The 50,542-nt window shown below is 57.3% G+C and carries 44 protein-coding genes and 1 tRNA gene (1 of these 45 running past the window's edge); 19 read left to right on the top strand and 26 right to left on the bottom strand.

The window, feature by feature from the left end; all coding sequences use genetic code 11:
* Nucleotides 1-307: 307 nt before the first annotated feature.
* The 3 genes from rlmB to ACN082_RS08530 all read right to left on the bottom strand — a co-directional run bounded on the left by rlmB (nt 308) and on the right by ACN082_RS08530 (nt 3,786).
* Nucleotides 308-1,288: a 23S rRNA (guanosine(2251)-2'-O)-methyltransferase RlmB gene (gene rlmB / locus ACN082_RS08540; RefSeq protein ID WP_419100438.1), complete on the bottom strand. Its 981-nt coding sequence runs from the start codon at nt 1,286-1,288 to the stop codon at nt 308-310.
* Between the two features lie 141 nt (nt 1,289-1,429).
* Nucleotides 1,430-2,857, bottom strand: a complete 1,428-nt coding sequence (gene cysS, locus ACN082_RS08535) for a cysteine--tRNA ligase (RefSeq protein WP_419100437.1) — start codon at nt 2,855-2,857, stop codon at nt 1,430-1,432.
* Between the two features lie 44 nt (nt 2,858-2,901).
* On the bottom strand, nt 2,902-3,786 hold the full coding sequence (locus tag ACN082_RS08530) for an alpha/beta hydrolase (RefSeq protein WP_419100436.1): 885 nt from the start codon (nt 3,784-3,786) through the stop codon (nt 2,902-2,904).
* 408 nt (nt 3,787-4,194) lie between these two features.
* On the opposite strand from ACN082_RS08530, the gene ACN082_RS08525 reads away from it, so the two are divergent.
* Both ACN082_RS08525 and ACN082_RS08520 read left to right on the top strand, forming a co-directional pair.
* Nucleotides 4,195-6,492, top strand: coding sequence for a bifunctional lysylphosphatidylglycerol flippase/synthetase MprF (locus ACN082_RS08525; RefSeq protein ID WP_419100435.1), 2,298 nt, complete (start codon nt 4,195-4,197; stop codon nt 6,490-6,492).
* Nucleotides 6,493-7,839 (top strand): alpha/beta hydrolase, encoded by a 1,347-nt coding sequence (locus tag ACN082_RS08520; RefSeq protein WP_419100434.1) that lies wholly within the window; start codon nt 6,493-6,495, stop codon nt 7,837-7,839.
* A gap of 49 nt (nt 7,840-7,888) precedes the next feature.
* Here the strand turns inward: ACN082_RS08520 and ispF are convergent, their stop codons facing one another.
* The 3 genes from ispF to ACN082_RS08505 are packed head-to-tail and all read right to left on the bottom strand — an operon-like array spanning nt 7,889 to nt 9,683.
* Nucleotides 7,889-8,371, bottom strand: a complete 483-nt coding sequence (ispF, locus tag ACN082_RS08515) for a 2-C-methyl-D-erythritol 2,4-cyclodiphosphate synthase (RefSeq protein WP_419100433.1) — start codon at nt 8,369-8,371, stop codon at nt 7,889-7,891.
* 5 nt (nt 8,372-8,376) lie between these two features.
* Complete coding sequence (ispD, locus tag ACN082_RS08510) at nt 8,377-9,174, bottom strand: 2-C-methyl-D-erythritol 4-phosphate cytidylyltransferase (protein WP_419100432.1); 798 nt, start codon at nt 9,172-9,174, stop codon at nt 8,377-8,379.
* Between the two features lie 23 nt (nt 9,175-9,197).
* Entirely contained in the window at nt 9,198-9,683 is a 486-nt protein-coding gene (locus ACN082_RS08505; protein WP_419100431.1) for a CarD family transcriptional regulator, read from the bottom strand.
* Nucleotides 9,684-9,961: 278 nt separating this feature from the next.
* Here ACN082_RS08505 and ACN082_RS08500 point away from each other — a divergent pair, with 278 nt between their 5' ends.
* Complete coding sequence (locus tag ACN082_RS08500; protein WP_419100430.1) at nt 9,962-10,492, top strand: hypothetical protein; 531 nt, start codon at nt 9,962-9,964, stop codon at nt 10,490-10,492.
* Between the two features lie 86 nt (nt 10,493-10,578).
* Here the strand turns inward: ACN082_RS08500 and ACN082_RS08495 are convergent, their stop codons facing one another.
* Both ACN082_RS08495 and ACN082_RS08490 read right to left on the bottom strand, forming a co-directional pair.
* Nucleotides 10,579-11,259, bottom strand: coding sequence for a winged helix-turn-helix domain-containing protein (locus tag ACN082_RS08495; protein ID WP_419100429.1), 681 nt, complete (start codon nt 11,257-11,259; stop codon nt 10,579-10,581).
* A gap of 54 nt (nt 11,260-11,313) precedes the next feature.
* Nucleotides 11,314-12,501 (bottom strand): sensor histidine kinase, encoded by a 1,188-nt coding sequence (locus ACN082_RS08490; RefSeq protein WP_419100428.1) that lies wholly within the window; start codon nt 12,499-12,501, stop codon nt 11,314-11,316.
* Nucleotides 12,502-12,688: 187 nt separating this feature from the next.
* Between ACN082_RS08490 and phoU the strand changes: the two genes are divergently transcribed.
* Nucleotides 12,689-13,345: a phosphate signaling complex protein PhoU gene (gene phoU / locus ACN082_RS08485; protein ID WP_419100427.1), complete on the top strand. Its 657-nt coding sequence runs from the start codon at nt 12,689-12,691 to the stop codon at nt 13,343-13,345.
* A 183-nt stretch (nt 13,346-13,528) separates the two neighbouring features.
* Here phoU and ACN082_RS08480 read toward each other — a convergent pair whose 3' ends face one another.
* The 3 genes from ACN082_RS08480 to ACN082_RS08470 form a co-directional block, all read right to left on the bottom strand.
* The gene (locus ACN082_RS08480; RefSeq protein ID WP_419100426.1) at nt 13,529-14,269 is read right to left on the bottom strand and encodes a phosphoglyceromutase; all 741 of its coding nucleotides are present in this window, start codon (nt 14,267-14,269) and stop codon (nt 13,529-13,531) included.
* Between the two features lie 125 nt (nt 14,270-14,394).
* Nucleotides 14,395-14,712: a DUF2516 family protein gene (locus ACN082_RS08475; protein ID WP_419100425.1), complete on the bottom strand. Its 318-nt coding sequence runs from the start codon at nt 14,710-14,712 to the stop codon at nt 14,395-14,397.
* 15 nt (nt 14,713-14,727) lie between these two features.
* The gene (locus ACN082_RS08470; RefSeq protein ID WP_419100424.1) at nt 14,728-15,909 is read right to left on the bottom strand and encodes a trans-sulfuration enzyme family protein; all 1,182 of its coding nucleotides are present in this window, start codon (nt 15,907-15,909) and stop codon (nt 14,728-14,730) included.
* Between the two features lie 126 nt (nt 15,910-16,035).
* Here ACN082_RS08470 and tmk point away from each other — a divergent pair, with 126 nt between their 5' ends.
* Entirely contained in the window at nt 16,036-16,713 is a 678-nt protein-coding gene (tmk, locus tag ACN082_RS08465) for a dTMP kinase (RefSeq protein WP_419100423.1), read from the top strand.
* Nucleotides 16,710-17,867: a DNA polymerase III subunit delta' gene (locus ACN082_RS08460; protein ID WP_419100422.1), complete on the top strand. Its 1,158-nt coding sequence runs from the start codon at nt 16,710-16,712 to the stop codon at nt 17,865-17,867. Before tmk ends, ACN082_RS08460 begins: the two co-directional genes overlap by 4 nt.
* 90 nt (nt 17,868-17,957) lie before the next feature.
* Here ACN082_RS08460 and nagA read toward each other — a convergent pair whose 3' ends face one another.
* The 5 genes from nagA to ACN082_RS08435 form a co-directional block, all read right to left on the bottom strand.
* Complete coding sequence (nagA, locus tag ACN082_RS08455) at nt 17,958-19,118, bottom strand: N-acetylglucosamine-6-phosphate deacetylase (protein WP_419100421.1); 1,161 nt, start codon at nt 19,116-19,118, stop codon at nt 17,958-17,960.
* A 28-nt stretch (nt 19,119-19,146) separates the two neighbouring features.
* Nucleotides 19,147-19,941: a DeoR/GlpR family DNA-binding transcription regulator gene (locus tag ACN082_RS08450; protein WP_419100420.1), complete on the bottom strand. Its 795-nt coding sequence runs from the start codon at nt 19,939-19,941 to the stop codon at nt 19,147-19,149.
* 204 nt (nt 19,942-20,145) lie between these two features.
* Complete coding sequence (locus ACN082_RS08445; protein ID WP_419100419.1) at nt 20,146-20,991, bottom strand: class II fructose-bisphosphate aldolase; 846 nt, start codon at nt 20,989-20,991, stop codon at nt 20,146-20,148.
* A 24-nt stretch (nt 20,992-21,015) separates the two neighbouring features.
* Nucleotides 21,016-21,990 carry a 1-phosphofructokinase family hexose kinase gene (locus tag ACN082_RS08440; RefSeq protein ID WP_419100418.1) on the bottom strand — a complete coding sequence of 325 codons (975 nt, stop codon included), beginning with the start codon at nt 21,988-21,990 and terminating at the stop codon, nt 21,016-21,018.
* 28 nt (nt 21,991-22,018) lie between these two features.
* Nucleotides 22,019-22,906 carry an SIS domain-containing protein gene (locus ACN082_RS08435; RefSeq protein WP_419100417.1) on the bottom strand — a complete coding sequence of 296 codons (888 nt, stop codon included), beginning with the start codon at nt 22,904-22,906 and terminating at the stop codon, nt 22,019-22,021.
* A gap of 387 nt (nt 22,907-23,293) precedes the next feature.
* On the opposite strand from ACN082_RS08435, the gene ACN082_RS08430 reads away from it, so the two are divergent.
* From ACN082_RS08430 to ACN082_RS08405, 6 genes are all read left to right on the top strand, one after another.
* Entirely contained in the window at nt 23,294-23,728 is a 435-nt protein-coding gene (locus ACN082_RS08430) for a PTS sugar transporter subunit IIA (RefSeq protein WP_419100416.1), read from the top strand.
* 14 nt (nt 23,729-23,742) lie between these two features.
* Entirely contained in the window at nt 23,743-24,030 is a 288-nt protein-coding gene (locus ACN082_RS08425) for a PTS sugar transporter subunit IIB (RefSeq protein WP_419100415.1), read from the top strand.
* 32 nt (nt 24,031-24,062) lie between these two features.
* Nucleotides 24,063-25,403 (top strand): PTS ascorbate transporter subunit IIC, encoded by a 1,341-nt coding sequence (locus tag ACN082_RS08420; RefSeq protein ID WP_419100414.1) that lies wholly within the window; start codon nt 24,063-24,065, stop codon nt 25,401-25,403.
* A 96-nt stretch (nt 25,404-25,499) separates the two neighbouring features.
* On the top strand, nt 25,500-26,249 hold the full coding sequence (locus tag ACN082_RS08415) for a sugar isomerase domain-containing protein (protein ID WP_419100413.1): 750 nt from the start codon (nt 25,500-25,502) through the stop codon (nt 26,247-26,249).
* Between the two features lie 65 nt (nt 26,250-26,314).
* Nucleotides 26,315-27,889, top strand: a complete 1,575-nt coding sequence (locus ACN082_RS08410) for a hypothetical protein (protein WP_419100412.1) — start codon at nt 26,315-26,317, stop codon at nt 27,887-27,889.
* Nucleotides 27,890-27,951: 62 nt separating this feature from the next.
* Nucleotides 27,952-29,064, top strand: a complete 1,113-nt coding sequence (locus ACN082_RS08405; RefSeq protein WP_419100411.1) for an alginate lyase family protein — start codon at nt 27,952-27,954, stop codon at nt 29,062-29,064.
* A 114-nt stretch (nt 29,065-29,178) separates the two neighbouring features.
* Here the strand turns inward: ACN082_RS08405 and ACN082_RS08400 are convergent, their stop codons facing one another.
* The 3 genes from ACN082_RS08400 to manA form a co-directional block, all read right to left on the bottom strand.
* Nucleotides 29,179-30,537, bottom strand: coding sequence for a PFL family protein (locus tag ACN082_RS08400; protein WP_419100410.1), 1,359 nt, complete (start codon nt 30,535-30,537; stop codon nt 29,179-29,181).
* Nucleotides 30,538-30,550: 13 nt separating this feature from the next.
* Nucleotides 30,551-30,820 carry an ACT domain-containing protein gene (locus tag ACN082_RS08395; RefSeq protein WP_419100409.1) on the bottom strand — a complete coding sequence of 90 codons (270 nt, stop codon included), beginning with the start codon at nt 30,818-30,820 and terminating at the stop codon, nt 30,551-30,553.
* Nucleotides 30,821-30,920: 100 nt separating this feature from the next.
* Entirely contained in the window at nt 30,921-32,126 is a 1,206-nt protein-coding gene (gene manA, locus ACN082_RS08390) for a mannose-6-phosphate isomerase, class I (protein ID WP_419100408.1), read from the bottom strand.
* 137 nt (nt 32,127-32,263) lie between these two features.
* Here manA and ACN082_RS08385 point away from each other — a divergent pair, with 137 nt between their 5' ends.
* Nucleotides 32,264-33,667 carry a phosphomannomutase/phosphoglucomutase gene (locus ACN082_RS08385; RefSeq protein ID WP_419100407.1) on the top strand — a complete coding sequence of 468 codons (1,404 nt, stop codon included), beginning with the start codon at nt 32,264-32,266 and terminating at the stop codon, nt 33,665-33,667.
* 146 nt (nt 33,668-33,813) lie between these two features.
* Here the strand turns inward: ACN082_RS08385 and ACN082_RS08380 are convergent, their stop codons facing one another.
* The 4 genes from ACN082_RS08380 to ACN082_RS08365 form a co-directional block, all read right to left on the bottom strand.
* A complete protein-coding gene (locus ACN082_RS08380; RefSeq protein WP_419100406.1) occupies nt 33,814-34,551 on the bottom strand; it encodes an Abi family protein in 738 nt (245 codons plus the stop codon).
* 97 nt (nt 34,552-34,648) lie between these two features.
* Nucleotides 34,649-35,140 (bottom strand): hypothetical protein, encoded by a 492-nt coding sequence (locus tag ACN082_RS08375; RefSeq protein WP_419100405.1) that lies wholly within the window; start codon nt 35,138-35,140, stop codon nt 34,649-34,651.
* 454 nt (nt 35,141-35,594) lie between these two features.
* Nucleotides 35,595-36,779 carry an FAD-binding oxidoreductase gene (locus tag ACN082_RS08370; protein WP_419100404.1) on the bottom strand — a complete coding sequence of 395 codons (1,185 nt, stop codon included), beginning with the start codon at nt 36,777-36,779 and terminating at the stop codon, nt 35,595-35,597.
* 138 nt (nt 36,780-36,917) lie between these two features.
* Entirely contained in the window at nt 36,918-37,397 is a 480-nt protein-coding gene (locus tag ACN082_RS08365) for an RrF2 family transcriptional regulator (RefSeq protein WP_419100403.1), read from the bottom strand.
* Between the two features lie 326 nt (nt 37,398-37,723).
* Between ACN082_RS08365 and ACN082_RS08360 the strand changes: the two genes are divergently transcribed.
* On the top strand, nt 37,724-38,092 hold the full coding sequence (locus ACN082_RS08360) for a hypothetical protein (protein ID WP_419100402.1): 369 nt from the start codon (nt 37,724-37,726) through the stop codon (nt 38,090-38,092).
* 98 nt (nt 38,093-38,190) lie between these two features.
* Here the strand turns inward: ACN082_RS08360 and ACN082_RS08355 are convergent, their stop codons facing one another.
* Both ACN082_RS08355 and ACN082_RS08350 read right to left on the bottom strand, forming a co-directional pair.
* Nucleotides 38,191-39,678 (bottom strand): sugar ABC transporter ATP-binding protein, encoded by a 1,488-nt coding sequence (locus ACN082_RS08355; protein WP_419100401.1) that lies wholly within the window; start codon nt 39,676-39,678, stop codon nt 38,191-38,193.
* A gap of 299 nt (nt 39,679-39,977) precedes the next feature.
* Entirely contained in the window at nt 39,978-41,804 is a 1,827-nt protein-coding gene (locus ACN082_RS08350) for a phosphoenolpyruvate carboxykinase (GTP) (RefSeq protein ID WP_419100400.1), read from the bottom strand.
* A gap of 456 nt (nt 41,805-42,260) precedes the next feature.
* Here ACN082_RS08350 and ACN082_RS08345 point away from each other — a divergent pair.
* The 4 genes from ACN082_RS08345 to ACN082_RS08330 all read left to right on the top strand — a co-directional run bounded on the left by ACN082_RS08345 (nt 42,261) and on the right by ACN082_RS08330 (nt 49,254).
* Nucleotides 42,261-42,333, top strand: a tRNA-Arg gene (locus tag ACN082_RS08345).
* Between the two features lie 183 nt (nt 42,334-42,516).
* Nucleotides 42,517-42,837 carry a 2Fe-2S iron-sulfur cluster-binding protein gene (locus ACN082_RS08340; protein ID WP_419100399.1) on the top strand — a complete coding sequence of 107 codons (321 nt, stop codon included), beginning with the start codon at nt 42,517-42,519 and terminating at the stop codon, nt 42,835-42,837.
* 5 nt (nt 42,838-42,842) lie between these two features.
* Complete coding sequence (locus ACN082_RS08335; protein ID WP_419100398.1) at nt 42,843-43,604, top strand: DUF4232 domain-containing protein; 762 nt, start codon at nt 42,843-42,845, stop codon at nt 43,602-43,604.
* Between the two features lie 25 nt (nt 43,605-43,629).
* Entirely contained in the window at nt 43,630-49,254 is a 5,625-nt protein-coding gene (locus tag ACN082_RS08330) for a DEAD/DEAH box helicase (RefSeq protein WP_419100397.1), read from the top strand.
* Between the two features lie 91 nt (nt 49,255-49,345).
* Here the strand turns inward: ACN082_RS08330 and ACN082_RS08325 are convergent, their stop codons facing one another.
* Entirely contained in the window at nt 49,346-49,480 is a 135-nt protein-coding gene (locus tag ACN082_RS08325) for a hypothetical protein (RefSeq protein ID WP_419100396.1), read from the bottom strand.
* A gap of 277 nt (nt 49,481-49,757) precedes the next feature.
* On the opposite strand from ACN082_RS08325, the gene ACN082_RS08320 reads away from it, so the two are divergent.
* On the top strand, nt 49,758-50,542 hold the 5' portion of the coding sequence (locus tag ACN082_RS08320; protein ID WP_419100395.1) for a DNA-formamidopyrimidine glycosylase family protein. 100 nt of this gene lie beyond the right edge of the window; only the first 785 of its 885 coding nucleotides appear in the window; it begins with the start codon at nt 49,758-49,760; the stop codon falls past the right edge of the window.

Raw genomic sequence — 50,542 nt, 5'->3', positions numbered from 1 at the left:
GTCCTTAGGGAGCATTTTTGCCCTTAAAAGCGCTCACGGCCCGCAAGCTGTCCGACAAATTCCCTGGTAAACCGCGGATTTCGGAACTTCAAAAAAGTTCTAAACTTTTTTTAAACGCATTTGCCAAGACATATACGCAGCATTCTTTGTGAGCTGGCACCTAAACTTACATCACATTATTGAGCTTCTGGTGAGCTCATTCAGCAATAGATGCAAACACCGGCACCTCACACTTTAGCCAAGGACTTTAAAGAAAAGCTCCCCCTCCGCAGGTTGCGGAGGAAGAGCTTGCCTTTAGAAATAACCACTAGCTAGAACGGCGGCGGGATACCTCATACAGGGCAATACCCACTGCCATTGAAGCATTCAAAGATTCCATAGCCGAACTAATCGGGATAGAAACAATCTGATCGCAGTTCTCGGTCACCAGACGGGACAGGCCCTTACCCTCAGAGCCCACAACAATCATGAGCGGTTCAGAGGCCAGCTCAAGGTCCGGCAGATCAATATCTCCCCCACCGTCCAGACCAACAACAAACATGCCAGCCTCCTTCGCCTGCTGAATTACCCGAGTCAGGTTGGTTGCCTTAGCAACGGGGATACGAGCTGCGGCGCCAGAAGAGGTCTTCCAGGCAGAAGCGGTCATAGCAGCAGATCGACGCTCCGGAATGATTACACCGTTACCCGAGAAAGCAGAGACCGAACGGATAATAGCGCCCAGGTTACGGGGGTCGGTAATGCCATCAAGCGCAACAAAGAGTGGCGGGACCTCCAGCTGCTGATCATGCCAGCGCTCCATAGTATCCAGAACCAGGTTCCCCGCGTCAGGGTACTTGTAGGGCGGAATCTGAAGCGCAACACCCTGGTGAACCGCGTGGTCCGTCAGACGGTCCAGTTCAAGACGGCCAATTTCAAGAATCGGCAGGTTCTGTTTATTAGCCTCAGTCAAAATCTCGCGGACACGGTCATCGACCTCGATACGAGACATCACAAAGAGAGTCTTAGAAGGGATCTTGGTCTGCAATGATTCCAAGACCGAGTTACGACCGGTCACCAGTTCGTCTGAAGCGCGCTTCCCGCCCAGACGGGGTGCGCGTGAGCGAAGAGTGTTAGTCGCCTTGCGGTTTTCAGCGGCCCGCTTCATCTTGTGGGCCTTGTGGTAGACGCGGTCCTCAGCCTTGGGAGTGTTGCCGCGGCCTTCAAGTGCCTTGCGCCCGTGACCGCCGGTGCCCTTGGTGGGGCCTTTCTTTTTAGCTGTTGCGCCGGGGCGTGAGCCTGCCTTCGCCATATAGGTTTCCTTTGATAGGTATCTTGCCGTTGTTCTCTAGCTTACCGACCCACCCAGCTTTTTGGTGCGAGAGCTAGCGCACGCGCCCCACCAGAAACCGGCAGGGCGCCTGCTAACAGCTACATCTGTGGACGATCCGCTCTAGCTCAGGGACCAGGTAGAGCCAGATAGGCCGTCCTTGACAGTAACCCCGGCCGCTGCCAGGGCATCGCGAATCTGATCAGCACGTGCCCAGTCTTTAGCCTCACGGGCCTCAGCACGCTGGGTCAGCATGGTCTGAATCAGAGAATCAAGAGCCGCATGTTCAGCAGCACCGCCATCCGAAGCCGGTGTACCAGCAAATGACATCAGCTCCACCAAGCCCAGTACTCGGGCCATGGCATAAACTTGCTCTGCTTCTTGCTGAGCTGACTCCCCTGCTGCCAAAGCCGCGTTCCCCGCTCGAGTCAGCTCATGGAGCACAGCAAGAGCGCGAGGAATATTGAGGTCATCGTCCATAGCCTCAGCAAAGGCCTGAGGAACCCGAGCATCGGCCCGGTGGAAAGCAAGGGTCTGAGCAAGGAAGGCTTCAAGACGCTCAACAGCAACCCGTGCCTCCTCCAAGGAGGTAGGGCGGTAGTCCAGCACCGAACGGTAGTGTGCTTGGCCCAGGTAGTAGCGGACCACCAGGGGGCGAGCCATCTCCAGCATCTGCTCGGGGGTGATGATGTTACCAATAGACTTGGACATCTTCTCGCCCTCGTAGTTCACCAGGCCGTTGTGCATCCAGAAATTGGCGAACCCAAATCCGGCGGCCTGCGACTGAGCCATCTCGTTCTCGTGGTGGGGGAAGCGCAGGTCAAGCCCGCCCCCATGAATGTCGAAGGTCTCACCCAGGTACTTACCCGCCATAGCCGAGCACTCCAAGTGCCAACCCGGGCGGCCTGCACCCCAGGCAGACTCCCAGCGGGCAGTCTCGGGGTCGCCCTCCTTATGCCCCTTCCAGAGGGCGAAGTCACGGGGGTCCCGCTTACCGCGCGGGTCTGCATCGGGGGCATCTTGCATGTCCTCCACACGCTGACGGGTCAAAGAACCGTACTGCTCCCAGGAGCGCACATCAAAGTAGACATCACCCGAACCGTCCAAAGCCGGGTAGGCATGTCCCCGGTCAATCAGCCTCTGAATCAGAGCGAACATCTCGGGAATATGTCCGGTTGCTCGCGGCTCATAGGTGGGCCGAGCAATATTCAGGGCCTCATAAGCCACCCCAAAAATGCCCTCAAACCGGTAGGCCAGGGCCCACCACTGCTCACGCGGATAGTCCCCAGAATAATCAGAGTCAAAGGAAGCCGCTGAATTGACCAGAATCTTATCGTCAATGTCGGTGACATTACGGACCGTCGTGACTTTAAAACCACGGTAGGTCAGCCAGCGCGCAAGCTGGTCAAAGACCAGCCCCGAGCGCACATGCCCAATATGCGGTGCCCCCTGCACGGTAGCACCGCAGTAATAGATACGGGCCTCACCGGGGTAAACCGGGACAAAGTCACGAACACTTGCAGTTGCTGAATCATAAAAACGTAAAGTCACAGCTACAAGTTTACCGCCTGCACAAGCGCCGGTTCTGAACAGCTCTAGCCATCCTTAACCAAGCTGCCTAAAATCTCCCAACCATGGTTTATCAGCAAGGAAAAATGCCCATCCTGGGGTAACTCATGCAAGGTGGCGCCCATTCGCAGACCCAAGTTCCGGACGCGGGCAGGCTTGACCGCCTTATCCCTTCCCGCTACCCAAATATCAGTCCTTACCCTCACCGAAGCCTCCGAAAAACCCCAGTCCCCCTGGATAGCGTACTCATCTTGTACACCACCCCGAATAGCAAACTGGAGAGCATAATCATGAGCAACCGCCATGCGGTAGGCACCGCTACGCCCCTGCACTGAGCGCACGAAAGCCTCAAGAGATGCTGACCTACCAGCTAGGAGAAGGCCAGCTCCGCGAGCTAAAGAATCAATCAAAACCTTAGGAAACCAGCTCATGGTCAGGTGAGACAGATGCACCCGCAAAGGTGTAAAAGCCAAACCAAGCCGAGTTGACCATGCGGCATGATGAGTAAAAGGGGCAAGCAGAACCAGCCGGTCCACTAACTCCGGTAACCGGGCAGCTATACCCATTGCATGAGGACCCCCACCTGAGAAACCAATCACGCTCAGCCTCTCCAAGCCCAGGTGCTCGACTACAGCAAGGAGATCATCCTCTACCCAACCGCGCACCGTCCGGTAGTCAACGGGATCTGAGGCACCCAGTCCGGGTCGATCAAGAGCAATAATCCTGATGCCCAGCTGGCGGGCAGCCTCATCCAAAAAAAGAGCCTCGTAGCCAGATCCAGGAGTGCCGTGGCAGTAAAGCACAGTCTGCTGTGGGTTCTCTAAAACCCCATACTCATGCCAGGCAATCACTCTCCCGCCCCGCCGGCTCAGAACATGCGGGTAGGGTGCAAGGGGGTCAGCAGCTGTCACAAAAGTTCTCCTCAAAGCGCTATGGCAACAGCCAACTATTCTAGCCCTCTCAAGAGGATTCAGGCTAAATTCCGCCCGCAAGAGGTGGCCTCTCTCAGCAGAATCCCACAATAATCTGCCTATACTCTAATGCCAGATACTCAAAAAGTTTAAAGGTTGCTGTTAGTGAATAGAACTACCCCCTACAGTCCCAAAAATCCTCCCCTACAAGCCACCAGGAGACGGTTACGCTGGGCCAAAGAATACCTAGCAGACTACACGCATATCGCGCCACTCAGCACCGTCTTATTGGGCCTCACCCTCATTTCACTTATCATCCAGATAGTCTTTGGGGCCGCTAAAACCTTACCGCTAACCCTTCAACCGGGTAACTTAGAGAACCTTTGGGGGGTCCTCACCGGTACCTTTGTGAGCCCTAGACCCGGCTCAACTGTGCTTTCCTTATTCTTATTGGCCAGCATCGGTCCCCTAGCTGAACGCAAATTAGGTACCTGGCCTTTCGCCCTAGCAGCAGCCGCTAGCTATCTGCTACCGGTAGCATCCCTGGCCATCATTTTCTCAGCAGCTAGCTACCTCATTCCCGGCTGGGCCCAAGCCCTAACCGATCACGCTGTTTATGGCATCCCGCTCATGATGACCGGCACGCTCCTAGCATCATCACGTTCCCTCTCTACAATATGGAGGCGCAGAATCCGCCTCTCAGCATGCCTGACCACCTTGGTTCTCCTGGGGTTCGGAGGTTCCCTTCAAGATATTGGCCTCTTCCTGGCCGCTATCACAGGCTGGGCCAGCGGATCACTACTGAGCACATCTCCCAAGGGCCAAGATTCAATCGTAGGTAGCCGTCACGAAAAGCGAACACTAGTTGCCCTGGCAATTACCGCAATATCCCTGGGTATTTTCTTTGCCGCCCATGCCCCTAACCCTGTTGGCCCTCTCGCATCGGCCAAATTCGATATTGCAAGCAGTGTGCTCACTAACGAAACCCTCGATGCCCTCTGCTCCCAAAAAACCGCTAGCCAGCTCTGTAGCCACGAAGTTTACCTAGCTCAAACACGGGGTTTCCTCCCCAGCCTGCTCTCAACGCTACCCATCATCCTGCAACTAGTCCTGGCCATGGGGCTAGCACGCGGGCGTCGAATAGCTGCCTACGCGACCCTGCTCCTTCAAGGAACAATCTTCCTCTTCACAGCGCTACGGCTAATCATATTTTCAGGCATCCTAGGCCAGCATCGCTCAGCTTACGGTTCTTTGGCAGAACTAGAAGAAGCAGGGGGCCGGTTAATCATCCCCGTCCTTATCCCCCTGCTGATCATGTGCCTGATCGCTGTAACCTGGCGGTACTTTCCACTACCCTCGAACACAAGAGCCGCCCTCAGCGCTGCAAAAACCATAGGATTGGTCGGCCTCACTGGGGCAACAATCATGGTTCTCCTCGCCTGGATAATGCCGCAGGCCTTTGCCCCTCACCCACAGCTACTCCCTTTCGCCCTGGACTACCTAGTCAAACTTTTGCCCTCTGCGGCCTGGTATGTCTTCCCCCCGACCTACACCGGCACCTTCTGGCTGACAACCGCCTTGCACTGGATCCTCCCAGCCCTCTTTTGGGGCGCTGCGATTATCTACACCTACCGCATTCTCTCCCTTCCCTTTGGCAAGGTAGGCAAGAATCGCGAGCACTTTATTGAGCTAGTCAAAGAACATGGTGCTGGGACATTGGGGTGGATTAGTACCTGGGATAACCGGCACTACTGGATCTCCGAATCGGGAAAAGAGGGCTTTGCCTACCTGGCCCATAACGGTGTTGCCTTGACCGTTGGGGACCCTGCGGCCGCCCCTGAGCGTGTGGAAGCTGCTGTCAAAGAATTTGCAGTCTTCTGCACCCGTTCCGGGCTAACTCCCGCACTCTATTCTGTGCACTCACCAACCCAGCAGGCTGCGCAGAAGCTCGGGTGGAGCTCCTGGCAGGTTGCTGAAGAAGCAGTGATTGATCTTTCATGCCTAACCTTCTCAGGTAAAAAATTTCAGTCCATTCGGACGGCCCTCAACCAGGCGGGCAAGCAGGGCATTACCGCACGTTGGACGAGCATAGATGACCTGCTTCTGGCGGAATGGGCCCAGATTGTTGAGATCTCTGAAGGGTGGGTGTCTGATAAGAGTTTGCCTGAGATGGGCTTTACCCTCGGTGGACTGGAGGAACTCAAAGACCCAGAAACAAGAATTCTGATAGCCACTGATCAAACTGGTTTTATACACGGAGTGACCTCCTGGATGCCAGTTCATAGAGAGGGCAGGGTGATTGGGCTGACCCTGGACTTTATGCGCCGCCGCAACGGTGAGGGAGTATTCCCCGCGTCCATGGAGTTCCTCATCGCTTCGGCGGCCCAGGACGCAAAAGCTGAAGGGCTTGAGCTCCTTTCTCTTTCAGGAGCGCCCTTAGCGCATTCAGACTCCACAGTGGAAAGGACTGGGCTAGATCGACTCTTAGATTACTTAGGTAACCGTATGGAACCTCTCTACGGCTTCCGCTCGCTGCTGACTTTTAAGGCAAAATTCCAGCCTGACTTTGAGGCCATGTACCTGGTCACCCCTGATTCTGGGCAGCTAGCCTCAATCGGTGTGGCAGTCACTCACGCCTATCTACCCGAGATGAAGGCAAAAGACATCGTGGGAATTATTCAAGCTATAGGTTCTAAGGAAAAATAAATGCTGGGTGATTTTGCGAGGTCAGTGGATTTACGAGCTGACTATTGGGGCCCGGTCTCACTAGCTCTTGCGGCAGTAGTTGCCCTGATTCTGCTCTGGAAAGTAGGCAGAAACATAACCCTTCGTAGCCATGCTCTGCTGGTAGTCTCAGCGGTAGCCATCACTGGGCTTTCAGCCTTCATCGGTAACAATGTAGTGCACTTAGTGGCTGAGGGAATTACCCTGCCTACCTGGTTATGGGTTGGATATGTATCACTGATCCTGCTCTATGTGATAGTCCTAGTAGGCACCAACTGGAGCAGTCGTAGTGTGCCTGCCAGAGGGGTCCGGCTCCTTGCTGGCCTGGTGGCTCTCGGGTTCGCTCTTACCGCAACAGGGCTGGGCCTCAACGCCTACTATAGAGGCTACCCTAGCCTTGCCGCAGCTTTAGGTGTTACAGTACCCACCAGCTCTCTCGATGAGGCTCAGGCCGGAGCGCAGAGCCATCCTTTTGACGCAGGGAACCAGTCGCTTGCAGTGGCCTGGAAAGCACCGTCCGATATGCCGACCGAAGGGGCCCTTGTCAAAACCAGTATCCCCTCTCAAGATTCGACCTTTACTCCCCGTGATGCCTATATCTATCTGCCCCCTGCCTACATGACAAGCCAGAGACCTCTACTCCCGGTCTTAGTTCTCATGGCTGGGCAACCTGGTTCACCGGGTGACTGGTTCAATATGGGTGGGGTTCACGATATCCTCAACACCTTTGCATCCGAGCATCAGGGGCTCGCCCCGGTGGTAGTGGTGGTAGACCAAAATGGTGGAGACTGGTCTAACCCCTTATGTAGCGATACCAGCCACGGCAAGGTAGCAAGCTACCTTCAGCAAACTGTTCCCACCTGGCTTAAAAATAATCTTCAGGTCGATACCAATCATGCTCACTGGTCTATCGGGGGACTTTCCAACGGCGGCACCTGTGCCTTACAGACAGCGCTGAGGGCACCCCAGATCTATTCGGCCTTCATCGATATGTCCGGGGAAGGTCACCCATCCATCGGCAGCCTTGAGAGAACTATAGCGCAGGGCTTTGATGGCAACCAGGCCGCTTTTGATGCCAACGACCCGCTGACCATGCTACAGAAGGGTAGGTTCACCCAGCCCGGGCCAGCCGGAATCTTCTCTATAGGCACCAAGGATAATGCCAACTACCGTAAGGACCTACACACGGTCTACGATGCCGCAAAAGCCGCAGGCCTAGATGTGCAGTGGAATACCTATGAGGGAAAACATGAGTGGAAGGTCTGGGAGGCTACACTTGCCGACTCCCTGCCCTGGCTGGGTAAAAGAGCTGGCATATCCAGCTCATAGCTCGGTGCCCCGTCCCGGCTTCTGCCGGGGGCGGGGGACGCTTCTAGCTCTACGGGTTCTCTACGGGATAGACCAGGGCAACAGCTGTAGCTGCTACACCCTCACCGCGCCCAGTTAGGCCCAGGCCATCGGTGGTGGTCGCGGTGACGGTAACAGGAGCACCAGCAGCCTGACTCAGCACCCGGTTAGCTTCATCCCTACGGGGGGCAAACTTGGGCTTGTTGCCAATCAGCTGGACAGCTATATTGCTGATTTCGAAGCCCGCGGCACGGACAATAGCGGCGGCTTCCGATAGAATTCTCACCCCTGAAGCACCTGCCATATCGGGCCGGTCTACCCCAAAATTGGAGCCTAAATCACCGGTCCCGCTGGCAGAAAACAGAGCATCAGCCGCTGCATGGGCCACCACATCACCGTCAGAGTGACCTGAAAGGCCGCGTTGCCCTGGCCAGTGCAACCCTGCTACCCACAGCTCTGTGCCTTCATCACCAAAAGCGTGTACATCAGTTCCGGTGCCAATACGGGGAATCATAGCCTCTATCTCTTCTCTAGCTCTTCAACAAGTTCAAGTGCGCCCTGGGTGTGCAAAGCCCCGGCCAAGGTGTAATCCAGAGGGGTCGTAATTTTAAGAGCCTGCGGGTCACCGTCAACTGTAGCCACAGGCAGGCCCAGGGTTTCCGCAAGCATGGCATCATCGGTAATGGTCTCGGCAACCCCCGCTGGTAGGCCGGCAACGTCGCGGTGAGCCTGCACCAAGGTTGGGAGGTCAAAGCCCTGGGGGGTCTGGACTGCTCTGAGCTCCGCCCGTGCGGGGGTACCTGTGACATAGCCCCGGGCATCCACCGTCTTGACAGTATCAACCACCGGCAGCACAGGGATAACTGCTCTTTCCCCCGCGACCAGGGACTGAGCAATCCGCCGGTAAACAGAGGCAGGTGTAAAGCAACGGGCAGCATCATGCACCAGAACCCCGGTAGGCTGAGAGCTCGAAGCACCGGGTAGCGGCTTGGCAGCGTCAAGGGCCGTAAGAGCCGCTGTTACAGACTCAGCCCGGCTAGCTCCACCGGGTACCGCCAAGGCACCGTAGCGAGCGCAAATAGCCGTCAGCAAGGTATCCCCGGGAGGCACCGTCACCACAAGCCGCGCCGTTACACCCGACGCTAGCGCACCGAGAATAGCCCATTCCAGAAGAGTTTTACCCGCAATTTCTACAGCGGCCTTGGGTATGCCAGCACCCAAACGGGAACCTGAACCTGCCGCCACAATAAGAACAGCGAGCACCGTCTCCTGTTCTGGAACGGTACCCGCTGCATTTTTTTGGTCTATAGTGCTCACAGCTAGTGAGCATACCCGAAAGTTTAGACGCCTTCGAGAATCTTATCGAGCTCGCCTTCGGCGGTTTCCTCGTTAATGTCCTTGGCCAGTGCGACCTCGGATGAGAGAATCTGGCGGGCCTTAGCCAGCATGCGCTTCTCACCAGCGGAAAGGCCACGGTCATTTTCGCGGCGCCACAGATCACGGACGACTTCGGCGACCTTAAGGACATCGCCAGATGCCAGCTTCTCAACGTTCGCCTTGTAGCGGCGGGACCAGTTGGACGCTTCTTCGGTGTCAGTTGCTTGCAGAACATCAATGACTTCCTGGAGGCCACGTTCGTCAACGACGTCGCGTACACCTACCATGTCAACGTTCTCAGCGGGCACCTCAATAACAAGGTCGCCATTAGCGACCTTGAGTTTTAGGTACATCTTCTCTTCGCCACGGACAGTGCGCATTTTGATTTCTTCAATCGTTGCTGCACCGTGGTGAGGGTAAACGACGGTCTCGCCAACCTCAAAAACCATATGGATAAACCCCTTTCAGCCTACCCATTCTAGCACGCCTATTTAGACAGCGACCCTAAGGTTACAGATATGGAGCGAGGCTCTCCCCGCACAGCGTAATGCCCCGCTAGGCGGTCAGCGCTTCATTTACCGGCTTTTGCCCGTTGATACAGACGTATCGTCTATAAACCAGCTAGAATGTGACCTGAAGAGAGAACACACCCCTACTTTGCGCGGAGCACACACATTTTTTCCTGCATAAATCCGGGGCCCATACATCTAAACAAGGAGCAAGAGCTGTGAAGAACACCGCTTCTCTGAGCATCAAGCGCGCTGGCGTAACAATCGCCCTCGCTGGTGCCCTTTTGGCTACCACTGGCTGTGGCTACATCTACAAGCAGCCCACCACCATCGTCTACTCAGCATCAGACGGTCAGATGACTAACCTCACCGAGGCGAACAAGGAGATCATCCAGTTCCGCAACATCATGGTGATTTCATCGGCTGAAGGCGCTCCCGGTCGTGTTCTGGGTACCATCCTCAACCAGTCCGAAAAAGATGCTACCGTTACCCTGGCTTTCCCCGGTGAGACGCTGACCATTGAGGTTCCCGCTGGCAAGGAAGTTCGCCTGGAGGATAAAGCCAACGAGATTGTGCTTAAGTCAACCGAGGCTGCCCCCGGTCTAAGCCTCAAAACCACCGTTTCTTCGGATGTCACATCCGAACCGTCTGAGTTCGTGGTTCCCGTCCTTGACGGAACGCTTGAGGAATACGCCTCCTACCTACCCAACGCGGCAAGCGCTAGCGCGACCGAAACCTCCCAGCACTAAACGGTAGGTCACCCTACACCAAAAGCTGGGGCCCAGAACCTTGAAGGTTCTGGGCCCCAGCTTTTACTTACCGCTCACACCTTGGCCTAGGGCTCAAACTTATAGCCCAGACCGCGAACCGTAACCACATACCGCGGCGATGAGGGATCCGGCTCAATCTTTGACCGCAACCGTTTAACGTGAACATCCAAGGTCTTGGTATCACCCACATAGTCTGCACCCCACACACGGTCAATGAGCTGGGAGCGGGTCATCACGCGACCAGCATTCCGCAGGAGCATTTCGAGAAGTTCAAATTCCTTGAGGGGCATAGCGACGCTTTCCCCGTTCACCGTCACAACGTGGCGCTCAACGTCCATACGGACCGGCCCGCCCTGGATAGCACCAGAGTCAGGCTCGTCAGCTTCACCCCGGCGGCGCAAGACGGCCCTCACCCGAGCAATCAGCTCCCGCGATGAGTAAGGCTTGGTGACATAGTCGTCAGCGCCCAGCTCAAGCCCCAAGACCTTATCAATCTCAGAGTCCTTGGCCGTTAGCATGATAATGGGTACAGTGCTGCTAGCCCGGATCTGTTTGCATACCTCGTTGCCGGACTGACCGGGCAACATAATATCCAGGAGCACCAGGTCAGCGCCTGCACGCTCAAACTCAACCACGGCGTCCAGGCCATTATCAACAACCTGAACTTCAAACCCTTCACGCCCCAGCAAGAAGGCTAAGGGCTCGCTGAGTGACTCTTCATCCTCAACCACTAAAATACGGGTCACCTGTGTGTCCTTTTCGGGAATCGGGCTGAACCGTGTGGCCCAGCGGGGAAAGGGTTAGTTCTCTGCACGAGAGGCCGGACGGGTGCCCGCATTCTCGCCCAGTAAGTCATTTTCGGTTTCTTCATCCAAGATAGGCAGAGCAATAGTGAATGTTGAGCCGGACCCCGGATGGGACCACAGCGTCACCTCACCACCGTGCAAGCCTACGATATGCTTGACGATGCTCAAACCTAACCCGGTACCGCCAGTCTGACGGGAACGCGCCGGATCCACACGGTAAAACCGCTCAAAGATACGGTCCTGTTCATCCTCGGGGATACCCGGGCCCTGGTCTTTCACAGAAATTCTAACAGTGTCCTCCTTCACAGAAACCCCAATGCCCACCTTGGTGCTATCTGGCGAGTAGCGGATTGCGTTCTCGATCAAATTATGCACGGCCGTCGAGAGAAGCTCCGGGTCACCATGAACAGGACGCGAGGCGGTACCACCCACCAGCAGTTCAATATTTTTGTCCTCAGCAGTAAGCCTGTTGCGGTCAAAGGCTTCAGCCACAACCTGCCCCACATCAACCAGGGTAGAACTGACCACCAGGTCAGCAGACTGCAAACGGGAGAGCTCGATAACGTCCTGCACCAGAGCACCCAGCCGCTGCGACTCCTTCTTGAGTTTACCCGAGAAATAGCGCACAGATTCGGGATCATCGGCAGAGCTCTCAATAGCCTCTGCCATGAGCCCTACCGCACCCACCGGGGTTTTAAGTTCGTGAGACACATTAGCCACAAAGTCCGTCCGGATCGTCTGAGCCCTAGCGATCTCAGTCCGGTCATCAGCCAGAACCAGAATGTACTCATCACCTACCGGAGCTACGCGCAGGTCAATCACAAGCCTGCTCTGGTCGTAGAAACCACGGGCCAGCACAATTTCCTTTTCAACAATGATGCCCTTGCTGCGAACTGCATCAATCATAGCCAGCAGCTCATCGGACTCCACCGTGTGCCCGCGTACCAGCCCCAGAGCATAGGCCCCAGGAGAGGCCTGAACAACGCCATCGACAGCATCGACCACCATATAGGCACGACCAATCACCGCCAAAACCTCTGCCGCGCCGTCACTGATGGTGGGCTCTTCAACATCGGCCCAGCGAGCGCGCTGGCGCTCACTTCGTTGAAGAGCAAACATGCTGACAACGCCAATGATGAGCCCCAAAAGAGCCGCCATCAAAGCAATCATTGTAGAGTTCACGTCTACCAGCTTAGGCCGTAGACCCCCACCTTTTCACCCCGCACGCTACCTGTTGGCAGGGGTTCAACTAACGTTTACCCAAGCATGTGCTGGTGTTCATGTGGCCTTGGCACTCTAGATAGGTAGCGAAAGAGCGCTCTCTGCCCTCTCACGCCCTCACATATCTCCACATGGAAAGGACGCGCACGTGCGCAAAGTCTTCCAAGCCGAACTTCAACATGTCGGTGAAGAGCTCATCCACATCGCCAACCTGGTCCAAGAAGCCCTTAGCAGGGCCTCCGATGCCTTCCTCAAGGCCGGGATCCAGGAAGCCGAGGAGGTCATCACTAACGATGCCCGCATCGACTTTATGCAAAATGAGCTGGATGAACGAGCCATCGACTTACTGGCCCTGCAAAGCCCGGTCGCCTCAGACCTGCGCATGATTGTGGGAGCATTGCGTATGAGTACCTCCCTGGAACGCATGGGCGACCTTGCCCGTCACGTCGCTCAGGTTGCTCGCATGCGCTACCCGGAGCACGTTCTACCGGAATCCATCACACCTGTGTTCGCAGAGATGATTGAGCTGGACCTGAAAATTATTGCCAGCGTCATCAACCTGCTAGAAACCCGTGAGCTGGTCCATACCCAGGACATCATCAAATACAAGATGCGGGTCAACGAGCTCCACGTAGAGGTCTTTAACCGCATGGCAGCACCCGACTGGGGCCAGAACGCCCAGGTCACAGTGGATGTCACCTTGGCTTCACGCTACCTGGAACGATTTGGGGATCACGGTGTCTCCGTTGCCCGTAAGGTCACCTACCTGGTGACAGGAGACTGGAACGCAGTACCCAGCATCTAAGACCAGACACTTTTGAGTTGGCAGGGGCCGTGAGCTTCATCAGCGCCTCTGAAGGCCCCGGACCGGCTGGCAGCCGCTCACAGTCCCCTGGTTCTCGCTTAGTCTCAACTCCTCTGAAACTAAAGCGCCCCGCCCACCTATTCAGGGGGGCGGGGCACTAGGGCTTTAAAACCGGGCTAAGATTTACTTCTTACCCTGGTTAGCAACGGCCTTGATGGCGTCCTGAGCGGCCTCGGGGTCTAGGTATTCACCGGGGCCAAGGGGCTTGAAGTTTTCGTCCAGCTCGTAGTAAAGCGGGATACCGGTGGGGATGTTCAGGCCAGCGATGTCGGCATCGGAGATGCCCTCCAGGTTCTTCACCAGTGCGCGCAGGGAGTTACCGTGAGCTGCAATCAGAACGGTCTTGCCAGCCTTAAGGTCTTCCTTGATGTCCGATTCCCAGTAAGGGAGCATGCGCTCAAGAACGTCCTTGAGGCACTCGGTGCGGGGGGCGTTCTCGATGTCAGCGTAGCGAGGATCCTTTGCCTGTGAGAACTCGTCGTTATCATCAAGTGCCGGCGGCGGAACGTCGTAGGAGCGACGCCAGGTCATGAACTGCTCTTCGCCGTAGGTCTCTAGGGTCTGAGTCTTGTCCTTGCCCTGAAGAGCGCCGTAGTGACGCTCGTTCAGGCGCCAGTTACGCTTGACGGGGATCCAGTGGCGGTCAGCAGCGTCCAGTGCCAGGTTAGCGGTGTTAATGGCGCGGCGCTGGAGTGAAGTGTGAACGACATCGGGAAGGATGCCGCGTTCCTTCAGAAGCTCACCACCGCGGGCCGCTTCAGCTCTGCCTTTCTCGGTGAGGGCAACATCTACCCAACCGGTGAAGAGGTTCTTTTCGTTCCATTCTGATTGCCCGTGACGGAGCAGTACCAATTTGTAAGTCATAACTCTCATTATCCCACTTTAGCCCTCTAAATAAAAGATAAACCCACACCTATTCACTGAACAAACCGCTATCTTAGGGGAATGCGTGTGAATATGTGTGGGTTTTTCAGGCCCTAACGCAAGTCTTAGCGACGGCGACGTACAGCCACCGCGGGGCGAACATCAGCTAAGAAGACACCCACGGCGGTAGCGGCAACCAACTGCATAAAGATTGAGCTAATCCTACCGTTCCAGGACTGCCACAGGGTCAGGACCGAAAAGAGCGTGGCAGCGCCCGTGACGGCCAGCCAGAAGCCTTTGGTGCGTTTGAAGGCGCTCTGGTAGGCGTACCCTGTTGCGCGTGCGGCCTCAAACAGGGCGTAGACAGATAGTCCTGCTACGACCAGCGAGGCCAGCAGGTTGATGAGGTAGTTTGCCCAAGCAATGAGATCAAGAGGAGTCATAGGGTGCTTCGTCCTTTAGCGGAGATTTTCTAGGGCTGCCACCAGGTCCTGGTACAGGTCATCGACGTTCTCGATGCCCACGGAAAGACGGAGTAGGGACTCCGGGATGGAGTGGGGTTCTGAACCGTGCCGGCGGCGGCGTTCAATGAGTGATTCTACGCCACCGAGACTGGTCGCGGGAGTCCACAGCTTCAGGGCGGCAACAAGGCGGTCGGTTTCTTCGGCGGTGGCATCAAGAGTGACGGAGAGGATAGACCCGAAGGTCTGCATCTGGGCTGAGGCCCGCTCGTAGCCGGGGTCGGTGGGTAGGCCGGGGTAGCGTACTGCCTTGATGGACGGGTGTTCGCTAAGGCGCTGCGCTAGTTGCAGGGCGGAGCCCGCTGAGCGCTCTAACCGGACGCCCATAGTACGCACGCCGCGCAAGCCCAGCCATGCTTCGAAGGGCCCGGCGATAGCGCCATTGGTGGTGCGGTGGGTGTGCATAGCTTCGCGCAGGACCGGGTTGGAGGTAACGGTGATACCCAGCAGAACGTCGGAGTGACCGGCGATTGCTTTGGTGGCGGAATGCACTACGACGTCGGCACCCAGCAGCAGGGGGTTCTGGCCAAGCGGTGTTGCGAAGGTATTATCAACGGCTGAAACGATACCCAGTTTGCGAGCCGCACCCAGGATAGCGGGCAGGTCAGCGACCTCCATCATGGGGTTGGTGGGGCTTTCCATCCACAGCAGAACCTTAGGGGCTGCATAGTTCACATTCTCGGGGCTGACCCCTGCGGTGGCTGCCGCTTTTTCCAGTTCAGCGATGACGGACTCGGTGTTTTCAATATCAAGACGAACAACTGTGGCGATACCGCGCGCCTCAAGGCGCTTAGCCATAGATACCGAGGCCATGTAAGTGTGCTTGGGCAGAAGGATAATAGAGCCAACCGGTACCAGATCCTGCACCGCAGCTACAGCCGCCATACCCGAGGCAAAAAGAAGGCCGGGGAGCTCTGCGCCTTCAAGGTCAGCGACAACCTGCTCAAGACCGTCCCAGCTGGGGTTAGTAAAGCGGGCGTAGCTGTTGAGGTCGGTGGGGCCTATCTGCCGGAAGGTAGAGGACATAGAAATGGGTGGGTTTACCGGGGCAAGGTCACGGTGGGCCGGCCGGCCGCCAGCAACTAGGCGGGTCTGCGGAGAAAGATTCTGTTCGGTCATACCCACCACCATACGCGCCCGATTCTTAAGGAGCTAGTAGGTGAGAAGCATGGTCACCAAATGAACTTGCTTAGAGTCCCTATCTAACCGCAAGCCCCAGCAAACAGGCCTTGGTAGGCTAGAGGGGTGACTCAAGCACTGACCTACACCCCAGATGCCGACCCGGCACGCGCCCACGGCCCCTACCCCGGCACTTTCATCGTTTTTGAAGGTGGCGACGGATCAGGCAAAACCACCCAGATCAAGCTCCTGGCAGAGGCCCTCACAGAGCGCGGCTATTCTGTGCTGGTCACCCGTGAGCCAGGGGGCACCGACATCGGCGAAAAACTCCGTGCCCTGGTCCTAGAGCACGGCAACGGCGCGATTGACCCGCACACCGAAGCACTCATTTTTGCGGCGTCACGGGCCGCCCACGCCCACCAAAAAATTCAACCAGCCTTAGAAGCCGGCACCATCGTTCTGTGCGACCGCTACATCGACTCATCAGCAGCCTACCAGGGAGCTGGGCGCGGCCTGGGCCTGGAAACCATCACCGACCTAAGCCGCTGGGCCACGGGCAATCTCCTGCCCGAGATCACGGTACTCCTTGATGTGTCACTGGCTGAAAGCCGTGCGCGCGCAGGTGCCCGCGGTCACGCTGACCGTATGGAAGCCGCCGACGACACTTTCCACAGCGCTCTACACAGTGCCTTCCGTTCCCTAGCGCAGGCTGCCCCAGAGCGATACGCCCTTATCAACGGTGCCCAACCCATCGAGCAAGTCCACAAACAGGTTCTGGATGCGGCCCTGGCGGTACTTTCATGAGCGTCTGGGACTCCCTAATAGGGCAGAACGAGGTCAAACACCAGCTAGCTACCGCCGCCGCTGATACCAAGCCCACCCACGCCTGGCTCTTTACCGGCCCGACCGGTGCAGGCCACACCACAGCAGCCCAGACATTCGCGGCAGCACTCCTCTGCGACCAGCCCAACCCCGCCGCACGCGGCTGCGGAACCTGCCGTTCCTGCCAAACCGTGCTCAGCGGCTCCCACGCAGACTTCCTGCACTTTCGAACCGAAAAAACCGTCATCACCATCGACGAGGCCCGCGAGTTTGTTGTTAAAGCGCAGGACCGCCCCGCTGTTGGACGCTGGCGCGTCATGCTCATTGAAGACGCCCACCGCATGCCCGAACGCACCTCCAACGTACTCCTCAAAGCTATAGAGGAGCCGCCGCCCTACACTATCTGGTTATTGACGGCCCCCTCCCCCGCCGATGTTCTCATCACCATCCGCTCCCGGTGCCGCCCGGTCCAGCTACGGCTCCCCCTGGTGGCGGAAGTTGCCGCCGTACTCGAGACCCAGCACGGGCTCGAACCCCACCAAGCCGAGCTAGTAGCCCGCCTAGCCCAGGGCAACCTGGACACCGCCCACAAGCTAGCAAGCGACCCGCAGGCAGGCACCCGCCGCGATTCAGTGGTCAAGATACCGCTGACCCTCAGCTCTGTTGCCTCAGCGATGGATGCCGCCGACCGGCTCATCTCTATTGCTGAGGCTCAAGCAGAAGCAGACGCGCAAACCCGCAATGAGGCCGAACGTGCCGCGCTCCTGACCTCCCTGGGCTACACGGACGGGGAGAAACTCTCCCCCACCCACCGCGCCCAGGTACGTCAGCTAGAAGAAGACCAAAAACGCCGCGCCAAACGAATCCAAACCGATACCCTGGACCGTTTCTTGGCCGATATTCAAACGGTCTTCCGTGATGTACTCACCCTGCAAATGGGCACTGGGGCAGAGCTTATTAACGCCCACATGGCTCAGCAGCTACAGGCTTACGCCGCGCGCACTAGGCCGGAAGCCGTGCTAGCTCACCTGCAAACTGTAGCAACTACCCGCCGCAGAATGAACACCAATGCAAGTGCCCGCCTAGCTTTTGAAGCCATGATGACACAGTTCATTGCCTCACCAGCAGGCTCTTAGCTCGTGAGCTTTACCCGCTCAACCCAAAAGTCAGCCCCGCACCGGATAACCAGTTCGGGGCTAAACACATAAGGAAGTTAGTTGGGGTGCTTAGAGCTGAACGCCGTCCCGCCAGATACGGGTGGGGAGCAGGGTTTCAGCGTCCAGGAGCAGAAGGTCACCCGGGTAACCCGGTGCAATCCGACCGTAGGAGTCAGCCAAGTCCAGAGCGGCGGCAGCCTGAGAAGTGGCCGCAGCAACCGCAAGGTCAAGCGGCTGACCAGAGTGCTGAACAGCCAACGCCACCGCACGGTCCATCGTCAGGGTGGAGCCAGCCAGGGATTTACCCTCAACCAGGGTTGCAACCCCACCCTTAACCTCAACCTCGAGGGTACCCAGCATGTAGATGCCGTCAGCCTTACAGGTAGCTGACATGGCATCGGTCACCAGCACGGTACGCTCCGGTGCCCACCCAAAAATCTGGGCAACTACTGAGGGATGAACGTGAATACCGTCGTTAATAATTTCCAGTGAAACACGGCTGTCTTCCAGGGCCGCAATCACGGGGCCGGGGGCACGGTGGTGGATACCGTTCATACCGTTAAAGGTGTGGGTTAGCAGACTAGCACCTGCCGAGAAAGCGTCTCTTGCCTGCTCATAGGTGGCGCTGGTGTGGCCCACAGCGACCTTGGTACCTGCGCCCACAAAGCTTTCAATAGCGGCCAGGCCACCCTCACGTTCAGGGGCCATGGTCACCTGGAGCAGATGTCCGCCAGCCGCATCAAGAATCTGGGCGACTGCCTCAGGGTCAGGGTCACACAGAAGATCCTCGGGGTGAGCACCTTTGTGCTGGGGGTGTAGGAAAGGCCCTTCGGCGTGGAAACCCAAAACCTGAGGGTTCTGCTCCACCAGAGGTGCCAGGTTACGCAAGCTATGGCTAATAGCCTCCACCGAGTTAGTCACGGTGGAGAGAACACTGCGGGTGGTACCGTGCTTGGCGTGAGCCTCAAGGGCGGCAGTAGCGCTTTCAATGCTTCCCTCATCATAGGCGTGCCCAGCACCGCCGTGATGGTGGATATCAATATAACCGGGGACCAGCGGAGCCCCAGCCGCATCAACCACCTCGGTACCGGGGCTCAGGTAGCTCTGCCACTCATCCTCGCCCAGAACCTTACTAATCTTCCCGTTCTCTAGAAGGACCGCACCGCGCTGGTGAACCCCTCCGATGATCCCGTCATAGAGGGTAGCTGAATGAACGATAAGGGAGGACATAAAATCTGCCTTCTTTCTCATCAAAGAATTAAACAATACGGAGGTTATAGCCCTGCTGGGTCACCCGATCGGCCCATTCCTGGCTGATAGAGGAGTCTGTAATGATGGTAGTGGCTAAGCGGTCGCTGTCACCGCTAATCGAGGTAAAGGAACGCTTACCGAACTTACTGGAATCGGCCACGATAAAGGTCTGCTGGGCACGGGTAATCATAGTGTGGTTGACCGATGCCTCATACTCATCCACGGTGCCCGGGCCGTTTTCGTCGAACCCGTTGACCCCGATAAAAGCCATGTCCAAAGAAATCTGGTTGAGAACATCAATGGCGTAGGGGCCGGTCAGCTCGTAGGAGAAGCCGTTAATCACCCCGCCGGTCAGCACAATTTTGATTTCGCTGACTTCGGCCAGCCGGTAGGCGATATCAACGGCGTTGGTGACGATGGTCAGCAGAGGCTTATGGGGAGAAGAGGGCTGATCCTTATGGCGGTGAGCCCACTGTGCAAGAGCATGGGCAAGAGCGCCCACAGTGCTGCCACCGGTGACCCCAATCATGGCACCGGGCTTGATGTATTCCAGGCAATGCTGGGCAATTGCGGCCTTTTGGGTGCTGTGGGTCTGGTCCATCTTAATGACCGGCGGGAGGTAGGTAGGCAGACTCTGGGCGCCACCCCGTGTGCGCTGCAACAGGCCAGCCTGGCTGAGCGCTTCCAGGTCCCGCCGGACCGTGGCTGTGGATATCTTGAGCTCGTCAACCAGTTCTTTGACCGTCACGACTTGGCGTGAGTTCACGATATCCAATATCTGTGTATGGCGCACATCACGCATAGTCAGAGCAAGCTCCTTGATCTCTATAGTTTTTCAGGCCGCTAACTAACAGGTATCGCCGGGGATGCGCCCCAGCTTCCCAATAATCTATCGAATTCTTTTCTAACTTTCATTCCTGCCCACTAACTGGGCCAGCTCCCCAGACAGCACAGTCATGTAAGCCAGGCTCTTGCCCGGCTGGAACCAGCCGGGCAAGGGTTATTACTATCGAGCGGAACCGCTGGCAAAAAGGGTCAGCAATCGCTGGGCCTCCTGGCTCAGGGCCTCCCGGCCAGCCATGGTGTACTTGCGGGAGTCCACGACATCTGGGTGAGCCGCCAGGTATTCGCGGATAGCCCCGGTATAGAAACCGTTCAGGTGGGTTGAAACGTTGATCTTAGTCATGCCAGATGCAATACCGCGCAGAATTTCCTGGTCACTGACGCCCGATGAGCCATGCAGGACCAGGGGTACACCTGCGGCTTGACGGAGCCGGCCAATCAGCTCGTGATCCAAGGTGGCGGTGCGGGAGGTCATGGCGTGCTCACTGCCTACAGCCACTGCTAAGGTATCGACACCGGTTGCCGCCACGAATTCCTTACTCTCTGCCGGATCGGTGCGTACACCGGGAGCGTGGGCGCTCTTCTTGCCGCCAATTTCACCGAGTTCAGCTTCAACGGTCGCACCCTTCTTGTGGGCGTATTCCACGACCTTGGCGGTTGCGGCCAGGTTCTCTTCGTAGGGCAGGGTTGAGCCGTCGTACATGACCGAGCTGAAGCCCAGGTCAATAGCCTGGCAGGCCAGTTCCACAGACTCGCAGTGATCCAGATGAACAGCAATCTCGGCGGTTGAGTTCCGTGCAATTTCAAGCATGGCATGGCCGATAGGCTCAAAGCCACCGTGGTAGCGGATGCAATTGTGGCTGACCTGCATAATCACGGGCAGGTTAGATCGCTCAGCGGCGGCCGCAATTGCTTCTGCGGTTTCCAGGTGGACGACGTTGAAAGCCCCGATGCCGCTCTTACGGCTTTCGGCAGCTAGGACCAGATCTAGGGTGCTTACCTGTGGCATGTTGTTCTTCCTTCTGGGCTGGTGCTAGGACGCCGACGGGTAGGTGACATCTTCAACGATGACCTTTTCGGCCAGTGAAGACCAGGCGCTACCAATAGAGCCGGCGAGGGGTTGGGTAACAGCGGAGGCAGACCAGCTCACTGCACGGATAAGCAGGTCTTCTAGGCTGAGTTCATCAAGAAGTGAGGTAGCAAGGGCTGCTACGAGGGCATCGCCTGCCCCGGTGGGGTTACCTTCAAGGGGGTGAGCAAGACGCGCTTTGACTCCCTGCTCTTGCCCGAAAGCGTAGAGGCCGTCAGGGCCGCAGGAGACAATGATTTGCTGGGCACCCAGCTCCTGTAGGCGGGCGACACCCCGGTAGAGGTCTTGCTCACCGGTTGCTTCTACCAGTTCAGCTCGATTGGGCTTGAGGTAGGTGACACCGGCGCGGGCGGCTTCCAGTAGGTAGGGGCCGGAAGTATCCACGATGAAAGCGGCACCGGCCTCCTGGCAGGTACGAGCGATATCAGAGATAAGTCCTTCGGGGCTCCGGGGAGGGAAGGAGCCAGAGAGTGTGACCACGCTACCGGGGTACTGAGCCAGGGAGTCTGCCAGGTGCTTCAGGAGTTCCCGGTAGACCTCTGCGGGGTGCTCCTGGCCTGACTCGTTGATGATGGTGGTCGTGGAACTTTCCGTTTCCACCAGGGCATAGGTGCTCCGCAGGGGAACGGGGGTAGAGGCCTGAAGGAGCTGTACCTGCTCGTGTAGGGGGCACACCCCGGGGCTCGAAGCGGCAACTCGGGCCTTGAGCTCAGCGAGCGATAGCTCGTTCAGGGGCGCAAGAGCCAGAGCAGGGTAGCCCTGCTCGGCGGCTACGTTTGCAACGTTAAGCCCCTTACCGCCCAATCTGCGCTGGGCATGAGGGATCCGAAGGGTGCTCTCCGGGGTGAGCTGGTCTATGCTCACCGTGATATCGAGAGCTGGATTGAGCGTCAGTGTAATGACTCGTGCACCGGCCATAATGGTACCTCTCCCCTTTCCCTACTGCTTAGTTCAGAATGACTGAACGGGTTAGGTTGCGGGGTTCATCGGGGTTTAGTCCGTTAGCCAAGGCAGTTTCAAGAGCTACGCGGTGCTGGCGAGCAAGGTCAGCCAGGGGGTCAAGGTCACGATCCTCGAAGTAAGCGCCGGTTGCTTCTACCTGCTCGCGCAGCCCCTCGGGTGCAAGGCCGAACTGCCAGGTGACGCGGCCGGGTGCTGCGATGGAGATGGGACCGTGGCGGTACTCCATGGAGTTGTAGGACTCGGTCCACTTCTGGGAGGATTCGCGCATCTTGAGCGCGGCTTCAGTAGCCAGCGCTGCGGTCCAACCGGTGCCCAAGAAGGAGTACTGTTCAGCGTTAATCAGTTCAGGGGCAAGAGGTTCGCTCAGTGCAGCGCGGCAATCTTCGATAGCGGCACGGCATACTTCTTCTGAGTCGATGGAGCTCCGCAGGAACATGAGAGCGGTGGTAGCGAAGCGGGTCTGGACAACGGACTTCTCGTCAGCGAAGGAGAGGTCAACAAGGCGGTCAGCAAGTTCTGCTACGGGTGAGTCAGGTACACCGACCAGGACGGTGATGGGCTTGGTGCCTTTGACGCTCTTCATGAAGTCAACGATTTCGGTGGTGGTACCGGAGCGGCAGATGATGAGGTATTCGTCAAAGTCACGACCGGTGGGGACCTCGGTTGCGGTGAAGGCATCGGTGATGCCCTGGCCAGCATTTTCGCGCAGAGCGGCGTAGGCCTGAGCCATGAACCAGGAGGTGCCGCAGCCAATAGCTGCTACCTTCAGGCCGGGCTGGGGAAGGACGGCGGTGTCCAAGCCCAGTGCCTGCTCCCACATGAGGGGCTGGCTTTCAAGTTCTTCTTTCATAAAAGCGCCTGCTAGAGACATGGTGTTTTTCCCTTCCGGAGCGTCTGTAGTTCTGGTGAGCAACTGCCCATTAGCAATCATTTTCGCTCAATATTTATGATTACACATGACTCCTTTTGCTGTCCAGACCTGAAGGCAACTTAAAAGAAAAGCGAGCACCCAGCACCCTACCCAAAGGCAAAAACTGAGGCGGACGACACTCAAGATACTTAATAGGGAGGGTTCGGTTCTTACTTTTGAGTCAAAACCACCCTTTTTCAGGGGCCAGGGCCCCCTGCACATCCTTCACTAGGTCCCATGATCAAGTTTGATTTTTTCTCAAAAAAATCAGTCAAAATGTTTACATCACGCAAATTCGCTCACTATGATGGGATGTGTAGATAGGTCCGTTACCGAGGAGACAATCCCATGAGCTTTACTCCCGATCTCGTCTCAGCCCAACGAGAGGCCAAAGACTGGAAAGAAGCTATCCAGCTAGTTGGCAGCCTCTACGAGCAGGCCGGAATAGCCACCGAAGAATACACTCAGGCTATGATTCAGGGCGTCCTGGACTTTGGGCCCTACATGGTCTTTGTTCCCGGCATTGCCATGCCGCACGCTAAGGCAACCAGCGGCGTGCTCAAGTCTGGCACAGCGGTCGTCACCCTCTCCACCCCCGTAGAGTTCGGTAGCGAGAAGAACGATCCCGTCGATTTCCTCATCTCGTTTGCCTCAACAAGCACCGACGGGCACATGGAAAAGATCCAAGAACTTGCAGCTGTCCTAGCTGACCAAGACCGTATTGAAAAAGCACGCCAGGCCCGCAATGACGATGAGCTTATGCGCGTGTTCACCACCAAATAGTAAGGAAAAGAACAATGATTTCAATTGCAACCGTATGTGGCATGGGCCTCGGAACCTCCATGATGCTGGCCGGGCAGGTACGCACCCTGCTCAGCGCCGAAGGTATCGAAGCTAAAGTTCAGGCTATTGACCTGGGCTCCTTCAAGTCCCAGCCCTCAGACATCGTTGTGACCACCACCGGAATGGCAAAAAACGTCGAAGGCACCAAGGCCAAGGTCGTTCTCATTGACAATCTCATCGACAAGAACGAGGTTAAGACCAAGGTTCTAGCAGCTGTCAAAGACTTCCAAGCCGGTGCCTAACAGCACCCCTTAGATACATAAGGTAAACCACCATGGATTCCGTCCTTTCCTTCTTGATACAGCTGGTTCAGATCCCAGCTATTATCGTAGGTTTTATCGCCTTTATCGGTTTGCTCGCCCAGAAGAAGAGCGCCGACGAGATTGTTACCGGCACTATTAAGACCGCACTCTCGCTACTGATTATCGGTGGCGGCGTTACCGTCCTGATTCAGGGTCTCGGCCCCATCCAGGACATGTTCAAGATGGCCTTCCCCGCGGGGAACATCACCACCTTCGTTACCTTCGATGAAGCCGTGGTCTCGGCCGTTCAGGCTGGACCTGTAGCAGCTCTAGGCTCACAAATTGGCCTAACCATGCTCTTTGGTTACATCGTTCACCTCCTGCTAGCCCGCTTCACCCCCTGGCACTACGTCTACCTGACCGGCCACATGATCTGGGTGCACGCTGGTGCTTTCACCATCGCCATCTACCAGCTGGGTCTGGGCCCCTTCTGGACTGTTGCCATCGCCTCTATCATTGACGGCTTCTACATGACCCTGGCTCCCGCCATCGCCCAGCCCTTCGTCCGCCGTATCACCGGTGGTAACGACGTTGGTTTCGCACACGGCCAGACCCTGCTCAACGTACTAGCTGGCTACCTGGGCATGGTCATTGGCAACAAGGAGAAGTCAACCGAGGACATCAAACTCCCCGAGAAGCTCTCCTTCTTCCGCGACGTAGCTGTCTCTACCACCCTGGTCATGCTCATTGTCTCCATCGGCACAGCTATCACAGCTGTTTCCGTAGGTGGCGTAGAAGCCTTCGAAGCGACCACCGAAAACGGTGGTATCTCCAACGGTCAAAACTGGATCCTCTTCGCTTTCATGATGGCTATGCAGTTCACCGCAGGTATGCTGATTCTGCTCTACGGTGTTCGTATGCTCATCGGGGAAATCGTTCCTGCCTTTGAAGGTATCTCCCAGAAGGTTATTCCCAACGCGATTCCCGCACTGGATGTACCTGTTCTCTTTGCCTTCGCACCCAACGCTCTGCTCATCGGTCTGATTTCCGGTCTCATCGGTCAAATCGCTGGTATGGCGCTCTGTGTCTCCCTGGGTTGGCCGGTCCCCATCCCCTCCATGATCGTGGCCTTCTTCGCTTCCGGTACCGCAGCGATTTTTGCTAACTCAACCGGTGGCCGTCTTGCAGCCTGGATTGGCGGTTTCCTCTGGGGCTTCCTGGGCTGGATCCTGATCTCCTTCGCCTTCTACAGCCAGGCCTTTGGCGACCTGGAAGCTCTCGGCGCCTCCGGCCTGGGCTTCACCGTTCCCGATGCTGTTGTCCCCGGCATCATCATCCACTGGATCGGCCAGCTCCTGGGCCTCGTAGCCTAAAAACTTGGTTGCTCTCGCACCGCTACCCCGCCCGGTCTTACCGGTCGGGCGGGGAACAACAATTTTCTACCAGCATCAATCAAAGGATTCTGAATCATGTCACAGCTCTTGGATAGCTACTACCAGCAAATCATCTCCCTGCTTGAAAAGATTCGTGAAGAAGAAGTACCTACCATCGAAAAGGCAGCATCAGAGATCGCTGACCGCGTCGCAAAGGGTGCCCGTATCTTTGCTTTCGGTGCTTCACACTCCAGCCTGCCGGTCCAGGACATCGTCTACCGCGCCGGTGGCCTCATGCTCATCAACCCCCTCTACGCACCCGGCGTTGAAGCACTGACCACCCGCCCCACCACCCTGGGCTCCCAGATGGAACAGATGCCCGGCTACGCCGAAGTCGTCCTCAACAACTCACCCCTGCGCGAGGGCGATGTTCTCATTGTTGTTTCGGTCTCTGGCCGTAACGCACTCCCGGTCGAGCTGGCTCGTGAAGCCCGTGCCCGCGGCATCTTCGTGGTAGGTCTGACCTCCTCCAAGTACACCGACGCCGTTACCTCTCGTGTTCCCGATAAGACCAAGCTCAAGGATCACGCAGATATCCTCATCGACAACCAGGTCGATGCCGGCGACGCCGTACTTTCCCTCGAAGGTGTCCCCCAGAAGTTCACCCCTGCTTCGGGTGTCACCTCGACCGCGATTCTGCACTCCCTGTCCGCAGGTATCATAGAGCAGCTCTTGGCTCGCGGAATCAGCGCCCCAGTCTTCCTCGCGGCCAACCTCGATGGTGGTGCCGAGTGGAACAAGAAGCACATGTCTGAAAACCAGGACAAGATCTTCTACCTTAACTAATGAGCAGTGCCTGACTCGGAGCTTTACTCTGAGTCAGGCACCTTTTATATCTAAGGACATAAACAATGAAGTTTACCTCCAGCAAATACAGGGCCTTAACCCTGGGTCTAGTCACCCTCAGCCTGGCAGCTTGTTCAACAGCCCCAGGCCAGCCCGGTCAGCCCACAGCAAGCGCTTCTGCTAGCCCCTCAGCGACGAGCAGCTCCAGTTCAACAGCGCAACCCACCGCAACAGCAAGCCCTAGCCCCAGTGCTAGCCCCAGCTCAACGGAACAACCCACCGCAACTGCAGAACCTAGCGAAACCGGGTCCCCCCAGCCAACTCCCTCCCCCAGTGTTAGCTCTTCTGCCGGTACAGGGGACCAGGCAGGTCAAGACTGGGTTCTTAAGTATCAAGAACAGTTTGATGATGATATTTCCCTCTCGGCAGAGCCCTGGATAGTTGATCCGTTGGGCGCCGAAAGCCCCTGGTACGTTGATGAGTTCTCCGATGACGGTGTTTATTACAGCATTTTGGGGGGCAAGTCCTTCGACCGTGCCCTGGACAGCATGAACATCATGCGTAAGCGTCTTACTTTCGGCCAGGACGGTTGGCTGACCCTAGAATTAGCTGCCCAGGACCTCAACAAGGACGGGATTCCCGATGCAGAGCCCTCTCTGACAAGCCAGGACGGGGAAGGAGTTCTGAAGGTTCCCGCCTGGAATAGCGGCCTGGTCCTTACCGGCACCGACACCCTACCCAGCGAATACCGCATTGAGTACGAACTTAAGACCGTTGATTTCGGTGGCAAGCGTACCGTTGACGGCGAAGAGACCTGGAACTACGACGGCAAGTACAACGGCTACACCCCCGGTGAGTGCAAGACTAACTTCCCCTGGGTTCGCCGTGGTGACTACTCTCAGGGTAGTTCAGACACCGTTGACCCCTGCGCCGCACCCTGGGGCGATGTGACCAAGGAGAACGGCTACTATCTGCTCTCTATCATGGACTACGCCCACCCGGCTCCCCACAACAACATCTTCATCCACAGCCACCGCAAGGTAGGCATGGATACCTACTCTGTTGATGCCTCATGGGCTAAGAACTATTCTGTCTGCAACCCCGCCACCCAGGAGGTATACCCCTATAGCCTCTCAAAGGCAAACGGTATCAACCAAATCTTCTTTGACGGCAACAGCTTCCGTGACCCGAGCTTCGCCTACAACCAGTTCGTCATGCCCACTCCCTGTGGCCTGCGTGTTGGTGATGTTCCCGGTGCAACGATTGTTGCTACCGCTGAGCTTGAGCCTGAACTGATGCCTCAAGAAACCTACACCATTGCTATTGAGCGCACCAAGGACAGCTACGTCACCGAGCTGACCGGCAATTTCCGCTACATCGGCCACACCACGATCCGCAATGAGCGCCCCTTCGTAGATCAGGACGGACAGCACTCCATCTGGCACTACAACCAGACCGCTGATGAGTACGATGGTTCTCTGAACCAGACTCTCACCTTTGAGGGCCCCTTCGGTAGCTTTGATAAGGATATGTGGCCTGAGGGATCGGCTTACCCGGATAACTTTGTCATTGGTATCCCGCACCTGAACTATTACGAGGGTTCGGCAACCATTGACAATATCAAGCTCTACACCAAATAAGACTGCCCTAGAAATATCAGCTTAGGTCTACCCCTCAACCCCTCACTAGGAGGAGATTTAGTATGTACGCTTCTCGGCGTCAAGCCCTCAGCGGCCTCTTAAGCTCTGTGGCCCTAGCAGGACTAGGAACAACCCTGGTCCAAGACCCAGCACAGGCAAGCTACGCTATCAATCCTGACCGGATTATTAAAGCCAACCCCAGCATCTTGGTCCACGAAAAGGACTTCGCCTACCTGCGCCAGAACCAGGACAAGCTGGCTACTTTCTTGAACCGTTGCGCCCGTGAATTGTCTTATCAGCCTAGCCCGGTAGCAGACCTGGCACCTGCACCTCACTATGACGCGAACGGTGTTAACACCAGCCCTAAAAGTGGTGCCATTTTTAGCCGTGATGTCCGCGTAGCCTACCGCCTAGCTATCCGCTACCGCATCACTCGGGAAACGGAGTATGCGCTCAAGGCACTCCAGATTATTGATGCCTGGGCCAGCACCCTCACCGCGGTAAGCACTCGCCAGGGGGAGGCTGACTTGAATTTCAACTCAGCGCACATGATTCTGGCAGCCTACTGGGCTCAGGTATGCGGCCAATGGGATAACGCAACCTTCAAAGACTTCCTCCGTAACCTGGTTCTGCCTCATTCCACCTCTGACAGGGATAATAACCACGGTTTCTGGGGGGTGCTGACGGAGGCCTGCGTAGCCGGTTACCTGGGCGATAAGGTTCTGCTTCAGCAGGCTAAGGACCGTTGGGAAACACTGCTCATTAAAGGTGTTGATGACAAGGGCGAGATGCCCCTGGAACGCGATCGCAGTGCAACCTCTAACTGGCATGGGGGCCCCGATAAGGGCAAGAAGGGAATTGCCTACACGCACTATGCTCTACTCCCTGCCAGCCACGCAGCTAAGATCTTTGTTGATCTGGGCCTGCCTGCCTGGGCCACCCCCGGCGGCAAGAAGCTGGAGCAGGCCTACGGTGTAGCTGCCCGGTGGACTAACAACCCCGCTAGCTTCCCCTACTATGAGAGCAACAAGGGGCAACTCGATGGCGTGCGTGATGCCGCCTACTTTGCCTTACTCAGCCGTGTTTACCCTGACCCTGCAGGCAAGAAAGCCCTCGCGGACGGTTCTTTGGGTTCTAACGGCCTGCAAACCTTGGAGCTTTTCCCCAGCTTCTAGGTGCCTGCTCTGTGTTAGTGGGCGCTAACTGGGTTGAGCCCCGCAGCTCTTAGCTCTCTTAAAGCGGAAGGGACCGGTCAGTGCGTAACTGGCCGGCCCCTTCTGTTTTTGTCTTTAGTTACGGAAGCCGTGAACCGGGGACGGGATCCGCCCACCACGAGCCACGAAAGCCTCAGCGGATTCGGGGTGGGCGGGCATGACCGGTGCACGACCGAGCAGGCCACCGAACTCGACCATCTGGCCCACCTCAAGACCGATTGCGGGGATAACTCGCACAGCGGTGGTCTTGTGGTTCATCACGCCAATAGCTGCCTCATCGGCAATCATGGCTGAGATGGTAGCTGCGGTGGTATCACCGGGGATAGCGACCATGTCCAGGCCGACCGAGCAGATGGCGGTCATAGCTTCGAGTTTATCCAGGGTGATTTTCCCGGCTGCGGCGGCATCAATCATGCCGATGTCCTCAGAGATGGGGATAAAGGAGCCAGAAAGTCCACCCACATGGGAGCAGGCCATGAGCCCGCCCTTCTTGACGGCATCGTTGAGTAGGGCCAGGGCGGCAACGGTTCCGTGGGTTCCCACGGATTCCAGGCCCATCTCTTCGAGCACGTGCGCTACGGAGTCGCCAACCTCAGCAGTGGGAGCCAGGGAAAGGTCTACGATGCCGAAGTCAACACCCAGGCGGTCAGCGGCTAAGGTGCCAACCAGCTGGCCCATGCGGGTTATTTTGAAGGCTGCCTTTTTAATGGCCTCAGCGCAGGAATCAAAGGATTCACCGCGCACCTTTTCCAGGGCACGTTTAATCACGCCAGGGCCCGAAACACCCACAGAGATCACAGCGTCAGCTTCCTGCACGCCGTGGAAAGCACCGGCCATGAAGGGGTTATCGGATACGGCGTTGGCAAAGACAACCAGTTTAGAACAACCAAAGCCGTGGGCTTCTGCCGAGCCCTCGGCTGTTTGGCGGATAACCTCGCCCATGGTTTTGACCGCGCTCATGTTGATTCCGGCGCGGGAAGACCCAATATTGACAGAGGCACAGACCACGTCAGTCTCGTTGAGGGCACGTGGGATAGAACGCATGAGCTTTTCATCAGCGGGGGTGGAGCCCTTATCAACCAGGGCAGTAAAACCGCCGATGAAGTTCACCCCCACGGCTTTAGCCGCAGCGTCCAGGGTTTTTGCGAACTCTACATAGTCCTCGTCGTCGGAGGCGCCGGCAACCAGAGCGATAGGGGTGACGGAGATGCGCTTATTGATGATGGGGATACCGAGCTCAGCCTCAATGCCTTCAGCGACTTCAACCAGGCGGGCGGCGCGGGAGGTAATTTTGTCGTAGATTTTCTGGCGAGCAATAGCGCCCCTGGAGTCAGCGCAGTCCAGCAGTGAGATGCCCATGGTGACTGTGCGAATATCGAGTTTGTCTTCCTCGATCATCTGTAGGGTTTCAAGAATATTATCGGAGCGGAACATGGTGCGGTAGCTCCTAGAGGTTGTGCATGGCTTGGAAGATCGCATCAGACTGAATACGAATCTGAACGCGCTGAGCTTCTTCAACCGGTTTCATGGCTTCTTGCAGCTCGGTGATGGACTGGCTGGTCTCATCGAAGCTGCCCTGCAGAATCATGGTGAAGTAACCCTGCATGAGGGTCTGGGAGAGGTTTTCAATGTTGACTTTGCGTTCAGCGAGCTTGCCTGTCACACCGGCGATGATGCCCTCGTGGTCTAGGCCGGTCACAGTTAAAATAATTTTCATCGTTTCCTTAAGGTACTGGTTTTTAGCTGGTTAGCCACCGGCTGGGGCGTCAGGTTGTCCTTGCCCAGGCTTCGAGGGGGCCCTTTGGAGGGGACCTGACCTATGATGCTCTCTGACAGGCGATGTAGAGCTGGCCCTGGCCGCTAAGGCTTAGGGTAGCGGATTCTCCTGTGTACATCACTGCTTGGGTTCCGCCTAGGGTGAAGGTCTTATCGTCATCGCGAACCACCATGGTACCAGCGGTGCACAGGGCGATCGCAACACCGCTAAGGGGGAGTTCAATTTCTTGACCTTGCTCAAGGACCAGGTGGGTGATGCTGAGGCGTTTGTCCCACATGGAGTATTCTGCGGTGCCGTCGCTGGTGGGGGTTGGGCGCTGAATGACCGGTGCGTCTTGTCGCTCCCCCAGAATCTTGATGAGTTCTTCCTCGTCAAGGTGTTTGGGGGTTAGCCCTGCGCGCATGACGTTATCGGAGGGGTTCATGAGTTCGATGGCGGTGCCGGAGATGTAAGCGTGCACCTGCCCGTCGGGGGTATAGACCGATTCACCCGGTGCCAGGTAGACCAGGTTCATGACCAGGGCAACCAGCAGGCCGCGGTCGCCGGGGTATTTAGAGTCAATGAGGTTGACTAGTTCGGCTACGCCAGCGGCCAGTGATTCGCGCCCGTCCACGGCTCCGTTCTTTTGTGCCCAGCTGCGGGCTGCTGCAAGGGTTTGCTCAAGGGCGGTGGCGGAGGCTTGCGGTGACATTCGGATAATTGCGGTGAGAAGCTGTTTGGGGGTCTTGGAGGCATCTAAGGCGCCAGCCAGCCAGCGGAGCTTGAAATGCTCGGCGATAGCCGAGAGCTCAGAGAACTTGCGCACGCCGGTTAGGATGCGCATCTCTGAGAGGGCAATGACGGTTTCAGGTTTGGAGAAGGTGTCCTTGTAGTTGCGTGCCGGATCGTTCAGGGGTATGCCACGGGCGTTCTCGTCGGCAAAGCCTGCTTGGGCCTGCTCGTCGGTGGGGTGCACCTGGATGGAAAGAGGCGATTCAATAGCCAGAATTTTGAAGAGGAAGGGGAAGACGTCATTGGTGCGCTGGGAGTTGAGGAAGCGGTTGGGCTGCTCTGCAACCAGTGCGTCAAGGGTGTAGGTGCCGCCGTCTACGTGTGCTACGGAGGGAGCTGCGGGGTGGGCACCTACCCAGAGCTCTGCTTCGGGTTGTTCGGTGGGGGCTGGGGCCCCGCGCATGAGAGCTAAGGTCTCGTATGAACCCCAGGCATAATTCTGAATCGGGTTAGCAAGAGAAAAAAGTTCAGCCATGTACACCATACAACCATGCCTTAGGTGCCATAGGCATAAAATTATTATCTAAATTGCTGGTGTTTATTGCCATAAATCCCCGACAAATTCGCATGGAAACTGTCTAAAGCCGCTGGCGCCCCGTAAACTTGGCTCTTGTGAATACTATTGATTTAACCGCATCTTTTAAGGCCTACGATGTTCGCGGTATCGTAGGTGAAACCATTACCGCTGAGACCGTTCGTGCGACCGGTGCCGCTTTCGTGGACGTTCTCGATTTAGCTGGTCAGAATGTGCTGGTGGGCGCGGATATGCGGCCCTCCGGCTCCGAGTTCATGCAGGCTTTTGCCGAGGGGGTAACCGCTCGAGGCGCTCATGTCATTAATATTGGCCTGATTTCTACTGACGAGCTCTATTTTGCCTGTGGCATTGAGAATGCCGCTGGCGTTACCTTTACTGCTTCGCATAACCCCGCTGAGTACAACGGTATGAAGATGTCCAAGGCGGGCGCTGTTCCGCTTTCTTCTGAAACCGGCTTGTACGATATTCGTGACCTGGCCCAGAAGTACCTGGATGAGGGCGCTATCCCCGCTGTTGAGGCTACCGGTACCGTCTCTGAGAAGGACGTGCTTCAGGCTTATGCCGAGTACCTGCGCAATCTGGTGGATCTTTCGGGTATCCGTAAGCTCAAGGTTGTTGTCGATGCCGGTAACGGTATGGGCGGTTTGACTACTCCCGCTGTTTTGGGTGATACCATTCTGCCTGGCCTGCCCTTGGAAATCCTTCCCCTCTACTTTGAGTTGGACGGCACCTTCCCCAATCATCCCGCTAATCCGCTGGAGCCCGCTAACCTGGTGGATTTGCAGAAGGCTGTTGTGGAGCACGGTGCTGACATTGGTTTGGCTTTCGATGGCGATGCTGACCGTTGCTTCGTGATTGATGAGAAGGGTGAGCCTGTCACGCCTTCGGCTATTACCGCACTGGTTGCTGAGCGCGAGATTAAGCGTGCCCAGGCTGAAGGTAACGATAACCCGGTCATTATTTACAACCTGATTACGTCTAAGGCTGTGCCTGAGCTGGTTGAGAAGCTGGGTGGCCGTGCCATTAAGACCCGTGTGGGTCACTCTTTCATCAAGGCTGTTATGGCAGATGAAAAGGGTGTTTTTGGTGGCGAGCATTCGGCTCACTACTATTTCAAGGACTTCTTCAACGCTGACACCGGTATGCTGGCTGCTCTGCATGTTCTGGCGGCGCTGGGTGAGGTTGAGGTTCCGCTGAGCGAGCTGGCTGAGAAGTACGCTCCCTACGTTGCCTCCGGGGAGATTAACTCTGAGATTGAGGACAAGGCTGGTGCTGTTGCCCGCGTTGCCGCTCACTTTGGTGATACCGTTGAGGTTTCTGATATGGACGGTACCACTTTTGAGCATAAGACTGAGGGCTGGTGGGCTAACCTGCGCCCCTCAAACACTGAGCCTTTCCTGCGTCTGAATCTTGAGGCTCCCGATGTGGCCACGATGGAGCGTGTGCGTGACACTATTTTGAAGATTGTGCGCGAGGGCTAAGGAACCTCCTGCTTTTTCTGAAGGCAAAGAGCGCCCGCCCTGTTTTCTAGCCGAGAGGCTAGGAAACAGGGCGGGCGCTTTTATCTGATGGGTCTGCCTACGACTTATCTGCTCTTTAAAAGTCAGTATAACTATGGCTTTATGCCTCAATACAGAGGATGTTTACGCAGCCATAGTGCATCTCGCAATTCATCCCTTGGCCGGCTTCTCCATAGTTTTTGGACTCGTGAGTGAGACCGGATCCACACAGCAGCATCAGCATCAAGCCACTGAGCTAACTGATTCAGTTTCTGGGTAGCTTCACGAAGATACAGGTACTCTTCGCGCAGTGTTCTTCGCGTGACAGGTTCATGATGTGATAGCCGGTTTCTCAGATACAACGCATATATCACGGCATTTTCAAAATCCTGACGAGGCTTGCCGCCTACAGTGTAGTCCGGCAAATGTCGTTTGATGTACATCCAAGCAGTGGGTTCCTTAGACGCAGTCAGTAAGAAGCGCCAATGATCGAAAGACAATTCAGCGATGATTCTTCCCTTTGTGGCGGTGGAATAGGGCTGACCAGAACGCTGAATCGCTTTATAAACATTTCTCGTATAGCTTGCGTCATGACCGTTTGAGACCCTACCACGACCTCTATAGTTTGAGTCAAAGTAAGAGATATCAACTATCCAGTCGTCGCCATTTTCGGCGCTCATGGCCCTATCGATTGTGGTGCGAAGCAAGACCTCTATGTGTTGAATATCTTCAAGGAGCGCCTTCGCAACTCGAGTATTCCACACATAAAGGTCTTCAGCCTTGTCAGAGCTCTTGAAGCGTGACATACGCGGTGCCGAAAACCAGCGCTCTAAATCACTCAGCTGATATTTTCTTCTTGACTTCATTGATACACCTGCTAGGGTATAGGTGAGAGCTCCGGAACGGTCGACTGTCCTGAAATAGAGGATATACCCCCGGAGCTATTGTTTTATTTCCTCGCGGCTAAACGTACCTTACTTCGGGCTTGTCAGTAGTTGAGAAGCGGACCGCGCAGTAAAGAAAGTCTCGGTATGCTTCCAGATCGAGGGAACGGAATGCTTCGTGTCCGTAGTAATATCCTCCTGACAATGTGTAGTTGAAGACCCGCCCTGGCCCAAGCCTCTTGCTTTCTTCCGAGAAGAAAGCAAGTTTAATCAGAACTAAGTCCTTTGCTCCTCGACCATTGTCTTCAACGTAATAGCCAAGGACTGGAGTTGCCTTGTAATCCTCCGCTACCTCCAGCAGGCCCTCGACCTTTTTGTTTGAAATCGAGATCTGTGATGACCCAGTTTTGATGGTCCGGTAGGTAGATGCTACGGCAACCCTGTCACCGTCAATCTCGGCCAGATAGTAATCCCCTGGCAAGGCCTCTAGATTCTCAATACCGTACCGTCCAGCTTCCTGGTCAAGAACAGCTCCGAATCGTTCAAACGCTTCCTGCGCTCTGGTGGGCATAATCGATCTCCCCTAAATAGCTTCCTTGGCCAGATCCCGGCTCTACCTTTCTAACTTTAGCCTAACTTCTTATTCAATTCTATAAAAATTCTTTATAAAGTCTAGCTAAATTCTAGTCGCTTCATCTGCGGGGCTAGGAAACAGGGCGGGCGCTTTTGTATGAAGATGTAGAAGCGCGGTGAACCTACCGGGAGCCTGCTGGCTCGGGGCTGGCGTGAATCAGGGGCAAGCGCCCCAGCGCGAGCACCTGAGAGGGTCAGCAGGCGAAAGTGCCGTACACGGGCTAACCCCAACCCATACAGAAGCGCGGTGAACCTACCGGGAGCCTGCTGGCTCGGGGCTGGCGTGAATCAGGGGCGAGCGCCCCAGCGCGAGCACCTGAGAGGGTCAGCAGGCGAAGGTAGGTTCACCGCGCTCTATCTTTAACCGTTAGGCGCGGGCCTGGGCCGAAGGGTTAGGCGCGGGCCTGGTCGTGGAGCATCCACTGGTCGGGGCCGAAGATCTCGTACTGGATCTGCTGGCCGGGTACACCCGCTTCAACCAGCTGTGAGCGTACACCCTGCATGAAGGGCAACGGGCCGCACAGGTAGGCGGAGGCGTTGGCGGGTACCTCCAGCTTGGAGATATCAACGCGACCTTCGTAGTCGCCTTCACCGGCGGTTTCGAGGAAGGAAATCAGGCGGGCGTTCTTGAGTTTCTCAACATAACTGGCCATCTCCTCGCGTAGGGGCCAGGTAGCGGTTGAGCGGTCGGCGTGAACTACGACGACTTCGCGCTCTGAGCCGCTGGCGGCGAGTTCGGAGAGGAAGGCGATCATGGGGGTTACACCGATACCGGCGGAGAAGAGGTAGAGGGGTTTGGTTGCGTCATCGCCAAAAGCGCCCAGGGTGACGTCGCCGTAGGGGTTGGAGACCTCGACGATGTCGCCGACTGCGAGTTCGTGCAGGATGGGGGTCATTTCGCCTGCGGTGTCGAGTTTGATGGCTACGCGGCGCTGGTTCTTCTGGGAGGGGAGCAGGGTGAACTGGCGGGCCTGGCGGAGGCCATCTTTTGCTTTGGTGACGATGGAGACGTACTGGCCTGCTACGGCGTCGGTCATGGCTACGGCGTTGGCGGCTTCGAAGGTGAAGTCGATGACGTTCTCGCCGGTTTCTTTGCGCTCTAGGAGGCGGAAGGGGGCGAACATGACCTCATTGGCCTGTGAGGCGTAGAGGCCTTTTTCAAGTTTGATGAGGGCGTCGGCCATGAGCCAGTAGACTTCGGTCCAGGCTTCTGCGATTTCGGGGGTGAGGATGTCGCCTAGGTTGGCGGCGATGGCTTCGAAGAGGTACTTGTAGACGGTGGGGTATTCTTCTTCGCGCAGGCCCAGTGAGGCGTGTTTGTGGGCTACGCGAGAGAGGACTTCGTCGGGGTAGCTGTCGGGGTTGGCCAGGATGTAGGAGGCGAAGACTGCGATGGAGCCTGCTAGTGCTTTGGGCTGGGTGCCTTCGAGTTGGGATGAGCGTGAGAACATGCCGTCCATGAGGTCGGGGCGGGCGGCGAACATGCGGCGGTAGAAGTCGGGGGTGATGTCGTTGATGCGTTCGGCGATGACGGGGAGGGTTGCCTCGATGATGGGGCGGGATTTGGCAGATAGCATGAGTGCTCCTTAGTGACAGGTTGTTGATAAACCACTTTCAATTTAGCATACTTCATACCAGTATTAGGGATTGGAAAGGCCGCTGCCGGTTTTAAAACCGACAGCGGCCTCGGTGCTTTTGTTAGTTTAGTGCTTTTGTTAGTTTAAGCTACCGGCCGTGGTTTTTCTGGCGGAGCCAAGGGGGCCAAGTCCGAGTTCAAGGAAAACCGGGCCCATCTGGGCTTCGTTGGGTAGCTCAGAAATAACGACCGGATCGAGAATCTTGAAGAACTCTTCACGAGCGTTAGCTAGGATTACGCGCAAGGAGCAGGAATTACGCATGGGGCAAGTATGTGTTTCGCCTTCACATTCGACCATAGGTATGTCGCCCTCGGTGGCACGGAGGACCTGCCCGACGGTTGCACAAGCGCCTTTTTCGGAGAGGCGGATGCCGCCGGTGCGGCCTCTGGTTGATTCGAGCAGACCCATATTTGCCAGGAAGGCTACAGATTTGGCAACGTGGTTATAGGGGGTTCCTACACCCTCAGCAATTTTCTGGGTTGAGATTTGGTGACCGTCCAGCCCAGAAAGTAGCATCAGTACGCGCAGGGAAACATCTGAAAAGGCAGTGAGGCGCACAAGGTCCAGCTCCTTAGACATAGTGATGGGGCGATTATTGCTTCAACCTTAAGTTTCAGCTATATGGTTTCAGGTTTCAAGCCAGGCTGTCATCAGCCGACTTCTGGCGCTTGAACTCTACTTTAGCCGGGTTTCCTGCACATGTTGGGGGTGTGTGAGAGTGGCAAAGTAGTATGATAGGTAAGTAAAAACTCGAGGGCGCAACCCTTTTCATCGCACATACGCCAAGGGTGCGGGTAGGTGCTTGCGTCCATACCGCCTCCTGCTGGTGCACTCCTCCATTGATGTCGTGTTCTTCTGGCAGGTACATAGATAAAGGAATTATCTTGTCACAGCTTGATGCCTCCATTCAGGAATTGCTCTCCATTGAAGGCGCTACCGGTGCCGCTCTTGTCGATATTTCATCGGGTATGGCTCTTGCCGCTGGTGGTTCCCCTGGTTTTGACCTCACGGTAGCTGCTGCCGGTAACTCAAATGTTGTTCGGGCTAAGCTCAAGACCATGGCTGACCTTGATGTCAAGGGGAACATTGAGGACATTATGATCACTCTTTCCTCCCAGTACCACCTGATCAACGTTCTTAACACTTCAGAAACATCAGGTCTTTTCGTCTACCTGGTGCTTGAGCGCAACACTGCCAACCTGGCTCTAGCACGCCACAAACTCAATGCCATCGCTTCAAGGATTTCCTTGTAAGCTGGGCCTCATCCCCCAAAGCACACCAGCCTAAATCAGGAGGGCTCCCGGCTATGATGAGCCGGGAGCCCTCCTGTTTTCAGTTATGGTCGAGCTCTCTAGACCAGATCCTCCCCCAGGGCTTCGCCCATGAGGGTGTCTTCGGTGGCTACCTTATTCTGCTGGACCGAAACGACTTCACCGGAGCGCATCACAGCAATGCGGTGGCACAGGCCGATAAGTTCTGACATGTCTGACCCAATGAGGATAATAGAGGTCCCCTTTTCGGTCAGCTCCATGAGCATCTTGTAAATTTCACTCTTAGAACCCATATCAATGCCACGAGTAGGGTGGTTGAGAATCAGGATTTCACAGTCGGTAGTAATCCATTGGGCGAGGGCGACTTTCTGCTGATCACCGCCAGAGAGCTTACCCAGTTGGCCCTGGATGTTAGTGGTTTTGATGCGGAGCTTCTGAACCTGTTCAGCGACCTCCCGTAAGGCGGATACTTCGTGCAAGAAGCCTTCTGGTCGTTCTTTAAGGCCTGCGCTTTCCATCAGGATCTTTGCAATAGAGCGTTCGTTGGCAAGGCCCAGTTCGTCATCGTTATCGGAGAGGTAGCCGATACCGAGTGCTGCAGAGTCACCGGGTGAGCTAATGGTGACCTCCTGCCCGTTGACTTTGAGAGTGCCGAAAGTGGCGGTTTCGTCAACACCGACTAGGGCGGCAGCAACCTCGTTAATACCGGAGCGGCGTAGCCCTGTCAGACCAAAGATTTCACCCCGGTCAACCGAGAAGGACACCTTATTTAGGGAGCCCTTGGAGCTGGTGAGATTCTCGACGATGAGCTTGGCGTCTTGGCCAGCGAAGTCATCGGGGCGACCGCCCATCTCGATTTCGCGGTTGAACATCTTGAAGGCGATTTGCTCGGTAGTCATGGCACCTGGGTTAATTTCAGTGCTAATGGTGCCTTCAGAAAGAATCACTGCACGGTGAGCCAGGGAGCGGATCTCATCGATACGGTGGGTGATGTAGATAATTGCGCGGCCCTCAGCTGCCAGCTTACGGGTCACCTCATGAAGCTGGTAGATTTCAAAGTCGTTGAAGGTTGCGGCAACTTCATCCATGAGGACTAGGCGGGTCTCTTCGGCCTCCATGCGGACGACTTCAACCAGGGCCTGCTCTGCACGCACCAGATCTCCCATCTTGGCGCGGGGGTCAACAGCAAGACCAATTTCGGAGAGTAGTTCTTGGGCGCGAGCTACCAGAGCGTCCTCAGCATCGTCGGCATACTGGGTGGAGCGGAAGATTGCCTGGGCAACGGTCAGCTCAGAATCCACAGTAAATTTTTGGCGGATAGAGCCTACACCGGCCACCAAGGCTTCTTCGGGATTCTTTGGGGTGTAGCTCTTACCATCTAGGGTAATGGTGCCACCTGTGGGGCTGTCCCAGCCCCCCAGGATGGACAGTAACGTCGACTTGCCTGCGCCGTTCTCACCGAGAAGACCTACGATTTCACCGGCGGCAACCTCCAGGTTAACGCCCTTGAGGGCGCGGAGGTGCTCGTGGTTCTTGGTGAGTTCTTTAACGCTCAGCAAATTTCCCACTCTTGTATTCCTTCCACACAAGCAAGCAGTAGCTCGCTCACCGCTACGCAACTCACCTCGCCGGTGGCTAACCGGCAGTTTTTGTTCGGGAGGGCACAGGGCTATACAGTACAGTCTTCAGCCATTCTTATAGCATTCTACAGAATATATAAGGTAGCTTCCTCCCCCAATTTAGGGGCGTCTAGGTGTTAATCCTGCACAAAGAAAAGTAGCCCGCAAGAGCTAGGCTCTTGCGGGCTACTTTGAGATGAGCTACACCCTTATCAATTCAAGGGCTCACATATGAAACCGCGGGGGGGTTACTTGCCTAGCTCAGTAGCTAGGGCCTGGCGTTGAGCATGCACTTCGGCGGGGACTCTATCCCCTAAGAATGCCAGCCATTCGTCAATACCGGGCAGTTCTTCTTCCCATTCTTCGCGGCTAACGGTAAGAGCAGCGGTTAGTTCTTCCTCACTCAATTCAAGACCAGTCAGGTCCAGGTCCGCTGGTGTCGGGACAAGGCCCAAGAAGGTTTCCTGGCCACCAGCGGTGCCGTCCAAACGGTCGAAAATCCACTTGACCACGCGGCTGTTCTCACCAAATCCGGGCCAGGCGAACCCGCCATCGGGGGTGCGGCGGAACCAGTTGACGTAGTAGATCTTGGGCATGTTCTCTTGGCCGTGCTTCTTACCCAGATCAATCCAGTGCTGGATGTAGTCGCCGGCGTTGTAGCCGATGAAGGGAAGCATAGCCATGGGGTCACGGCGCACAAGGCCCACCTGGCCCTTGGCGGCGGCGGTGGTTTCTGAAGAGAGGGTCACGCCACGGAAGACACCCTGCTCCCAGCTTGTGGCCTCGGAAACTAGCGGGATAGTGGTCTTGCGGCGGCCACCAAAAATCATGGCTGACAGCGGTACACCATCGGGTGCATAGTATTCTTCGGCCAGAGTGTCAGCCTGGGCGATGGGGGTGCAGAAACGTGAGTTGGGGTGAGCCGCCGGACGCCCTGAATCAGGGGTCCAGTCCTTGCCCTGCCAGTCAATCAGATGATCGGGGACCTCATCGGTCTTACCCTCCCACCACACAGAGTTGTCATCGGTGAGGGCAACATTGGTGAAGATGGTGTTACCCCGAGCAATTGCCCGCATTGCATTGGGGTTGGTGGACCAGCCGGTGCCGGGGGCGACACCAAACAGGCCTGCCTCGGGGTTCACCACGTAGGGCCTGCCATCGCGGAACTCGATCCAGGCGATGTCATCGCCAACCATCTCGGTTTTCCAGCCTTCAATGGTGGGATCCATCATGGCAAAGTTGGTCTTACCGCAGGCTGAGGGGAAGGCCGCGGATATGAACTTGCTACGCCCCTCAGGGTTGGTTACTTTGAGCACCAGCATGTGCTCTGCCATCCAACCTTCATCGCGGCCAATTGCTGAAGCGATACGGAGTGCGTAGCACTTCTTACCCAGCAGGGCATTGCCACCGTAACCGGACCCATAGGACCAGATTTCACGGTCTTCGGGGAACTGCACAATGTACTTCTCGGGGTTACAGGGCCAGGGAACATCCTGCTGGCCGGGTTCAAGCGGAGCGCCCACCGAATGCAGTGCCTTCACAAAGAAAGCCTTGGTCTCGGACATCTTGGTAAGAACATCGGAACCGATAGTGGCCATAATCCGCATAGAAACAACCACATAGGCAGAGTCGGTAATTTCGACACCGAACTTAGGAGTGGTCGCATCGAGTGAACCCATCACAAAGGGAATCACGTACATGGTACGGCCCCGCATGGAACCCTTAAAGAGATCGGTCAGAGTCGCTCGCATCTGAGCTGGGTCCTGCCAGTTGTTGGTCGGCCCAGCACCATCCTGGGTCTGTGAGCAGATAAAGGTACGCTCTTCAACACGGGCCACATCATCGGGATCCGAAAAAGCAACGTAAGAGTTAGGGAACTCATGATCACTGAGCTTGCGGAGGGTACCGGCCTCAACCAGTTCAGCGGCCAGCCGGTCGTATTCTTCCTGTGAGCCATCAGCCCAGTAAATATCATGGGGCTGGGTAAGCTGAGCAACCTCAGCGACCCAAGCAAGTAATTCCTCGTAGTTGGTAGGAGCCTGTGCAATTAAATTGTCGATTGAAATGTCAGTCACTGACGCTTCCCCTTATGTATCGGTTCCCCCGGTACCTCTCTGTACCGGAAGCAGGTGCCCACCCATTTTCTGTGCCGCCGGCAGAGCGAAAACAGAAAAACGCGCCACTCATTAGCAATGAATAAACGCGTTGTGCGGTGCACTTTCACTTCATCGTGTACGTCTAGCCTACCCAGATATAGGTCTTTTGTCAGAATTAGTACAAATATTTCGCTCCGATCTTCCTCACACCCCCGTAGCAAAACCTAAAAATCATTTGGGCATGGCACAATACAGCCACATCAGCCCCGGAGCGCCCCCGGTGGCCTTAACCAGGCTGAGACCAAACTGAGCAGACAGGGCACCCACCATAAGTGAGAGCAGTGTCACGCGCTTTCGATTTGCACACCTCCAAAAACCTGCGTAGAGTATTACCTGTTGCCAAGACGGGCTAGAGATAGTCAGCCAAGGCACAATGCGCCTGTAGCTCAACGGATAGAGCATCTGACTACGGATCAGAAGGTTGGGGGTTCGAATCCCTTCGGGCGCACACCAGAAACCGGCCTCCTTGTGGGGCCGGTTTTTTTATTGCGGTTACCTCAAGAGGCCGCAGAACCCCATGACCGTGGGGTAGTTTTCACCACAAAAACGGGCTTGCTCTTGCCTATCCCATAAAATAGGGGAAGACAAGAAGGCCAGACGGCCTCACTGCCGCATCAGCACAGGAGAAGATATGAGCGTAAACATCACGGTCACCGATGAAAACGGTACCACCAAAGACGTGACCTGGGAGCCCCACCAGAGCATGCTCGACGCTGTCCTAGCAGCCGGCTTCCCGGTACTTGCTACCTGCGGCGGCAATGCCTCATGCGCCACCTGTCACGCCTTTATCGATCCCGAGCACTTTGCCGCATCGGGCGAACGCGAAGAAGCCGAAGAAGACCTGCTCGATATGATCGATGACATCGCCAACGAGTGCTCTCGCCTCAGCTGCCAGACGGAATACTCCCAAGGAATGGACGGGGCACACGTTACCCTGCAACCAGGAATGTAAATGGCATGAAAACCCCCAAACCCCTTATCCCCCTTGCTGCCCTGAGCCTCCTGCTGGCCCTTACCGGTTGTGGCTCCAATAAGCCGAGCCAACCAGCAGAGACTTCGGAAGGCACAAGTGCCTCCGCGGTGGCGACTTCCCAAACAGCAACCTCCACCAGCCCAAGCCCCACAGCAACGAGCTCCCCAACTCAGACAGCCGCGGCCCCGACACCCAGCGTCTCAGATAGCCCCGAACCCGTCCCTACGGGAACCGTTATCACTGTTGAACCCAGCCCCACTCCCAGCCCTGCTGATCAACCAACAGGGGCCGCAGGGCAGGCTCCCAGCTCTATGGCAGGCGTTGCCGTATGCGACTACGACCAACTCTACATTGAGGCGGCCGTAGCCCCCGGTGGAGGTGCCGCAGGCTCACGATATATCAACCTCACCTTCACTAACACCGGCTCCGCCCCCTGCTCTATCGGAGGCTACCCCGCCGTTCACTACGTGAATTCTGCTGGCCAACAAATTGGTGCAAGCGCCGCAAACGCCACCGACTTGTCATCCTCAGGAGGGGTACTAGCCACCGGTGAGTCTCTCACCGCCATCCTGCGTGAAACACGCGCCGGACTCTACGCGGATCGTTGCCAGAGCGTCGCGGCGACCGGCTACTCCATCCAGGCCCCCGGAGCATCCCAGGCACTCGTACTCAACTTTGCGTCCGAAGCCTGCTCCAATACGGACATCACCCAGCTCACGGTGGGTGCTGTAGGTGCCGCGCCCTAAGCGCTTTCTACAGGCTAAGAGGGCTATGGCTTCTGAGGACACTTCCCGGGCTCTGAGGTTTTTCTCGGAGCCAACCCGTCGCTGGTTTGAGGGGGCTTTCACAGCACCCACTGCCGCCCAGGCCGGCGCCTGGGCGGCTATCAGCGCCGGTCGGCATGCCCTAATTGTGGCCCCCACCGGTTCCGGTAAAACGCTCTCAGCTTTCCTGTGGGCGCTAGACCGCCTGCACTTTGATCACACCGCCGCATCCAATGACACAACAAGTCGGGAACCCAGCGTGAGCGGGACCAAGGTCCTCTACATTTCACCGCTCAAAGCCCTGGGTGTGGACGTCGAACGTAACCTGCGTTCCCCACTCATCGGTATAGCCCAGACCGCCCGTTCCCTCAAGATGGAACCTCCCCAGGTTCGCGTGGGGGTACGCAGCGGGGACACCCCCGCCAAAGAACGCCGCCAGCTCATCAGCAACCCACCGGATATTCTGATTACCACACCGGAATCCCTCTTTCTGATGCTGACCTCTAAGGCCCGCTCCACGCTCACCTCGGTTCACACCGTCATCATTGACGAGGTACACGCAGTAGCAGGAACAAAACGCGGTGCCCACCTAGCGGTAACCCTAGAGAGACTAGACCAGCTCCTAGAATCCCCCGCCCAGCGCGTGGGGCTCTCTGCCACCGTAGAACCGGTAGAAACCGTTGCCCGGTTCCTGGGCGGCTCCGTCCCGGTGGAGGTTGTGCAACCACCCTCAGAAAAACAGTGGGAGCTCACCCTCTCCGTACCCGTGCCCGATATGACAGCCCTGGGCGGCCCCAATGCTTACGGTGAGATGCCAGCTGGCACACCCTGGCATCAGGGCAGCAGCACAAAAAATCGTGCCCGCGAATCCGCTAAAAACTCAGCTACCGAGTTCAATGATGGGCTGGCGCTAGCTGACTCCCTAGCCGATGAGGGTCTGCTCCGCCCCGAGCAGGTCGATACCGCAGCAACCCTGCCCCAAGACCTCACCTTGGCTGATGCTCTGGGCATCCGCCCACTGGCGGGCCCCGCCCTAGGTTCCCCAGAACCGGAGGAAGAAAGCCCGGCTAAAGCAAGAGACAGCTACTTTGACCAGCCTCTGCCCACCGTGAGTGAGAACGGCCCCCATCAGGCTCTCTGGGAGGCGGTAGGAACCTACCCGGGCGAGCAGAGCGCCCCTAGGCACCCGCGCCAGCCCATCGAACTGACCATCCAAGAAATAGCTGAAGAAGCGGGGGCCGCAGAACAGGTAGAGGGCCCCGACGATTCCACCCCGCCCTCACCGGCATCCGGCTACCAGGCTTCTATCTGGCCCCATGTTGAAGAGCGTATTGTTGACCTAGTAGAGGCCAACCGCTCCACCATCGTGTTTGCTAACTCCCGTGGCCTGGCAGAGAAGCTAACAGCACGGCTGAACGAAATCTACCTGCAACGGTGCCAGGCCCGCCAAGACCTTAGCCCTACCGGCGAGCCTTTGACGGTGACCGGGCCCAGCGGGAGCACCGAACCGCGCACCGTAGCCGATATCCTGGCCCAACAGCTGGCTCAGGCCAACCCCGCGCGGCTAGAAGCAGATGACCCTAAACTCCCTTTACGCGCTACTCCTACTGCGGGCACAAGCTCACCGGCCCAGATAATGGGGGCCTCGGCGAGCGCCTCAGGTGCCCCACCCCTGCTGGCGCGTGCCCACCACGGTTCCGTCTCTAAGGACCAACGCACCCTCATTGAAGAGTCCCTGAAATCGGGCCAGCTCCGCTGTGTGGTGGCTACCAGTTCGCTCGAGCTGGGCATTGATATGGGGCAGGTTGATCTGGTAATCCAGGTGGAGGCTCCCCACTCAGTAGCGTCCGGGCTTCAACGGGTGGGCCGTGCCGGGCACCAGGTGGGCGAAGTATCGCGTGGCTACCTCTACCCCAAGCACCGGGGCGACCTACTCAACGCCACCGTTACCGTCCAGCGAATGTTAGCAGGCAAGATTGAGCCGCTGTCCATACCGGCTAATCCCCTGGATATTCTGGCCCAACAGACCGTTGCCGCCTGCGCCCTGGGGCCTATCAGCGTGGAGGCCTGGTTTGAGGCGCTCCGGGCTACTGCGCCCTTTGCTACCCTGCCCCGGGCGGCTTTTGAAGCCACCCTCGATTTGCTCTCGGGCTTTTACCCCTCCGATGAGTTCGCCGAGCTGCGCCCTCGCATCATCTGGGACCGCGGCGCGGGCACTATTGAGGGACGGCCCGGCGCTCAGCGGCTGGCAGTCACCAGCGGCGGTACAATCCCTGATCGGGGCCTTTTCCCCGTCTATATTGCCGGGGCAGAGGATTCCAAGGCGCCTAAGCGAGTGGGTGAACTCGATGAAGAAATGGTCTACGAATCCCGTGCGGGGGATGTTATCGCCCTGGGTGCCTCCTCCTGGCGGATTGAAGATATTAGTCACGACCGGGTAACCGTTACCCCGGCTCCCGGAGTGCCGGGCCGTCTGCCTTTCTGGCACGGGGATTCTCCCGGGCGACCGGCTGAGCTGGGGCGAGCACTCGGCACTTTCACCGGCGATCTGGCGCGGACCCTTGCCAAAGACCGGGCAGAGGCCCACCGGCAGGTAGGGGCGCTGGGCCTTGATGAGTGGGCCGCCGATAATCTGCTGGCCTATATCGGTGAGCAGACCCAGGCAACCGGTCGTGTGCCCTCCCATAAGCACCTGCTAGTTGAGCGTTTCCGTGATGAGCTGGGCGACTGGCGGGTTATTCTCCATTCCCCGCTAGGTATGCCGGTGCACTCCCCCTGGGCGCTGGCTGTAGGTGCCCGGGTCGAGGAAGGCTACGGTGTGAACGCATCGGCCATGGCCGCTGATGACGGTATTGTGCTGCGTATTCCCGCTATGGAAGCTGAGCCTCCGGGTGCCGAGCTCTTCCTCTTTGACCCTCAGGAGCTTGAGGATATAGTCACCGAGCGGGTAGGGAATTCCGCGCTCTTTGCCTCCCGCTTCCGGGAGAACGCCGCTAGGGCGCTACTCCTGCCCCGCAAGGACCCCGGCCGCCGTACACCCCTGTGGCAGCAGCGCCAGCGTGCCGCCCAACTCCTCGACGTTGCCCGAAAGTACCCGGCTTTCCCAATCCTGCTCGAAACCGCTCGCGAGTGCCTGCAAGATGTCTACGACCTACCCGAGCTCCTGGCCCTGCACCGGCAGATTGAGAGCAAGCAGGTCAAGGTCTCAGAAATCGAGACCGATACGCCCTCGCCCTTCGCCCGTACCCTGCTCTTTGGTTACGTCGCCCAGTTCCTCTACGAGGGTGACTCCCCTCTTGCTGAGCGCAAAGCCGCCGCGCTGGCGCTGGACCCGGCTCTGCTCGCTGAGCTCTTAGGCAAAGACGAGCTACGGGAGCTTCTGGATGCCGGGGTGATTCGTAGTACCGAAGCCCGCTTACAACGCCTTGCCCCCGGTTACCGCCTGCACGGAGTGGAGGGCGCCGCCGACCTGCTCCGGCTCTTAGGCCCTCTCACCGCCGAAGAGGCCGCCGCTAGGCTCCGTCTGCCGGGAGCTTCTCCTGATGAGGCTGCCCCCGATCCGACAATCACCCCAAGCCAGGCGCAGGAGCACCTGGAGGCCCTGGTAGCCGCCGGGCGGGCACTAAGCTTCCGCTTGCACGGGCGCAAGGTCTACGCCGCCCTGGAAGATTCCAGTCGCCTGCGCGATGCCCTGGGCGTGCCTCTGCCCATCGGGGTGCCGCTGGCCTTCCTTGAACCGGTCAAAGAACCCCTCCTTGACCTGGTAGCCCGCTACGCCCGCACCCACGCACCTTTCACCACCGCCCAGGCCGCCCACGCGCTAGCTCTGGGTATCTCCGTGGTCGAGAACGCATTGCGGGCTCTGGCCGCTGACCGGCGGGTACTCTCCGGTGAGTTCCTGCCCGAAGAACTCCGGGCTGAGCTAGCCCGTGCCCGCACCGGTTCTGATGACCCCAGCTACCTGGCCGGTACCGAATGGGTAGATGCTCAGGTTTTGCGCACCCTGCGCTCGCGGTCGCTGGCGGCCCTGAGAGCCGATGTTGAGCCTGTACCACCGACAACCTACGCCAGGTTCCTGCCTTCTTGGCAGCATGTGGGCTCATGGCAAATCACAGAAACCACCGCCGCACCCGGTACCTTCGGTGTCCCGGCCCAGCCTATTGTTGCCCGCCAGGATACAAGCGCCATGCTCTCAGGCTACGACGGCCTGCTCACGGTGGTTGACCAGCTTGCGGGGGTGCGCCTACCGGCATCAGCCCTGGAATCGCTCATTATGCGGGCCAGGATTACCGACTACGCCCCGGCTCTGTTGGATTCTGCCATGAGTGCCGGTGATGTGCTGTGGACAGGGGCGGGCCAACTTACCGGGGACGACGGATGGGTTGCCCTGCACCTGGCAGAGAGCGCCCCCCTGACCCTGCCCGATGAAGGTGAGCGGCAAGAAGCCCTGGCTGCGCTGGGGCCCTTAGAAAAAACGATCTATTCGCTCCTGAGCGGTGGGCTGTTCTTCACCCAGATTCAGGCTCAACTGGCGGCTCTCACAGCTTCCCTGGGAAATCAGCCGCCCAGCGACCGCGAGACATCCGATGCCCTCTGGAACCTGGTATGGGCTGGCCTGGTTACCGGTGACACCTACGCACCGGTACGCGCCCTCCTGGCCGGCGGCTCATCAGCTCATAAGGTGGCTAGCCCACCACCCCGTGCCCGTGGCGTAGGTATGCGTAGAGGAGCCAGCAGACTGTCGTCCTCCCGGCTGGGCTTAGGAACCGGGCCTACTGTCCAGGCACCGGCCCAGGTAGCCCCCATCAACGCTGGGCGCTGGGCACGAGTTGATGCTGAACCGCTTGACCCGACCGTGGCCGCAGCAGCCCGAGCCGAACTTCTCATGGACCGCTACGGAATACTCACACGGGGTGCCGTTGCCGTTGAGGGAACGGTCGGCGGTTTTGCCGGGGTCTACCGGGTGCTATCCGCAGCCGAAGAAAAGGGGCTAGCCCGCCGAGGCTACTTTATTGAGGGGCTGGGAGCTGCCCAGTTCTCAACCTCTGCCACGGTAGATCGGCTAAGACAGGCCGACCGAGCCACCTCAGATCCGCTGCCTGCTCAGCATATTAAGCACAGCGCCGCCCCTGAGGCTACCTACTCACCGGTTCGGACCACTCAGCGCGCTGTCACGCTCCTAGCGGCAACCGACCCGGCTAATCCTTACGGGGCGGCCCTCCCCTGGCCTACACCCACCCCCTGGGATGCTAACCGCACCCCGCTCAAACACAAGCCGGGGCGTAAAGCCGGTGCCTGCCTCGTCCTGGTAGACGGCACCCCGGTGCTCTACCTAGAACGCGGCGGCAAAACTCTCTTACCCTTTACCGAGGACCCGGTGCTTGTTGAAGTGGCGACCCCGCTTCTAGGCCAGCTGGTGCGCCTGGGCGTAGCCGACAAAATTGTGATTGAAAGCGCCGGTGGTATTGAGCTACTCAGCACACCCGAGCCTTTGACTCCAGCGGCAAAGGCTCAGCCAGCTAGCGCCGCCGATTCCGCGGCTGAACACCCGGTGCAGGCTCTCCGGCGAGCACTTCTAGCAGCTGGCTTCTACACCACCCCACGCGGTGTCCGTATGCGGAAAGACTACTAAACCACAGGACCTCCGAACCCGCTCAAAGGGCGTAAAAAATGGCCCTGCTGTTAGGGGGCAGGAAGACCATTATGCAAACAGGTACATTAAGCTACATGCTCAGTCTTTGGTCGAAATCATGGTAGCCTGCACGAAACTCTCGTACGCTACGAATAAGGTGCACATAGAGAGCACCGAGTGACATCACCAGCATCATAGCCAGAACAAGCATGAAAAGTAGGTACACCGCTTTGACCTCCATCTAGGGGACAGGCGGTAGGGGCCGCCTGGGGGCGGGTAGACTCAAGCAAAATAGCAGGAGTGCACCCTTTTGCATAAGGTAAGGGGACATGCCCGAAGCATCGATTGTGAGACTTTGAACACAGAAAACTATACACCGCTTTCTATTGTGGCTTGAAAATCTACGGTTTTTCTATCTTTCATGTCAGCTGACCCTGAGGGTGAGGCCGGTGGTAGCTACCGTAGAATGAGGCAAATTTTGGTGCGATAAGAAAGGTAAAACCGTGCCCGAGGGAGACACCGTATGGAGGCAAGCCCGGTCCCTCCACCGCGCACTTGCCCACAGAATAGCCCACACGACAGACTTTCGAGTTCCCTCATCTGCTGGCATCAACCTCAGCGGTCAACCTATCCACGGCGCGCTCGCACGCGGCAAAAATATCCTGCTACGCATCGGCGATACTACCGTCCATTCGCACCTCAAAATGGAAGGTATCTGGCACATTTACGGAACGGGACCCGATGGCCGCTCCGACCCCTGGAAACGACCCGCAACCGCAGCCCGCGCCATCATCCAGGCTAACGCCCGTTTAAACCCCGACGGGACACCTCTTGAGGGGAGTAGGCCTATCACGGCGGTCGGCTTCAACCTCGGTGTCCTGGAAGTTTTCCCCACCAGCCAAGAGCAAAGCAGGCTCTCCCACCTGGGGCCGGATATTCTGGGGCCTGACTGGTCGCTATCTCAGGCTGTAGCACGCTTGTCCGCCCAACCCGACCGCGCCATCGGGCCAGCCCTACTCGACCAAAGGAACCTAGCGGGGATAGGCACCATTTACCGGGCTGAAACCCTCTTTCTTGCCGGGATTGACCCGAGCACCCCGATCGGCGCAATCCCCGACCTGGCCGGGCTCGTCTCTATCGCCCACCTGCTCCTTGATGCTAACCGGGCCAGGCCCCACCGGGTCACCCGTACCACTACCGAACCCCTATGGTGCTACGGGCGGGTAGGACGCCCCTGCTACCGCTGCGGTGCAACCATCGTAGGAGAAGACCTCTCAGATACTGGCGT

Source organism: Rothia sp. CCM 9417, from assembly GCF_048513575.1.
Classification (GTDB): domain Bacteria; phylum Actinomycetota; class Actinomycetes; order Actinomycetales; family Micrococcaceae; genus Rothia.
Note: the sequence above shows the minus strand (reverse complement) of the source record. Positions and strands in the feature narration are given on the sequence as shown.

What these genes read in the sequence shown, in the direction of transcription:
- ACN082_RS08505 (WP_419100431.1), bottom strand. Translation starts at nt 9,683, where the DNA reads ATGGTTTTTGAGGTTGGCGAGACCGTCGTTTACCCTCACCACGGTGCA.
- ACN082_RS08380 (WP_419100406.1), bottom strand. Translation starts at nt 34,551, where the DNA reads ATGAAGTCAAGAAGAAAATATCAGCTGAGTGATTTAGAGCGCTGGTTT.
- ACN082_RS08435 (WP_419100417.1), bottom strand. Translation starts at nt 22,906, where the DNA reads ATGTCTCTAGCAGGCGCTTTTATGAAAGAAGAACTTGAAAGCCAGCCC.
- ACN082_RS08480 (WP_419100426.1), bottom strand. Translation starts at nt 14,269, where the DNA reads ATGACTTACAAATTGGTACTGCTCCGTCACGGGCAATCAGAATGGAAC.
- ACN082_RS08415 (WP_419100413.1), top strand. Translation starts at nt 25,500, where the DNA reads ATGTCACAGCTCTTGGATAGCTACTACCAGCAAATCATCTCCCTGCTT.
- ispF (WP_419100433.1), bottom strand. Translation starts at nt 8,371, where the DNA reads ATGATTCCCCGTATTGGCACCGGAACTGATGTACACGCTTTTGGTGAT.
- ACN082_RS08370 (WP_419100404.1), bottom strand. Translation starts at nt 36,779, where the DNA reads ATGCTATCTGCCAAATCCCGCCCCATCATCGAGGCAACCCTCCCCGTC.
- ACN082_RS08460 (WP_419100422.1), top strand. Translation starts at nt 16,710, where the DNA reads ATGAGCGTCTGGGACTCCCTAATAGGGCAGAACGAGGTCAAACACCAG.
- ACN082_RS08410 (WP_419100412.1), top strand. Translation starts at nt 26,315, where the DNA reads ATGAAGTTTACCTCCAGCAAATACAGGGCCTTAACCCTGGGTCTAGTC.
- manA (WP_419100408.1), bottom strand. Translation starts at nt 32,126, where the DNA reads ATGGCTGAACTTTTTTCTCTTGCTAACCCGATTCAGAATTATGCCTGG.
- rlmB (WP_419100438.1), bottom strand. Translation starts at nt 1,288, where the DNA reads ATGGCGAAGGCAGGCTCACGCCCCGGCGCAACAGCTAAAAAGAAAGGC.
- ACN082_RS08450 (WP_419100420.1), bottom strand. Translation starts at nt 19,941, where the DNA reads ATGCGTGATGTGCGCCATACACAGATATTGGATATCGTGAACTCACGC.
- ACN082_RS08445 (WP_419100419.1), bottom strand. Translation starts at nt 20,991, where the DNA reads ATGCCACAGGTAAGCACCCTAGATCTGGTCCTAGCTGCCGAAAGCCGT.
- ACN082_RS08400 (WP_419100410.1), bottom strand. Translation starts at nt 30,537, where the DNA reads ATGTTCCGCTCCGATAATATTCTTGAAACCCTACAGATGATCGAGGAA.
- ACN082_RS08425 (WP_419100415.1), top strand. Translation starts at nt 23,743, where the DNA reads ATGATTTCAATTGCAACCGTATGTGGCATGGGCCTCGGAACCTCCATG.
- ACN082_RS08395 (WP_419100409.1), bottom strand. Translation starts at nt 30,820, where the DNA reads ATGAAAATTATTTTAACTGTGACCGGCCTAGACCACGAGGGCATCATC.
- ACN082_RS08430 (WP_419100416.1), top strand. Translation starts at nt 23,294, where the DNA reads ATGAGCTTTACTCCCGATCTCGTCTCAGCCCAACGAGAGGCCAAAGAC.
- ACN082_RS08330 (WP_419100397.1), top strand. Translation starts at nt 43,630, where the DNA reads ATGGCTTCTGAGGACACTTCCCGGGCTCTGAGGTTTTTCTCGGAGCCA.
- ACN082_RS08440 (WP_419100418.1), bottom strand. Translation starts at nt 21,990, where the DNA reads ATGGCCGGTGCACGAGTCATTACACTGACGCTCAATCCAGCTCTCGAT.
- ACN082_RS08520 (WP_419100434.1), top strand. Translation starts at nt 6,493, where the DNA reads ATGCTGGGTGATTTTGCGAGGTCAGTGGATTTACGAGCTGACTATTGG.
- ACN082_RS08340 (WP_419100399.1), top strand. Translation starts at nt 42,517, where the DNA reads ATGAGCGTAAACATCACGGTCACCGATGAAAACGGTACCACCAAAGAC.
- nagA (WP_419100421.1), bottom strand. Translation starts at nt 19,118, where the DNA reads ATGTCCTCCCTTATCGTTCATTCAGCTACCCTCTATGACGGGATCATC.
- ACN082_RS08475 (WP_419100425.1), bottom strand. Translation starts at nt 14,712, where the DNA reads ATGACTCCTCTTGATCTCATTGCTTGGGCAAACTACCTCATCAACCTG.
- ACN082_RS08405 (WP_419100411.1), top strand. Translation starts at nt 27,952, where the DNA reads ATGTACGCTTCTCGGCGTCAAGCCCTCAGCGGCCTCTTAAGCTCTGTG.
- ACN082_RS08470 (WP_419100424.1), bottom strand. Translation starts at nt 15,909, where the DNA reads ATGACCGAACAGAATCTTTCTCCGCAGACCCGCCTAGTTGCTGGCGGC.
- ACN082_RS08420 (WP_419100414.1), top strand. Translation starts at nt 24,063, where the DNA reads ATGGATTCCGTCCTTTCCTTCTTGATACAGCTGGTTCAGATCCCAGCT.
- ACN082_RS08335 (WP_419100398.1), top strand. Translation starts at nt 42,843, where the DNA reads ATGAAAACCCCCAAACCCCTTATCCCCCTTGCTGCCCTGAGCCTCCTG.
- ACN082_RS08375 (WP_419100405.1), bottom strand. Translation starts at nt 35,140, where the DNA reads ATGCCCACCAGAGCGCAGGAAGCGTTTGAACGATTCGGAGCTGTTCTT.